Origin of the sequence: Brevibacillus sp. MS2.2 (genome assembly GCF_013284345.1) — a bacterium.
Taxonomy (GTDB): Bacteria; Bacillota; Bacilli; order Brevibacillales; family Brevibacillaceae; genus Brevibacillus; species Brevibacillus brevis_C.
On the sequence record NZ_JABSUZ010000035.1, the window covers coordinates 1 to 57,352 of the forward strand.

The window sequence follows — 57,352 nt, forward strand, 5'->3', positions numbered from 1 at the left end:
CGGAAGGACTCTAGCGGCGATAGGTCCCACCAAAGCTGAGAGCGCTGCCCGAAAACAACTCCGATGGAACGAACGTACTCTTCCCGCTGCTTGAAGGGCACATAGCCGTTAATGACGATTTCGCCGTCGCTCGGGGTCAAGATACCGGTCAGCATCTTGATCGTGGTCGATTTTCCGGCACCATTTTCCCCAATCAGCGCGAACATTTCCCCTTCCTCTACTGTAAAAGAAAGGTCATCCACCGCATTTACCGTCTTGTACTCCCGACTAAACAAATCACGAAAAGCACCACCAAGGCCCGGTCTGGCCTGATGGATGCGGAAATCCTTTTGTAAATGATTTACCTGAATCATGCAAAACCGTCCTTTTTTCTTCGCTTAAATACCATTTGTAGTGTATATGAGCCAATCGATTTGTGCAAAAGGCAAACTGCACCAAACTGTTAATGAAGATAAAGGATCATGCCCGTTTTGTCGTCTGACTTTTTAAAGCGGATATAGCGGATGCATTCGGGGTCGTTGTTTTCCAGAGAGATGAGCTCGTCTGTATAACGTTGCAGCCCTTTATGTACGATCGGCAGCACCGTCTCTTCCCACTTCGGCTGTGATCCACTTAAAGCTCTCGGCATGAAAAGGCCATCCGTTATGAGAACCAATGCCTTCACGCCAATTCGATTCATGCGTCCATACTCAATAAAATCACGACAGGCAGCATCGCCATTCAACACGCCATAGCCTCCTGGTCCATTCGCCTGATAGCGGTTATGGATCAGGATGTCCATACATCGTTCGTACAGCTCTGTTCGCGTACACAATCCTTCATGAATTCCTTCTTCCCACTTCGCCAAGGCGGCCTGTTCCAAATGGCTGACTTGCGTATGCGTCAGGGGTCGCACAGCGTCATCCTCATAGACGGCAAATATCATGCAATCTCCCAACTGCGCGTACTCGATATGGGCATCTCCTACACGGACGACTGCACAGGCCGCTCCCCACAATGCTTCCTTTTTCTCAAGATCAATGTCACTCTGCTGCATACGTTCCTGAAGAGTTTCGTTTATCGTCTCCAAATAATCGTGCAAAGCTGCATCCTCCGGCATTGCTTCCAGCTGGTTTTTAACGAGCTCAGCCGCGATAGCTCCACCTGTCTGTCCTGTTGCATTCTCATACGGAATCAGCGACGTAATCCCGTCGATAACTGCATACACATGCTTAACCTGCTGAATCACGTAGGCGTCCTCATTGCTTTTGCCGCTTCCTTTCATGGAAATGCACTCAAGTTTCATGATGACCCCGCCTTTACGCATGGAGTGATTTGCTTGAAAATTGTATCATTTTTCCTTTCCTTCATCTATAGCTCTCCGTTCATATCCAGTTGTTGAATAGCTGTGGTAAGATAATGAAGGACTTTTTCCAAAAGAGGTAGTTCCAATAGAAAAGAGGGAATATGCATGAAACGTGAACGATCCGCGCAACTGCACGAGGAAGCACTCGACGTCATTCTAGGCGGGGTAAACAGCCCTTCCCGCTCTTTCAAGGCTGTAGGCGGGGGAGCACCCGTAACGATGGAACGTGCCCAGGGCGCGTATTTCTGGGACGTGGACGGCAATCGATATATTGACTATTTAGCAGCATATGGCCCCATCATTACTGGCCATGCCCATCCACATGTAACCAAAGCGATTTGCGAAGCGGCTGCCAACGGAACCCTGTACGGTACTCCTACTCCATGGGAAATTACCTTTGCAAACATGATCCGCGAAGCAATCCCTTCGATGGAGCGCATTCGATTTAATAACTCCGGTACAGAAGCAGTAATGACCTGCATTCGTGTAGCACGTGCCTATACCGGTCGTGTCAAAATCATCAAATTTGCAGGCTGCTACCACGGCCACTCTGATTTGGTGCTCGTTGCTGCGGGCTCCGGTCCATCTACCTTGGGGATTCCAGACAGTGCAGGTATTCCACAAAGCATTGCTAGCGAAGTCATTACGGTACCTTTTAATAATGTCGAAGCATTCGCAAATGCTATGAGCAAATGGGGAAGCGAAACGGCTTGCGTCCTCGTTGAGCCGATTGTCGGTAACTTCGGTATCGTGGCACCTGAGCCTGGCTTCCTGGAAGAGGTTAACCGCATTACGCACGAAGCTGGCGCCCTTGTCGTCTACGATGAAGTGATCACGGCCTTCCGCTTCTGCTATGGCGGAGCACAAAACCTCCTCGGAGTCGAGCCTGATCTGACTGCATTGGGCAAAATTATCGGTGGCGGTCTGCCAATTGGCGCTTATGGCGGACGTCAGGAAATCATGGAGCAAGTCGCTCCACTCGGACCTGCGTATCAAGCAGGAACAATGGCCGGTAATCCTGCTTCCATCCGGGCGGGAATTGCCTGCCTGGAATTATTGAAACAGCCGGGCGTGTACGATGAATTCGAACGATTGGGCGCCATGCTTGCGAACGGAATCACCGAAGCAGCCAACAAACACGGCGTAACCATTCAGCTCAATCGTGTAAAAGGGGCACTGGCTGTTTACTTCACGGACGAGCCTGTTCATGATTATGATGCTGCTCAGAAAGCGAACGGAGAAATTTTTGCCCGCTTCTTCCAACTGATGCTGAATGAAGGTGTATGCCTGGCACCATCCAAATATGAAGCCTGGTTCGTGACCACAGCTCATACAGAAGAAGACATTCAATACACCATCGCAGCTGTAGACCGCGCCTTTTCTCAGCTGTAAACCATTCCCACGTCCTTTTGCATCCATCCAAGGAAATAATAAGCCTGTTCGCGATTATGTTTTCGAGGAGGATATCCCGGTGTCCAAAGGTGAAAAATCATATCCGCAGGCTCCTGAAAAGACGTTGGATTCCAAAATGAGCAGTAAAATGCTCGAAGTGACTGGCTTTCAAAACCCACGCAAAACCGAGCATCACAAAACCCAAAATCACGACAGATAGCATCAAAACAGACACATTCCCAATCAAAATGACGAGGAATGTGTCTGTTTTTTTCGCATGCAGCAACATTGTCAATAATAGTCAGAGATTGTACAATAAAATAGTGAAACTGTCACAGGACTTATTCGTATACATGAATATGGGACAGAATGAAGTAGTAGGGTTACATGTATGGCTTAGCAACATTTCGTTTTCATAGATTACAACGAGGAGTGAGTGTGGAATGTTTTTCCATCCTATGGATTTCCTGATTCTGATTGCATTCGGACTGTCGCTCTGGGCACAGTTCCGTGTGAAAGGAACTTTTAACAAATTCGCCGAAGTTCCTACCTCCTCCGGTCTTACCGGTGCAGAGGCTGCCCGCCGCATGCTCGATGCGAACGGCTTGACGAACGTTCCTGTTCAGCACATCCCAGGTACATTGACTGACCACTACGACCCGACTGACCGTGTCGTACGCCTGTCTGATCCTGTATACTTCGGAAACTCGATTGCATCCCTGTCCGTTGCTTGTCACGAGGTCGGCCATGCGATTCAGCACAAGGTCTCCTACCCGATGCTGGTAGCACGTCATCGTATTTTCCCAGTAGTCAATCTGGTGTCCGGTGTGGCGCCATTGCTGCTGTTGGCTGGTTTCTTCTTTAAAATGGCTGGACTCCTGCTCATCGGGATTATCTTCTTCTCCGGAGCAGTTGCTTTCCAGCTCGTGACACTGCCTGTCGAGTTTAACGCAAGTAGCCGTGCGAAAGAACTGATGCTCAAAATGGGCTTCATCCGCAATGAAGAAGAGCGTGGAGCAAGCAAAGTACTGGGCGCAGCCGCTCTGACTTACGTAGCTGCCGCTCTGATCTCTGTTCTCGAGTTGGCGAAGTACATCATGATTTTCCGTAGCTCTGACGACTAATCTCTTTAACGAAACTGCAAAGGTACAGTGCTCTCACATGGGAGGCTGTACCTTTTTTCATGAGGCTACGTTACAATAAGACGGGGGGTTTGCACATGCGAATTGGAATCATTGGATTAGGCAGTATGGGACAAATGCTGGTGAAATCACTCTGTAAAAGCGGTGTGATCCAGCCCGAGCATATCAGCGTCTTCAATCGAACAAGAGAAAAGGCTGAAAATCTGCAAGCATCACATAGCATTCTCATAGCCGAAAGTGCGCAAGAGGTGTGCGACCAGGCAAAGCTGGTCTTTCTCTGCACAAAGCCACTGGATATCCTGCCTCTACTGCGTGAGTTGTCTATCCCTGAAAGTGTACATATTGTTTCTGTGGCAGCAGGCGTTAGCATCGATGATTTGGAAACCGTCCATGCTGGAGCCGTAAGCAAGGTAATTCCTACCGTCACTTCGCAAGAGTTGCATGGTGTATCGTTGTTTACATGCAGCAGTCGAACAAGTGCAGAGGATCGCAATGACCTTCTCACGCTCTTGTCTTCCATTAGTCAATCACAGGAAGTGTCCGAGGTCGAGATCGAAACAGCAACGATCCTCACCAGCAGCGCACCAGGACTGATCGCAGGGATTCTTGACGCGTTCGCCCAGGCAGCCGTTCGCAAAACACCAGAGCTTGACTTGGATACTGCGAGAAGCATGCTGGTGGAAACGATGCTGGGAACCGCTCTTTTGCTCAAAAACGAACAGCTTAGCTTCGACCAGCTAATCGAGCGTGTTGCTACCAAAGGTGGCATTACCGAGGAAGGCTTGCGTGTTCTTGACAAGACGCTTCCTTCCGGATTTGACGAGTTGTTTGCAATGACAGAATCCAAGCACGCTGCTTTAAAGATACTTGTCCAACAACAAATAAAAGCATAAATCGCAGATAGGAGAACAAGACGATGATCATCGGTTGGATTGGTTTGGGGAATATGGGCATTCCAATGGCTAGCAATCTGCTGGCTGCTGGCTACGACGTACGTGTCTGGAATCGTACACCGGGAAAAGCTGCACCATTAGTGGCTCTGGGAGCGAAGGAGACAGCCACTCTGTCAGATTTGGTAGCACAAAGCGATGTACTGTTCACGATGGTAAGTGACGATGATGCCGTAAAAGCAATCTATACGGGCTCAGGTGGTCTCTTGAGTCTTCCCGTGCAAGGAAAGCTGGCGGTGGACATGAGCACCATTTCACCAGATACTTCCCGTTTTCTTGCCGAGCACGCCAAACAAGCTGGGCTGCGCTTTCTCGATGCGCCTGTATCTGGTAGTGTAGGCCCTGCAAAAGAAGGGAAGCTCGTCATCATGGTAGGCGGCGAAGAGGCGGATTTTGAGGTAGCCAAGCCTATGCTGGACAAGCTGGGCAAAGCCGCTTTTTATTTGGGACCAAACGGAGCGGGTACATCTGCGAAGCTGGCGATCAACCTGCTGCTCGGCATTACAGTACAAGGTGTGTCTGAAACTTTATTATTCGCACGATCCCTCGGCATTGGTACGGAGCAAATGCTGGACATCATTTCCGAGAGCGCCGTAGGAACGCCACTCATTCGCGGAAAGGCCGCTTCCATCCTCGCTGACGACTATCCGGCTGCCTTTGCCCTAAAGCATATGGCCAAGGACCTTCGCCTTGCGAATGAAGCAGGCGTCTCTACCCCATTGGCTGAATCCGTAAATGCGACCTATCGTCATGCATTGGAAGAAGGCTTGGGCGAGCTGGATTTGATGGCGATCCTGCGTCATCTCGAGGGAAAATGAATAATACTCCCCCCCCACTTACCTACCGGTTGAAGTGGGGGTTTCTTATGTGTCGTCGTTACCGGACTCTTCTTGCCTGCCAATTCATTGATATGACGTTCTACTGACTTAGAACTACACCCGATGTTTCTAGCCATCATTTCAGTGGTCGATAGCATTGACTCTTGTCGCTCATGCTCCCAATTAGTTGCAGTAAATATTTCTCTGACCGCCCCTTCACCAATTATTTTTGAAAAAACCGCAAGAAAACGAACATAACAAAAAACAGGTCAATCATGGTGGTATCTGACCATAATCGACCTGTTCGATGCAATACTATTACGTTAAATAGGGTATAAAATTAAAGCTTCATGTGCGTACAAGGAAAATGAAGAAATCTGTGTACGGGTATTACATGGGTTAAGTCTGTAATTGGTTGAATGATGGGCTCATTCCGTACTGGGTGGCCCCACCGAAATAAAACTTTCTATCCTTTATCCTCCTTAATATCATTATCAATTAAGTCATTCAGGATTAGAGTTGCCTTTTTAATCCTCTCTATATCTATATCCATTAAATTTTTTAAAGTTTCATGATACACATATAAAGAGTCAGAGGTATTAAAGATTGATAGTGTTGCCATAGCAAAATGTCCAATTCCAATTCCCTCTGCAAAAGCATAACGTTCACCCATATATTGAGTTAAATTTTGAAGCTTAGCAATAACTAACGAATTATTAATTTTTAGTTTCACCAATTGAATAATAGTGTTGCTGATAATATACATTTGTTTCGAATCCAAACAATCAATTAACTCTTGTACTGATAATTCATTTTGCTTTATTTGGCGAATTTTTTCATCTAATTCATTTTTGCTAATTATCTTAATCACCCCATGGATTATAAATTTTGGATTTTTCTTTTTCTAAATTTTTTAGTAAATGCTCAACTACATCATTTCTTCCTAGCTCTTTTGCCATATCAATTTCTATTTGATAGGCATTTACCTCCCATCGATAAGCTTCATCATAATCAGTTAATTTTACTCTCCAACCTTCCCAACCACTTGCTTTGTCATCAAGAAAATGTTGATATTCATGTTTCAAGGCACTAAAAGATGCATCAGGATCTATTGATATAGTACCTGGATTTCCTCTTGTGCCATTTGGTCCATATCCCATGGTGGTTGAATCAGTTGTGTAGTTAATTTTTCCACCTTGAGATTCTACATCTTTTAGTATATCATTCCATTCTGTTGGGTTTGAAATTCTACCAGAACCACTAACATCTCTCATTGGGTCATCAGGAAATTTAAACTTAGTAGCATCACCCGTCCCCTCATTATCTCCCTTATTATTTCTACTATTCCCAGTATTATGGTTATGCCCGCCACCACCATTCCCGTCCAACGAAAAGAACATCGGCCTACCTGTAGCGGGAACCAGCTTGGAATATCCTTGCATAGCAGCTAAAAGACTATCAACCATCTCTTGCATTTCTTTCAACGCATCTTCAACAGTCTTCGCCTTCGTTTTGAACTTCCCATCCAGCGTTTCCATATCTTTTTTAATCGAGTCAAAAAGTCCGAATAATGGAGTTTCATTTCCGTCGCTTCTATTGCTTCCGTTGCTTCCATCTCTGCCGTTACCATCTGGCGTACGATCCCTATTTGGTCCATCTGGCGTCAGTTTGGCGGTTGTAGTCACTGTCTTCATAGCGGCTCCACCCATTCCACCTGACAGTCCACTCGCGATTACCTCAGCACCTATGACATCTACTCTTCCCCTATTCCTACCTCGTTGGTAGCTTTCCTCCAGTGTTCTTTTTAGCTTTGCTTCTTCACCTCCATACTTGTCTTCTATATGGTGTAGCCAATTCACCCCGACTGGAATAACGTAGTCTTGCATGACGCTCTCTCCGACTTTTACACCAGCCGCTTTTATATCTTGACCGATTTCACCGAACGACTTCTCGCCCTGAAACACATCTCCTACATAGTTTGCCGCACTCGTAGCTTTTTGTTCTGTTTCTTTTGCTAAGTTGTTCCCCTCGGTTAACGACTTAACCTTAGCTCCCCTAATGTTGGTGACCGTCTCACCCTCATCACTCGCTAACAATTGTACGCCCGTGTAGGCAACATCGGCAACATCTACGGCAAAGTTCCATAGCGACGACAGGGTCTCTTCAACGACTTCCCCTTCCCCTTTGGCTTCGGCCGCATCGTGATCTGCGAGTCGTTTATCTACCGCGCCCTGCCAGCCTAGACTCTTAATATCTTTTTCAAACGGACTCAAGATTGGTGCAAACGAATGACTCTTCTCCGCATCCAGAAGAATCTGATCGCTACTCGTGTCGTTCTCTTCTACTAATGCGATCGTATCCGTAGCTGTATCGAGGTACATCCCTCCCGAACCCACCATGTAGACAGCGGCACCATTTACATTCAGCTCTCCTGACGCTTGAATGTTTACATTCGTGGTACTGTTCAGACTCACACCCCATAGGCTACTCATCGAGATTTCCAACGCACCTTCTTTGGCGGTCATCCTCAGTTCGGTGTCTCCCATGGTGAATTCTTTTCCTTGTGGGATGCCAAACGATTTGACTCCCGGGTCCACCATTCGCTTGTCGTTCTTCTCGACAAAGCTTCCCTGTGGCGCATGACGGACGGAGTTGATGACCATCGCATCGTCCTCATCGGCACCTGGGAAATACAATTTTACTTTAGAGCCGATCTCCGGCATGAGGTATAGGATTTGGTTGCCTTCCGCCCCATACGGGAACCACTGTGCCTTGCTCTTATCTTGCGTTTTATCGATAGTGAGATGGATTTTGACTTGGTTTCGTCCGATTTGAATGATTTTCCCGTCGATAGCGGCACCGATGATGGCTTTGTTATAGAACTTCTTTTGTTTCACACTTTTGCGAGTTGCGCAAACATACGTCCACCTGAATAGACCATCTGCCATGCTTGCTATTCGCTTGGTAATAGCAAAGGTCTGCCCCTCTCGCAACACTTCATCCCCAAGCTCTAAAACATCGTCGTGTTCAAACGTGTAGGTCCTATATGGTGCGATGGACTGGTTAACCTCGTATGGCCTGTCTTTCAGCTTGATCTGCTTTCTTCCCTCTGGTAGACCGACCCAGAAGCGCACCTTATTTGCACTCACATCTGGTACGAGGACAGCCCCTACGTGAGAGGCAATTCGTTTTAAAAACACCCAGTCCGTCTCTTCGTACTGCATGATGTATTTGCCCTGTTTGAGATCATTGAAGGCATTATCGATCATATCTCCACCAGGATACTTCGACACGAGCTCATCTACAATACTTGAGTACAATCGGCTCTCGTCTTGAAAAGAACGCATCTTCACGCCCATATCCATGGCATAGGTATGCGATACAGCTTCCACCGTCACATAGTGGACATCACGGACAACCTTGATCTCCACATGATGTAGTCGTCCGATAAATATCGACTTCTTCTGCTTTCCTACCTTCTGACACAGCTCAATAACGTCGTGGCTGCTTGCTCTATGTATAATCTCATCTTCTTTTTCTTCGGGAACAATACCTGTAAAGCGTAATTTTGCATGTTCGCCAGTTTGATGGACAAATTCCAACCGATCAAGTCGGATCGTTCCATAGGGCCAGACAATCTGTATATCCTGGTAGGTCATGACTCCATCCGTTCCCTGCATAAACTCCTCTCCTTCAATCACATCAATCCTGCCCATCCTTTTCAATCGTAATAATCCCTTTGACAGTACAAATCAGCTCCGACTTACTGAGTAAGGCTGGCTCGTTTTTTACCAGTACATCGTGCTTTCCTTCCGTCCACTTGTTAGCTATCATTGGTCTACATACGGTTCCTGTTTCCCTGCAAATACCAAAACACCCAATATTGGCATCGACAACGTTATCGGCAATATTCATGACCGGTTTACCACGCGCGTATACTCCGTGGCATTGCGGCAAATTCAAAAAACTGGTGTCTGTTCCCTCACTGCATTTTACGGTTGCCCCACGTACAACATAGGAATACTCACCGTGTGCTTTCGGAGCCAGAAGTTGAAGCAAAGACAAAAGCATCTCCCTACTCCCCTTTCGTTACATAACGTTGCAATAACTCATACCAGTCGCATCGTTCGAATCAAGGCTCTAGCTAATGGCTGCCATACAATCACTTCGTCAGCTGCGAAATGGAAGCTACCGAGCAGCAATCTCCCCTCTAGTGCAGTAACAAACAAGATTTGATAATACTTCCCGTTCTTTATCGGTATGACGAATTCGCTACTCGCCACCTTCACTTCACTGAGCTCAATCACTTCGTTATGTACGACTTGCAAGCCCGCTTGCTTTTTTTTCAACTGAATCGTCATTGTACTCAAAAATTGCTCTACATCGTCCATCTGTATGAGGTGCGTCATATGTGTCAGACCAAACATGACTGTGCCTTTTTCATTTTTGTAAGTCATCTGATCATGCTGGTGAGTTGTATTTCCTTTTGATTCGATCCCTCTAGGAATCAGCCACATAGACGTTGGGAGATGAATCGCCACCTGCTCGTCGAAAAATAGCTTCTCTTCGCAATAAATCGTTTGCCCTTCGTACTCAATGACACCACGCTGCACTCCTGCCAGCCATTCTTCAGGTGACATTTGTGCCATCTTCTCTTCTACTTCCTTGATTTCACGTCGTTTCTGGATGTCATTCCAGGCATCCAAGATCTTCTCATCCCAGTAAACGGTCATGACTCCCTCCGTTACGCCTGCTCTACTTTTTGTAAAACAAAGCCCGTATAGCTTCTACGCAGTAAGCTTTCTGCTACATCGAGACTCACCACGATATACGGCTCCAAAATTCCTTCAATGGCAAAAAAATGATGCGCCTTGATCTTTTCGTGGTCTAACACAAGTCTCTTTACGGTTCCATTTAGATAAAACTCGCTATCCTGTGAAAGACAATCCAAGGTAGGTATTTGCATGACCCAGTACACGTTTTGTGAGCCAGATCGCTTGTCTATCAAATGGACACATTTCCACTGAATTCTCGGATTGTATTTCTCGATAATCGACTTCATCTGTTGTGACATCATAGGCACAGGCTTTTCCAGCCAGTCTGTGTACTCGTTGAAGCTATGTTCAGCGACATCTAAAATCGAGACAGGCGGGAGCTGTGCGAAGCTGTCTTCCTTTCGTAGACCCTGCGGTTTCACCTTTTGAGCGATTCGACTGTCATCCATGAGTTGGTAGTAATCTCTCAAGTCATCCCGCCCCCTTGATTTGATCTCGTGTGGAACCATCATCAATATGCACATCTTCGCTAAAGTCCTTAAACTCCCCGACCCTGATGCGCAAACATTTCGCCTTATTTATCTCCGAATACTCTGGGAGTTTTATGGCTTCTTGGATCGCTATCCGGATCAGATCCGTCACCATTTGACTAAAACAATCCAAACGCTTCCATACCATATGCTCCACATCCGCTGTGTGTAGAACACCGATGTACTTTTTACGCTGCTCATCTAGAAGACGAATCAACGATGAAATCTCTTGAAAAGCCCAACTGGCGTCGTATCTGGCATAGCATTCGACAGGTTCCCAATACCACTGATCTGTATAAGCCTCAATGAGGTAGGTATAAGTACCTTCCAGAATAGATGTCCTCAGCATGGAGTAATGAATAAATCCAACAGGTGCTAGCTCCTCACGATCCTGCATGACTTTGATCCGACTTGCGATCTGTCGAAACGACTCCACAAACTCATCAACGAGCTGGGCTTGATGTTGATGGAAAAATAGCTGGACTGCCGCCACCCGTTCTGCCAAAGCAGGCAAAAACACCTGGTCGTGCAGATGCTGGAGTGCTTCTTCTTTCATCATGACCGTGTGTTCCTCCCATTAGTTCATTTTTATCTCCGTTCCCTTGATCTCGATCTTTTCATTTAATGAAATGGTGTTTCCTTTTCCAATCAGCTCGATCTTATCGGCCTTGACTCGTAGCGTTTGCCCGATCAGATACGCCTCGTTACTAGCACTAATGCTCACATTTTTATCACTCACGATCTCGATTCCGGTATTATCGCTGATTGTAATAGACATACCGCCTGCTGATATCACGATCTTATCTGGCGCCAGCATGATCTCCTTGTCGTATTTCGTGCGGAAGGTCTTCACAGCCGGATCTTTCATCCGATCGGGACCCGCGCCCGCGCTCGGTCTTGAGCTACTTGGAGCGGAGGACTTTTGGGGAGCCGGAGATTCGGCATCTGGGTTATCTCGGAGCACCGAGCTGATGGCGATACCGTCCTCTTCCTTTTTGCTCGGGAAGTAGATTCGTATCTGGTCGCCTATTTCCGGCATGACATACCAACCTGTATTGTTCTCGGACGTATAGATCGTCGAATAAGGGAACCAGTAAGCAGTACTCTCATCCTGTTGATCATCCATGTCTAGTTTGGCTCTGATATTATCTTTTTGAATCTGAAGAACGCGCCCTTGGATAGAGGCACCTATGATCGCGTTGTTATACATTTTCTTGCGCGAGAGTCCCTTATGTGGAAACAGCTTGTAGGTATGCGTCAGTATTCCTTCCTTCATTTCAGTGACAGCTTCTCCGACGACAAGCTTCTTGGACTTGAAGCTCACTTCATCACCGACTTCGAGGATCTGCGGGCTTTCCACTTCAAATACCGTAAAATCTTGATCATCAATTCCTGGCACTCGGTTTTCCGCAGCGCTTTGATATTCTCCCACCCTCTTTTGTACCGTATAATGCGCGACCTCTAGCTTGCCTTTGTCCTTCCCTTTGGGCAGACCGAAATAAAATTTGGGTAGATCAAAAGCCGTTGCAGGCACCAAGCCCGTATAGAATCGCGATGCCATCCGCTGGAGAAACTGCCAGTCGGTTTCTTCATATTGCATCACAAACGTATTGATCGCCTTGCCGTTCGTGACCGAATCGATAAAATCCGCTTTCCCATATGCGGACAGCACCATTTTGACTAGCGCCGCATAAGTCATCGCTGGATTTTGGAATGAGCGTTTTCTCGGTTTGACATCCAATAAGTAGCTATGTGAAACAGCCTTCACTGTTAGGTAATAAATGCCCCTGACGGATTGGATGTTTACATTCGTCACGATGCCTTGAAACCATGGCTTCGGCTGCCCCTTCTCGTCCGTCAAAGCTATTTTGATATGCGTTTGTTCATTTGTTAGATTCACATAGCTGTCTTTCAGCTCATCTGGAATAATGCCCGTGATCGTTACCTTCGCGTGTTCGTTCATCTTTTTAACCACTTTTAGTGATTGCAAATGCGTGAAGTTGTAAGGTGTCACTTGAATATTTCCATAGGTTAAAACCCGATTACTCACGTAGACTACTCCCTCCGTGGATATATCCAATGTTCTATCTCTTATACCAAAATAGACCATTCTTTATAGATAAATTAATGGTAGTAGTTGTTTCCATTACCATAAATAAGCACAAAGTCCTTTTTTTATTTACAACCTAGTGCTTTTTACCCTGTTTTTGGAAATATCCAATTGCCCTACCTACTTATTGACCATTATCTTGTAACTACTAACACATAGGTAGCCGGGCTATAAGCAGTTCATTACGCAGCGCTTTTATTAGATGAATGAGGAGCTCGTTTGAAAGAAAAGAAAGACCGGAATTCTCTCCGGTCTTTCAGGCTATTGTTTGTCCTTCAGCCACGCATTAAAAATCTTTGCTTCCTCTACTGCCCGTTCTTTGAAGGAATAACGCTTGTCACGCAAGCTCTGCGACCAGCGATCCACATAGTTTTTCATCTGCCCCGACATGCCGTACCAATAGATCGGTGTAGAGAAAATCAGAAAATCATGGGCGAGCTCCGCTTCTGTCACTTCATCGTAATCATCCGCGACTGCATCGAAGCCTCCCTCGTCATGCCTTTGGTCGTGAATCGGGCGAATGTTTTTTTCACGCAGATGGATACTGGTGTGCGGCAAAAATCTGCCTTTCTCAAACCTTAAAATGCTTCACCAACGCTTCAAACTGTCGGATCATTTTATCCAGTTCTGTCACAGACTGCGTCAGCCTGTCCATATCGCCCAGCGTCGTTTCTGCCACAGCGCGTACTTCCTCGGAGCCAGCCGATGTTTCCTCGGAAAGAGCCGTTACTTCCAAAACAGCATCGACCATTTGCCTGGACAGCTTGACCTGCTCATCCATCCGCTGTTTAATATCGTCAATCGAAGCAACGGTCTGTTGTACTCGCTCCACAGAATCACCCAACGTCTCTCCAGTCTGTCCGACGATTCGAACGCCCTCCTCGATCACGCCGTGCCCTTCCTCTGAGCGCTTCATGAACTGATTGATTTGCAACTGGATGTTATCAATGATCCCTTGAATGTCTTGCGTCGAATCTGCTGTCTGCTGAGCCAGCTTGCGAATTTCATCAGCTACCACCGCAAATCCCCTGCCTGCTTCACCCGCTCTCGCCGCTTCGATCGCCGCATTTAGCGACAAAAGATTCGTCTGATTGGAAATCGACGAGATCATGGTAGAGATTTGCCCGATTCGCTCTGATTGGACATGCAGCTCTGTCATAGACTCCATGCTCTGGTTCATCAAATTTTGTACCATATTCATTTTAGTAGACGCCTGTAAGACAGCTTCCTTCCCTTCCTGAAAAGCATCCATCATATCAAGAGAAGCCGTTCGCGTCTGCTCCGTAAATCGCTGAATATCGACTGTCAAGCTGTTCAAGTCATTGATGCCATTCGCGATTTGATCCATATTTCCGCTGGTTTCCTCGGCTCCCTTGGTAATTTCCACAATGGTCGAAGTCACTTCCGTCATGGCCGTGCTGGTCACCGAGCTTGCTTGCATCAAGGACTGGGAAAACTGCTGCAGCTCCTCTCCCGAAGCCGAGAGCTGATTGATGATGGAGCGCAGGTTTTCCGTCATTAGGCTGTATGCCTTGCTGAGCGTACCCAGTTCGTCCGAACGATTCAATGCCAGCGTACAGGTAAGATCGCCTTTTGCCGTTTGATCGAGCGCTGTGACGATTGTCTGGATTGGCTTAATCAGGGAGCGTGCAAGAAAAATGCTCAGCCCTACTGCTGCTATCAGGCTAACGAGTACCGTCACCAGGCTGATGTTACGACTCTCGTAAATGCTAGCCAACACATCGCTGTAATTTTCCTCGATTACTAGCGCCCAGCCCAGCTCTTCCAAGTAAGTGTAAGCTGTAATCGCTTCTTGTTCGTTATAGCTTGTATATGGTTCCATAATCAGGCCTGTCGCTTTTGTCTCGATAGCTTTGGCAGCCGGAGGAAATTGCTTCATCGAAATGTTCAGGAAAAGTTGACCCGCTTTCAGCTCTTTTTCTGCCTTTTCGATTTGTTTGGCATCACCTGATTGCTTGGCCTTTTCCACTTCTGCTTCGAGCGGCTTTACATGCGCATCCAGCTGCTCCTTGTACCAATTGCTCTCCTTGAGCTCAGTAGAGCCGGCGATCAGTTGCCCGTCTTGGTCGATCAAGTACGCACGACCCGACGTTCCCAAAGTAAAGCCGTTAATAAACGCTGCAATGGAATCGAGCGTCACTGCTTGCTGGACTACAGCGGACAGCTTTTTGTTTTGATCGTAGACCGGTGTAGAAAATGGCAGCTTCACCTTTCCATCCCCTGTAGACACAAAAGCGGAACCAATCACTGGCTTTTGTTCCTGAACGGCTTTGCTGAAGTAATCACGGGAGGACAAATCCTCAAGACGAAACCCCCTCGACGGATTGATGATCGCTTTGCCATCTGGTCGCAGGATCGCTGTGGTTGTCGTAGGATTAGCTTCTGCCAGCCCTTTCACCGTCTGCGCCCAGTACTCGACCTCTGGAGGCAAATTGTCCGCTGTCTCGGGAAACGGAATGTTGTTTATATTCGGCAAAGAGGCAACCTGTGCCAGCGATGCATGCCTCTCTTGTGCCCATGTACGAATCTTGTCACCCGCATAATTCAGGGAATCCTCGAGCTGAGAAGATTTATTTTCCATGACCAGACGCTCAAGAAAAAAATAATTTGTCCCTGCTACTCCGCCGACGCTGAGCAGTATAATGATCATAAAAGCTGCTAGAAACCGTGTAAACAAATTCATGGACACACCTCTTTTCCAATGCTTCAAAATAAAAAGACATGTATCGAATTCCCTACTTTTAGCAAATCAAAACAAAAATTTTAAAAAATTCTTACAAAAAAGTACAACCGTCCCTTATTTACACTTCTTCATTGACAATCACTTTTTTCCCTTTCATTTTCATGATGAGCGGCACCGTTACCCACAGCACGGCAATCAGCAAAAAGACAAAGGAAACAGGGCGTTCGACAAAGATCATGAGATCACCGTTGGAAATGGTCAGCGCCCGACGCAAGTTATTTTCGATCATTGGTCCAAGTACAAGACCGAGAACGAGCGGTGCCATTGGATAGTCATGCTTGGACATAAAATAGCCGAATATCCCGCAAGCGATCAGCAGCAACAAATCAAACGTCGAAACCTTCACCGCATATACCCCGAAGACAGAAATCGCGACGATCATCGGAATCAGGTACTTTGGCGGTGTTTCAATAATTTTGGCAAACACCTTAACCAAAGGCATGTTCAGCAGCAACAGCATCAGATTTCCGATAAACATGCTGGCAATCAATCCCCAAGCAATAGACGGATGATCTTCAAATAATAAGGGACCCGGCTGGACGTTATACATGATTAACGCCCCCATCAGGACGGCCGTGGTGCCTGTTCCCGGTATTCCCAACGTCAGAAGCGGAATCATCGCTCCTCCAGAGGCAGCATTATTGGCTGCTTCTGGTCCTGCAACACCCTCGATAGCGCCTTTCCCGAACTTCTCTGGATGCTTGCTGATTTTTTTCTCCAGCAAATACGAGAGAAACGACGACAGCGTTGCTCCTGAGCCAGGTACGATTCCTTTGAAAAAGCCGAGCAGCGAGCCTCGCAATATTGGTCCAGCGCTATCCCTCATGTCTTGTTTCGTCGGCAAAATGCGGGTTATTTTCGCAATCTCTCCACTGTTGCTCTCTCTGTCCAGAATCGTTTTAAAAACCTCTCCCAGCGCAAAAATCCCTACAGCAACCGTGAGAAACTCCAGCCCTTGGTACAGCTCGGGCAGGTCAAAGGTAAAACGAGCTACACCCGAGATCGTGTCCATCCCGACCGTCGCCATCATCAAGCCAATTGTCGTCATGAGCAAGGCCTTCGTAATCGACTTGCCTGCGAATCCGCTCAAGGCGCATAACCCGAGAATCATCAGAGAAAACTCTTCAGCCGGTCCCAGCTTTAAGGCGACCTCAGACAACGGCTTGGCTAACAGAACCAATCCGATCAGAGAAATAATCCCCGCTACAAATGAACCGATCGCAGCAATCGCTAAAGCAGCACCTGCTCGTCCCTGCTTTGCCATCGGATAACCATCCAGCGCTGTGACCACAGAGGATGATTCGCCCGGTGTATTGAGCAAAATCGAAGTAGTCGACCCGCCGTACATCGCGCCATAATACACACCCGCCAGCAAAATAATCGCACTGGTCGCGGCCTCCTCAGGTGGCAAACCACCTGTCAACGATGCTGTGACTGGTATCAGAAGCGCTACACCACTGATCGGACCGATTCCTGGCAGTACGCCCACCATTGTACCGATCAAGACGCCGACAAACGCAAACAGGATGTTTTGCCATTGGAGTGCAACAGCAAATCCACTCATCAAATATTGCAAGGTATCCATCTTCCTATTCCCTCCCTATAAGCCTAACCATGCAGGTAGTCCTGGCAATGTTCCCTCTAGCAGCTTCACATACACGATATAGATTCCACTGGCGAAAGCAGCGGCGATCAGTATCGTTGCCAGTGGCTTTCCTCTATCCATGGTTTGAAAGCCAACCAGTAGAAAGAAAAAGGTAGAAATGATATACCCGAGCGGCTCAAGCAACAGCACGTAGCCAATCGCTGCGATCAGTATGATAGAAAATCGCTTATAATCAAGAACTTCCTTCTCCCTACCATCCTCAGCCTTGTAGCGGAAGGTTTCAAAAAACAGACGAAGGCTCAATAAAATCAGGATAACCCCCAGCCCCATCGGAAAAATGTTTGGCCCGACATTGCTTCCGTAAGCGCTTTGGCTAATATATTGGCTCTGGTAGACAAATCCGGTACCCAGCGCAAGGAAAGCCAGGCTGGCATAGCGATCAAATGTTTTACTCATTGCTGTTCTTCCTCCCTGTTGAAAATCTGCTGCGAAGCGAGCGAAAGAGAGAAGAGGTCCTGCCCCTTCCCTCTGTTTCCCGCTTTATTTATGAATACCGATCGCCTTCAACAGTTCCTCGATCTGTTTATCCTGCTCGTCCAGGAATGCTTTGAAATCCTTCGAGTTCTTGTAATCTCCCTCTACGCCATCCGCCTTCAGCAATTGTTTCCATTCTTCTTTTTCACTCAATGCCTTGAAGGTTTTGTCCCAGTACGCAATCTCGGCTTCTCCCATCTCTTTTGGACCCAATACGCCGCGCCAGATCGTAAATTCCGCATCCAGACCGAGTTCCTTCATAGTTGGCACGTCACTCAAAATTCCGCCCAGACGCTCAGGTGCAGTCACAGCCAACACACGGATTTTTTTCGCTTCCAAATAAGGCAGTACCAGTGATACAGGCTTGGCAGCAGCTTGTGCATGGTTTCCGAGCAGCGCGGTGATCGATTCTCCACCACCCTCATACGCGACATACTTCACCTTTGTCGGATCAAGACCGTACTTGTAGATTGGAAGCATCGCAATCACATGGTCCATGCTGCCCGGTGAGGAACCGCCAGCTATTGTCACCTGGGTAGGATCTGCCTTGATGTCATCCAAAAGAGACTTAAGATCCTGATACTTGGAGTCAGCAGGCACGGAGATCGCGCCGTAATCTCTTGTTAACTGCGCCAGTGGAGTTGTATCCTTGTAGCCGTACGGGCTATTTCCCTCTTTCTTATGGTTGTTCAAAAGCACTGGTGGTGAGTTCACTAGCAGCTTGTACGGATTTTTGGTTTCCTTGGTCGCATATTCCGCCATGTAGACGCTGCCTCCCCCGCCAGGTCTGTTTTCGACCAGAACCGTTTCCGTTACCAATTTCGTGTCAGCCAAACCTTTTGCCAGAAGTCTTGCCGTTTTATCCAAACCACCGCCTGCCCCATTGGGAGCAACGAGCGTGATCGCTTTTTCCGGATAGTTGGATGCAGCCGCAGTCGCTTGATCTTTACCAGTCTCCTTGGCACCCCCACAGGCAGCCAAACTGACCGTCAGTGCTGTAGACAAAACAGCTAACATCCATTTTTTCGATTTTCTTTGCATGACAATTCCTCCTACTGTTTCGTTTAGTAAAACGCTTACATTATTCTGTGAGTGGCAAAGCCCGTAAAGGGTATTTCGCCACTGCACAGACTTTCTTCATTTCCCTAATAGAAGGCTGAATAATCAGTTATTTTTCGCGTAAAACGGATATGGGCACATGTGCATAGCCTTCCATCAGCCTGCGCGCCGTTCTTCCATTCGCTGCCCGGTTCACAATCCAGTTGGTTCCATCCTGTTCCACTGTAGACTCTACATAGATCACCCCTGACGGATGCCCAATGCGAATTCCTTTCTTTTGTGTGGCGACCGCTTCATTCGGGATGGTTCCCGGGATTTTGGCCGCCGCTGCCACTGCAATAGCTCCGCTTACCGCATATGCACGGTGAAGACTCCCCATGGAAATATAGCGTGAAATCAAATCGATTTCATTCTCTTCAATCGTGCGATGATCGGAAGTGCTATACGCTTGGGACGGAGCAATCATCGCAATCTTTGGCAGAGCATGTGACGATGGTGAGACAATCTCTCTGTCATCTGGCTGAATCATTCCAATTAAAATGCCCGCCTCCACTCGAATGGCTTCTAATGTAGACATGAGTCCTTTATTGTTGTTGACCTCTGCTTGCAGCTCAGTTCCCTGCATGTCCACATCCCCTGCTCTCACAAACACCACAACGTTGGCGCAATCGACTATCGACACTTCGAACTGACGTCCATCCTGTAAATGGATCATATCAGTAGCATGTCCGGTTGGCAGAGTTCTTCCTGTAAAAGTACCGCCGGAGTTGAGGAAATTGATCATGATTTTTGCTGAAGAGCCGGGTACACCGTCGATGACAAAGTCTCCTTCGTACTCGATTTGCCCATCCTTCACCGGAATTTCGGCCACGATCATCTTGTTAATATTGGTGTTGTAAATCCGTACGTAGGTAACCGGCTCCTGTAACGGCACATATCCTTCCTCTGCTGCATACAAGCCAACTGCTGTGACAAAGTTACCGCATGTTACGTGGTAATCGATGACTTTTTTCTCCAGGCTGACCTGACCAAATGTGTAGTCAATATGCGCATCAGGCTGAAGGGACGGTCCGACAATGGCGAGCTTGCTGGATAGCGAGGTGCCTCCGCCCAACCCATCGATCTGTGTGCTGTCAGGACTTCCATACAAGCGTAAAATGACTTCATCGCGCAGCTTTGGATCTGAAGGAAGGTCCGATCTTCGTAAAAGCAATCCTTTGCTGGTGCCGCCCCTCATGATCACGGTTGGGATTTTGTGAATTTGGCCAAAATCGTACATCTGCTGCCTCCATGAATGTTTTTTTAATTCTGTGCCATTAAGGTACCACATCAGTGAATATAAAAAGAAATACGAATGTTTTATCATTTTCCATAAAATTTTTGTACGATTCATTCAATTTTTACTACAATAAAGGTACAGAACGAAAGCGTGCAGGGAGAGTGAAAAAGACGTGGATGAAAAGGATTGGCTGCTTTTAAAAACACTCTACGAGCAGCAAAATATGACCAAAACAGCGGAGGTTTTGTATGTATCCCAGCCCTCGCTCAGCTATCGCATTCAGCAGCTAGAAAAAGCGTTCGGGATTACGATCATGCACCGGGGCAGGAGAGGCGTGGAGTTCACCCCGCAAGGCGAATATTTAGTGAAGTATGCGATCGAGATGCTCCAGCAGTTGCAGCGGACAAAAGAATTTCTGTTAAGCATGGACAACAAAATATCAGGAACATTAAAAATCGGAACAGCGAGCAGCCTGGCCCGCTATAAGCTACCGCATATCTTAAAGCAATTCCATACGCAATACCCGGACGTGGAGTTCAAGGTAACATCGAGCCGCAGCTCGGAGCTGACAAATTCCGTGTACAAGCAAGACGTCCATATCGGCTTCATCCGCGGAGACTACAACTGGCCGGAGGAAAAACATCTCATCATGACGGAAAACATCTGGATCGTATCCAAGCGGGAGATCTCGCTGCATGAGCTGCCCCAACTCCCCAGAATCATGTACAAAACTGATATTTCGCTCGAAAACTTGTTTGACAACTGGTGGAAGGAGACGTTTTCCAAGCCCCCATCGATCACGATGGAAGTGGATCACATGGAGACGTGCAAGGAGATGGTCCTGAGCGGATTCGGCTATGCGATCATCCCGCAGATTGTGTTGACGGGCAGTGAAGACTTTTACCGGATTCAATTGCGGACGAAGCACGGCGAGCCGATCTTGCGCAAATCGTGGATGATTTATCGGAAGGAATCGATGCAAATCTCTCTATTAAAAGCGTTTGTTGATTTTATTAAAGAGATGAAGCTGATGTAAGTACTTCGATAAATTCACTTTATGGAAATAGATAAAAAATACGTATACCTTCTTATGATCAAGAAGCATATCATCAAAAAAGGCTGCCTTACCAGTAGAAAAGTCTACAGATAAGACAGCCTGTTCGTGTTTTAATTTACGGAAACCCCACTTGTATGCTCCGTCTGCTTTTTTTGCAAGCGCAACGCCAAAAGGAAAGCAATCAGTAACAATCCAGCAGATACATAATAAACAGCCCGGACTCCCTGCCATTCAGCGATAGCCCCCATCATCAGAGCAGAAGCGCCAAAAACGAGTAAATCAATCGTCCCCTTTGCTGACATAACATAGGGCAGGGCTGATTCTTCCGTCTCTTGCTGCAAAAGTGTCTGCTTGCTTACATGCACCATCTCCAAAAACGGGCCCAGCGCAAAGGAAAACAACAGTGCCACCAGCGCGTTTGTACTGCTGCCAAAACAAAAGGTAAAGAATCCGACGCCAATCGTACCGCAAATGATCCAGCGAAATAAATGGCGACGCATCCGCTCCGCATACATCAATAGCAACGTCCCACCTGCAATGGCTCCAAGCATGTAACCGGCATTGATGTAGCCCCACCATTCTTCTCCTTGCCCAAGCACATCAAGGACAAATGGCAGCATAATCGCAGCGATCCATACACCCCCGGACAAGCCGATCACGATATCCATCGCGACCAACAGTCGCAGTACAGGTACATCGCGAATTGTTTTCCATCCAGTGAGCCAGTTTGTTGTCGCCCGAGCTGCCTGTTCTTCACGCAGCTTTTGGCTTGCCGGTGCAATGCCTGTCATGGCGATCGTTGCCACAACATAGGCACCGACCGTTCCCCACAGAACAATACCCGCTCCCAACCAAGAAACGAGTAATCCCCCTGCGGCCCAGCCAGCAAAATGAACAGTTTGATCCGAGGTGGCAAGCAAACCGTTCGCTCGCATGAGGTCTTCTCGTCCTACCAACTGCGGCACCATGGCATTGCGTGCAGGGTTTGCCCAGCCATCCATAAAGGCGATGGCAGCCCCCAATCCGAACAATAGCCAGATCTCTCCTACACCGCTGCTGACAGCTAATGAGGCCGTAGCCAAAAGTATCGTCTTCAAGCCTTGCGACAGCACGAGCATGCCCGTCAACGACAATCGCTGAAACACTAACGGAGCCAACAAGCTGCTCACAGACTGCGAAGCTACGATGACAACCGGTATAAACGCCGTGTACATGACGGAGCCAGTTGCAGCGTAGATGACCGAAATAAACGCGACAATATAAAATACATCCCCAAGGTTGGCCAATGTCTGACCCGCCCAGAGGCAAATAAAGCGTCGCTGCCACATAAAGCACAACCTCCTGTCGGTTCAGGACCAGCCTATACGTCCTGATGGAATATGAAGTTATTCACACCGACTCGCCATCACAATGGAGGTGCACCTCTTTTCGCGAAAATTACCTTTTATTCTATTCCAGAATCAGGATGCTGTACAGATTTGTTTCGGAAAAAGCTGTAGTACACCCAGCCTGCGTTAATAAACAAGAAAGCACTCGTCATGTAAAAGACTCCGCTAATACTCACATAGCCTGCCAAAAAGCCACCGATCATCGGTCCAAGCATGCTGCCGATACTGACGAAGCTGTTGTTATAGCCATAAACGCGACTGACCATATGTACAGGTGTTGCTCGTCGCAGCAAAGCATTGACGGATGGAAGCAATCCTCCCAGCGACAAGCCTAACAAAAACCGAAGCGCGACCAATTGCCATACCGTATGTACGAGACCTTGTGGAATAAAGATGATTGCGGCAGCCAAAAGCGAGAACAAGAGCACCTTTTGCGAACCAAACCGATCTCCTAGACGCCCCAACTGTGGCGAGGCAAAGACGTTGGCTACCCCCATGCATGCTTGGACAATTCCGGCCCACAGCGCTACCTTTGCCCCTTCCGAACCGAGCAACTGCGATATGTAGATCGGCAACACAGGGATAATGCTAAACAATGCAAACTGGATCATTACCGTTACAAAAAAGAGCGCCGGGAGCTCTTTGGAAGAAAAGATCATCTGAAAATCTTCCCGTAGACTCGACCGTTCCTTTTTTTCAGGTGGAACAAAATTCTCTTTCACCGTAAACGTAATGACCAAGGTCGCCAGTAATAATACGCAACCGGTAATCACAAAAATCATCCGAAAGCCGATCTTCTCCGCGAGGACGCCGCCAAACAGCGGTCCCATAATGGTTCCGGCCGTAATAAAAGACTGAAGCAACCCGGTTGCATAGCCAATTCGTTCTTTTGGTACAGAGGATGCTACTAATGCGGTACTGGCAGGGATGATTCCCCCTACCAGTCCATTGAGCAGACGAAGGGCCAAAAGCTGCCACAGGCTTCCCGCAAAACCGGTCAGTGCCATGGTAATGGACATGAAAAATCCCGAGCGCAAAATCATGATCTTGCGCCCGTGCTTATCGGCCAAATTCCCCCAGATAGGCGAGACGAGGCCCGCCGTCAAAAAGTTGGCTCCAAAAATAATCCCTGCCCAAGCCGTGACTTGATGAGGATCTTCAATTCCGAAATCCTGCTGAATGTAAAGCGGTAAAAAAGGCATGATCATGCTCATCGCCACCATGACGAAAAACAACGATCCGCAGAGGACATATAAATTACGGCGCCATATCTCCATCGGATTTCCTCCAATCCCATCTGCTTATCCCAGTTGCGGGTCGGATGTACTTCCTAAATCTTGCACACTCCACAGGCCATAGTATACGCCCTTTCTCTCCAGCAATTGCTCATGCCTGCCTTCCTCAACAATTTGTCCCTCTTTCATGACAATGATTTTGTCCGCATGGGTAATCGTCGAAAGCCGATGGGCTACGATTAGGGTGGTTCTTCCTTTTGCCAATCTGGACAAAGACTCCTGAATCGTGTGCTCTGATTCCAAATCGAGTGCTGACGTCGCCTCATCCAAAATCAGAATACCCGGGTCACGCAAGAAAACACGCGCAATCGCGATTCGCTGCTTTTGCCCGCCAGAGAGCTTTACGCCGCGCTCTCCCAGCTCAGTATGGTAGCCATTCGGTAATTCGCTAATAAAGTCATGGGCATTTGCAGCCTTCGCAGCTTCTTGCACAGCACTGTCATCTGCGTCAGGATTGCCCATTAAAATATTCACTTTTGCTGATTCACTAAACAAAATATTATCTTGCTGCACCATTCCGATGTGGTGCCGCAAATTTTGCTGTTTTACATCGCGGATATCGATGCCATCAATCGTAATTTTCCCCTCTGTCACGTCCCAAAAACGCGGCAGCAAGCTAATCAGCGAAGATTTTCCTCCGCCTGACATCCCGACAATCGCAACGATTTCACCAGAAGAGATGCTCAGATTCACATTGTTCAAGACAAGCGGGCCTTCCTCCCGATAGCGGAAGGACACGTTCTCAAAGCGAATTTCGCCGCGAATGCGATTGGTTGCAGGGTCGACAGGAAGCTCCCCCGCGTTTGGCTTGTCGACGATATCATACGATTCATCAATAAACTCGAACATCCGGTCCATCGAGGCAATGGCCTGAGTCAGCACCGTGCTGGAATTCACCAAGCGACGCAAGGGCGTGTACAGACGCTCCAAGTAAGCATAAAAAGCAACGAGCGTCCCCACGCTCATACTCCCGCCGATGACTTGGTAGCCAGCATAGGCAATGACCAGGAGAGGTGCGATATCCGTCACCGTATTGACCACGGCGAAGGTTCGGGCGTTCCAACGGGTATGTGCCAGGGCTTTATCCAAAAACTGATTGTTCTCCTTGGCAAATTCCTTGCTCTCCTGCTTTTCCAAAGCAAAGCTGCGGATCAGCGACATGCCATTCACGCGCTCATACAAATAGCCTTGCAGATGCGCCAGTGCAGCAGAACGATCCTTTGTCAGTTGACGCAAGCGCTTGTAGAAAAACTTGACGGAGATGCTGTACAAAGGGAAAACGATAATCGCAACAATCGTCAGCTCCACGTCCATGTAGAGCATGATCCCCATCGTCAGCGTAATCGTAATCAGGTCCAACCAGAGATTCATCAATCCCGTTTCCACGAAGCTTTTGGTGGATTCTACGTCGTTAATGACGCGAGAGATGACCTCACCGGTTTTTGTATTGTTGTAGTATCGCATCGACAGTCGTTGTAAATGAGAAAACAATTGATTGCGGATGTCAAACAGGATACGACTGGATACCCACTGTGCATAGTATTGCCGAATGTACTCAACAGGAGTGCGAACGACGGTAAATAACAAAAAGGCCCCGAGCATCAGCCAAAATAACTGCTTCAGTTTTTCCTCTTGAGGAAGCGGACTTGGCAGCAGGTCATCAATGACGTATTTGATAAGAAGCGGCAGAGCAAGTGGGATCGCAAACTTAATAATACCAATGAATATAGTGCCCAATATTTGTTTCCAATAGGGCAGGACATAAGCCAAATAGCGGCGTATGCTCAACCATCATACCTCCTTTGCAAACAAGGAAATCCCTCCCCCGGTCATTCGGGAAAGGGATTATTCCTCATCATCTCGTACTAAAAGATAACGCTCGTACCAACGTTGGACAAAACCGTTCTGAAAAGGGCCACGTCGTGCGCTTACCCAATCCAGCACCTCTCGCAATGCTGTCTGCACTCTTTCCACAACAAATGGAGGATAGTTCATCTGTTTGCTATGCAAAAGAAACTCCTCTTCGTCGAGAATTGAGTACGTCATATCAGGAAACACTTTTACGTCGAGATCATAGTCTATGTAGCTTAGCAATTGTCCCTTCATGCTGAAGGGCGAACCAATGTTGCAATAATAATAAATACCGTCATCACGAATCATGGCAATGGTATTGAACCACTGGCCTCTACCAAATGTACAAATGGCCGGTTCACGCGTACGCCATTCCCGCCCGTCTGCTTCTGTCACCTTGACCCGATCATTTCCCCCAATCACCACCGCATCACTGGTATGAATCAACGTGGATTTGTCCCATATGCGGTGCAACGAATGGTCATGTTTATAACTTTCTATGCGGATATTGGAGCCCGGAGTTGGTGACATGACTCTCCCCTTTCTTCTCTTCTCTATTTGAATGGGGACAAGCCTCCTTTAAGAAGAGAGCTTTTTGGAAAGTGTAACATATTTTTGTACTTCATAGCCAAGTGAAAGGTAAAACGGAAGGACTTCCGGATTTGATTGATTGACCATGATCAAGACGTTATTGACACCTCGTTGCTTGAAACGCTTTTCAATTGCTTCAACGAGTTCGCGACCAATACCTGAGCCTTGCATCTCTGGAAGTACAGCCAATCGGTAGAAATAGGCACGTGCTCCGTCGATCGTGCCAACCACGACTCCTACCACTCTGCCTTCAATTTCTGCAACCATTACCAGATCGCTGTCCCAAGCCAAATGCTGGGCCAAATCGTTCAATGACTCTTTGTCCGATTGGTCCAACCCCGTCTCCTGCCAAATACGTGTGATAGCCGAATAGTCACCGAGTCGAAACGGACGAATCAGCATGTGTTGCCTCCTTCGTAACCTTCTTCCTCTATTGTACAACACATGGACAACTTTGTCTTGTGTCGCAACACCACAAAGTCTCCAACTCCATACTCCATCTACCATAAATCATTATGTCAAAAGAGAAATACCGCCGTCTACAATCAATGTTTGTCCGCGAACCATCCATGCTTTGTCGGAGAGCAAGAACATCACGGCATTAGCCAAATCTTCTGGCTCCACAATGCGTCCTGCTGGCGTACGCTCTGCTGAGCTGCCGAGTAATTCTTCACGATTCGGGAAATGTTTGAGTGCATCCGTATCCACCGCTCCGCCTGATACAGCGTTTACTACAATATTATGCGGTGCGAGCTCGACTGCCAAGTAACGAGTAATCGCTTCTACAGCTGCCTTCGATACGCCAACCGCTGTATAGTTGTCGAGAACGCGAATGGACCCAAGGCTGGACAAGCTCACGATTTTTCCGCCGTTACCACCCTTGATCATTAGTTTTGCCGCTTCTTGCGCACAGAACAACAGCGCCTTGCTGTTAATTTCCATGGTCCAGTCCCAATGGCTTTCTTCCAGCTCCATCAGTGGACGCAGTACACCCGATGCCGCATTGTTCACAAATACATCCAAGCGACCGAACTCCTGGTCAATTTCTGCGAACAACTCTTTGATTTTTGCTACATCCCCTACATTGGCTTTGATCAGATGGACACGAGCGCCCTTTGCTTCCAGCTCTGCTGCCGCTTCTCTTGCCGCAGTGCGGTTACGCAAATAGTTCAGTACCAGGTCATAGCCTTGTTCTGCCAATTGAAGCGCAATCGCTTTTCCGATTCCTCGCGTTCCGCCAGTAACCAGTGCTACTTTTTTCGTTGTATTCATAAAAAGATTACCTCCCAACCTGACCAACTATTAATAGCAGGTACTAATAAGTAAAAATCACTTATTCATTATACAACTCCACCTGCGCTTTTTCTACCTGCGGAAAAAATCCCGGCATGACTTGATCCTCTCGACTATAGCCATACTAAGCTCGCAGTATCAGGCAAGCCACTACCACATAAGGAGGAATGGCAGGGTGTACATAGGTCGGGAATTGTCCGAATTAACCATGGTGCCACTGGCTGATTGGGAAATGAATGAGCTGCTTTATTACCATCACAGTTTTTCACAGTTGGCAGCTTATCTCAGTGCAGAAGGAGCCTCTCTTCACGTCAAAGTCATCCATGAGCTTGAATCCCGTGGGCCAGTGAATGGAGATAGCGGGGGATGGGATCATTCCTCGTCACCTATTTACGATTAAGTTAAAAAAAACCGGCTGCTCGTGTATATAAACACGGCGCCGGGCTTATTTTTAGATACGGAATTTGCCGATCTGGTTTTGCAATTCCTCCGCGAGGTGTTCAAGAGAAACGGCTGAAGAAGCGATCTCTTCCATAGAAGCTAGCTGCTCCTCGGCAGCTGCGGATACACTTTGTGTTCCATCAGACGCTTGCAGTGTCACTTCGGAAATATGACCAATAATCTCAACCACTTGCTGTGCCCTTGTGGAGAAATCACGCGTCGCTTCAGATACCTGACCGATTTTCTCTGCCACTTCATTGACGGCTGATTGAATTTGTTCGAAGGACTGGCCAGCTTCGTTCACTTTTTCGATACCTTCCGTTACTTCACGCTTGCTCTGATCCATAACAATCACAGCATGATTTGTCTCCGCTTGGATCGCGGTGATTAGCTGACTAATTTGCTGTGCCGAGCTTGCGGATTGCTCTGCCAGCTTGCGTACCTCATCAGCCACCACAGCAAAGCCTCGTCCATACTCCCCTGCTCGTGCCGCCTCAATTGCTGCATTTAGTGCGAGCAGATTGGTTTGGTTTGCGATGGCAGTGATCACATCCACGATGTTTCCGATCTCTTGGGAACGCGTCCCCAGATTATCCACGACGTTTGCCAGTCCGTGAATCGATTCGCTGGATGCGTTCATTTGCAACACAGCAGATTGAATGGCTTTGTTTCCGGTCACTGCCAAGTCCGACGATTCCTGGGCTGCAGTGAATACGTTTTGTGTATGCTCTGCGATCTGACCAATTCTTGCCGACATTTGCTCGACTGCTGCGTTACCCTCTTGCGTATGGGAAACTTGCTGCTCGGTTCCCTCCGCCATTTCTTGCATGGTCTCTGCAATCTGCTCTGTCGCTTTGCTTGTCTGATCCGCACTTGCAGCGAGCTGCTCTGCCGATGAAGCCAGTTGCTGAACAGAATCATTCACAGAATGGAGCAAGGAACGAAGAGATACCGCCATATGATTGAAGGCTTTGCCCAACGTACCCAACTCATCGTCACTTCGTATATCTACTTGTTGTGTCACATCGCCTTGGCTTATTTTTTCCGCTGCTTCTGTCAACATGCGCAAAGGACGGAGTAAGGAGCGCAAAATCAGGTAAATGACTCCGCCAGCTACCACCAACGCAGCAATTATAATCACGAGCATCGTGTAAAAAATCGGATTTGCTGCTTCTGCTGCTTCACTTTCATACATCACGCCAACCAGCTTCCAGCCCGTATTTTCATTCGTAGTAAACACGGCTTGGACAGGGTTTCCTTCGTGCTGAAATTGTAAGCGACCTGACTCTTCTGCATATACAGTATCTACCCAAGACTCTGCAATCTCAACACCAGACTCTCCATTTGGATTGACTAGCATTTTTCGGTTTTTATCCAAAATCGCCATATATCCTTGGGTACCGATTTTCGCTTGCTTGACCGTCGCGTCCAGAGCTGTCAGTTGAATATCAATTCCCAGAACACCGGATTTATCTGGCAAGGACATCGCCATTCCCAACACGATTTTTCCGGTTATGGCATCAATGTATGGGTCCACAATGATGCTCTTGCCTGGTTGCTTCATGGCTGCTATGTACCAATCCCTCTTTCGCGGGTCGTATCCCTCTGGAAGCTTCGAATCATTCGCAGTCAGCATGCCACCATTTTCGTCCCCAATATACACTTCACTCACTTCCGGGTTCATTGCGAGAAAACGCTTGAATTTCTTTTTCGTCTCCATTTTGGTCTCTTCTAAGATGTCATGGCGTACAATATCAGAAGCAATCCATTCCACATTCCTCGATTGCTCCATCAGTGTGTGATTCAAAAGCGCATCTATCAGCCGAACATTTTCAGAGGCAGTCGTAAGCAATTCATCTGACAACTCAGCCTTGGCACTCTGGTAAGAAAGCAACCCGAGCAAGAGCATGGGGATCACTAATATTGTGGAAAATGTAGCGATTAGCTTGGTTTTTACAGTCAGTCTGGGTGTTTTCATTCGCTAGCATCACCTTTCTACTTGTCATGATTGTCCTATATGGATACCCGCTATATGCTCATTGCAAACCTTCATTTACCCACCAAACTGCACATTCGTTTATTATTTATTATTTTTTATTATATTCAGAATATACTTTCTTCTAGAAATAGGTAAAAAATCGCTTTACAACAAGAAAAAAATGCCATATTCTAAGAGTACGTTCCACACACTACTACTACGGAAAGAAAGGAGGCAGCACCATGATGATGATAGCAATGAATCTAAATCCAGCTCTTATTGATCGTCTTGTGGATGTTCCAACTAAATATAGCAGCGCCTCCTGGGTCGACGAATTCCAGTAGTATTCGTACTCTTCAACATTTCCATTTCGTCTATTACCGACCACAGGCGTTGTTGCTTGTGGTCTTTCTATGTCCTTCAAAACGGCATGTCCGTTTTTGTTGCCAGAAGACCGCAGGCTTTCGCCCGTGGTCTTTTTCTTTCTCATCAATTAACATTTTCCACCTTGAAAGGGGGTGATTGGTAATGGTACTGAACTTCTTGCTTTTCACAGTCAAGATTGAACGCAACAAGGAACAAGCGGAGACACTTTTCGCAGAATCTGCACGCTGTCGCTATCTCGAAGAACGCGCCGAAGAACATGCTTTTCAAGCAGCACAATTTGTGAGCCGCATTTAATGGACGAAACACGATTACTTGACTACAGGAGGGATTTTGGTATGAAAAACAAACAACGGCGTCAGATGATGAGGTTTACAGGAGTCAAAGCGATAGATGGCAGCTGACTGCACCAAACTAACGGGATGGGAGGGATACACTCATGTACATTCCAATGATTTTCTTCACAATCATTATTGAGAAACGGAAATTGACACCGAAGCAAATGGAAGCAAAATACATGCAACAACAAGCGCTGAAACGCCTCGAAGAACAAAAGCATCAGATCGTCACACAATTTCCAGAGTTTTTGATTCGATAAAAAGAAACAGTTTTACAAAGATCATGTCTGCGGGGGCATGATCTTTTTATTTTCCACTGCTCTTCCCCTCTCTCGAAGCTCTATAATGGATTCAAAAGAGAAAAGTGGGGAGTGAAATCATGGAGTATCAAATCGTCTTTTTAGACATTGATGGAACACTTGTCAATGAAGAGAAAATCATACCACCGGATACACTCGAAGCCATTCAAGAGCTGCAAAGAAACAAGATCGAGGTCGTTTTAGCAACAGGCAGAGCTCATTATTATTTTGACGAGCTTGCCCAGCAATGCGGCATCGACTCGTATGTCAGTTGCAATGGCGCATATGTCGTCTATCAAGGAAAAACCATTTATGATCACCCAATCCCGACCAAAACACTCGAACAGTTGCAGCAGATTGCGACTCAGCACGACCATCCCATCGTGTTTCAAGGCAGTACGGCGGGCTTTTCTACCCATAAGCAGCATCCGTATTTGGATTGGACCTTTCAGCAATTGAAGCTTGATTCCCCCGATCACAATGCGGACTTTGCCCATTCTGAAAATATTTATCAAGCGTTGTTGTTTACACCAGATACACACGAACGACAGTACAGAGAAGAGATTCCTGCTCTCTCGTTTATACGCTGGCATGAGTATTGTATGGATGTTTTTGCGAAAAGCGGTTCAAAAGCTATCGGTATTGAAGCGCTCCTCTCGCATATCGGGCTTGCGCCAAGCAAGGCAGTTGCTTTTGGAGACGGTCTGAATGACAAAGAAATGCTCTCCTATGTCGGGATGGGGATCGCGATGGGCAATGCGCATGAGGCTTTGCTGCCGCATGCCAATTATGTAACGCGCCGCGTCGATGATGGAGGGATATCTCACGGCTTGCGTCACATCGGTTTGATGAAATAAATTAAAGCTGCCGAGAAATGCTCGACAGCGTTGCCTACTTGTTATTTTTGTCCCAACAGCTCGCGAATTTTTTGATGCGCCATTGGAATGGTGTAAGCATCTAATTCCTCCCAAGCTGCGTATCTTGCATGAGCGGGGAGCTCTTCCCCTTCGATCCAGTCACAGGACCATACTTGCATGTTCCATTGCAAGTGGGAGAAGACGTGCTGAACCGTGCCTAGCGGCTGCATGACTTCTACATCGATTCCGAATCGTTCACGCAAACCGATTGCAAGTGCCTCCTGCTTGGCAGCATCACTTTCCTGTTCGGTTTCAACAGTAGGGAATTCCCACATGCCAGCGAGAAGCCCTTGATCGGGGCGTTTGTTCATCAATACTTTGCCGTCGCGAATGATAATGCCTACTTGCAGATCAACAGGACGTGGAGGTTTGGCTTTGCCTTTGACCGGCAGCTCTTCTGCCACTCCCTCCTGACGCGCCATACAGTAGTCAAACACCGGACAGGTCAAGCATTGCGGAGTGCGCGGCACACAGACCATCGCTCCCAGCTCCATTAAAGCCTGATTGAAATCTCCCGCTCTTCCCTCTGGAATGACTTGGCGTACGAGATGCTCGATTTTGATTCTTGTGGCAGGCTTGGCAATGTCATCGGTTAAATACAGCAGGCGTGAAAAAACACGCATAACATTTCCATCCACAGCCGGCTCCGCCTTTTCATAGGCAATGCTAAGAATGGCACCTGCTGTATACGGACCAACACCTTTTAGTGTAGCGATCTCTTCTGGTGTATCCGGCACAACTCCTCCATAGCGAACCGTTACCTCGCGGGCTGCGGCTTGAAGATTGCGCGCGCGGGAGTAATAACCGAGTCCTTCCCACGCTTTTAAGACATCATCCTCGGGCGCTTTCGCTAAATCACTCACCGTCGGAAATTTCTCCATGAAATTCGCATAATAAGGTTTAACGGTCTCTACACGTGTTTGCTGAAGCATGATCTCCGATACCCAGATGCGATATGGGTCTTTGTTGATCCGCCAAGGCAAATCCCGCTTTTGTGAGTCGTACCAGGCCAGCAAATCCTGGGCAAAGCCAAACACATGAAATTGTTCAGGAAGTGTATATTTCAAGCTTTCTTTTTTTCTTGCCATTTCCGTTTACTCTACTCCTTTTCAACCCAGTTCCACGGGACGAAACGCCCACACATGCAGTTTCGCAGCTCCACCGGAAATACAGTCGCAAAAGTCTTGGTCTGCCAATCGGTTTGCCTTGATTTCTTCGTATACGTGAACAGTCTCGACCTCAAACGTTTCGACGAACAGACCGGGCTGATCCAAGCCCTCCATTAAGCGATACTGATGTGCACCCATCGCTTCCATTCGCTGAGCCATCGAGGTGAGCAATTGCAGAGCGTGACTCCGTTTTTCAGTATCCAGCTTGTATTCAATGAAAACCGTTAGCATGCGACATGTTCCTCCTTTAACGATTCAACGCTTTCATCATACCCTTCCCACCCCGTGCGAACAAGCACACAAATATTTTCAGAACGGGCGGGAATTAACCGTAGGCAAACGCTATAATAAACAATAAAAGTGGAAGGAAGGGAGGAAGACAACGATTCCATGGATACAGCCACACATTTTGCCATGGGCTTTGGATTGGCCGGGCTCGCCTATCTTGATCCTGTCGTAGCTTCTACTCCGTCACTTGCAGTGGCCGTCATGATTGGTACGGTCATTGGCTCGCAGGCACCTGATTTGGATGGCTTAGTCCGCCTTCGTGGTACCGCTGCCTACATTCGCAACCACCGAGGCGTTTCTCACTCGGTTCCCGCTCTATTTCTCTGGACTGGAGCCATTTTCGTTCTCATCCAGGCCATGATGCCACAGCCCCATTGGCTGCATTTGCTCGGCTGGATATTCCTGGCCGTCTGTTTACACGTCTTCGTTGACTTGTTCAATTCCTATGGCACAAAGGGCCTGTACCCGTTTCGCGATAAATGGGTGGCGCTCAACGCCATTTTCATTTTCGATCCGTTCATTTTCGCTGCTCATCTCGTCGGCTTTATGCTATGGGCGGCAGGCGCGCATCCTGGACACGTCTTTTTATGGATATACGTGATCATTGCGGGTTACTACTACTGGCGCTATCAGACGCAAAAACGAACCACCGAGCTGGTTCGTCAGCGAATCGGCAAAGCTGGTACCTTCACCATCATCCCTACTCTTTCCTGGACGTATTGGACCTTCGTAGCCAAGACAGACCAGCATTGGTATGTAGGTGAAGTCATTTCGGGGGACGTCGTCATCCTGGACACCTTCTCCATCAAACCGGAAAATGAGCGGATTGCGGCAGCCAAAAAAAGTTACAAAGTCCAATCCTTCCTCGCCTTTACCCATCATGTGCATGTAGAAACAAAGGAGCGTTCCTTTGGCTATGAGGTCAAATGGATTGATCTGCGCTACCGCTCCCGTTTTCAAGGGAAAAGTCACTACATGTTCGTCGCCGTGGTCTACCTCGATTTTGATCTGACCATTCGCGATTCCTTCGTCGGCTGGATCCACCGCGGAGAAGACCAGCTTACCAAAAAATTGGATTCCAAACGCTCGTAATCGACGAGACTGCCGCCCTTGCCAGTAGAGGGCGGTTATTTTTCGTCATCTGACCCGTTCATTTTTACCGAAATTGCACCTGTTCTCCTAGTCAATTACCCATTACGATCAAAATAACAACGACAGACTGGGGGACTCGACATGATACCAATTCGTTATTCCAAACGTACCATTACTGATCAGAAGCAAATTGACCAGTTTTTGCAAGTGGCAAAGGTCGGCCATCTCGGCTTGTCCAATGAAATCGAGCCGTACATCCTGCCTTTGAATTTTGCTTGGTGGAATGGCTGCATTTATTTTCACGGCGCGGATTCTGGCAGAAAAATCGAAATGATCAATGGCAACAACCGCGTATGCTTCAGTGTTTGTGAGGAGTACGGCACAATCGCCTCACCTGTGCCTGCCCATATCGATACGGCTTACATGAGTGTGTTTATCGCAGGGACCATTGAGCGTGTTTCTGAACCTGAGGAGATGCGCGATGCGATGCAATCCATGATCGACAAGTACGTCCCCGGCTACTATTCTGAACCGTTGCCTTTGCAGCATGTCATCAAGTATCGTTCTTCGATGGGCAGTACAACCGCCATTTTCCGGATTACGCCTACTGCGCTGACCGCCAAAGGCAATCCTCTTTCCGAAGAGAACCAGTTCTATCCAGGCAGAAAAGTCGAGATGGATGTATAGCAACGCAAAAAGACACGCTCCTTTTCATAAGAGGCGTGTCTTTTGCTTGACTGATCTTTACTTATTATACGGAGCACTCATTCCTGTGGAAATCGCGATTCGGTTCAAGCAGTTGATTGTATTGATTGCCATAATCAAGGCAACGTACTGGTTCTCGTCAAAATGCTCGCGAACCTGCTGGTAGAGCTCTTCAGAAACACCGTTTGCCGTAATGACCGTGACCGCTTCTGTCAGAGCAAGGACAGCGCGCTCTGCCTCTGTGTAAACCGCGGATTCTCTCCATACACTGAGCAAATAAATGCGTTGCTCTGTTTCACCGAGCTTGCGCGCATCCTGGGTATGCCTATCCATGCAAAAAGCGCAGCCATTGATTTGGGAAGCACGAATTTTGATCAGCTCAATTAGTTTTTTGTCCAAGCCGCTCCCATTCACGAAACCTTCTAGCTTGAGCATGGTTTGATACGCCTCGGGATTTGCTGCACGATGATTGAGTCTAGCTTGCATCATTCATCTGTCCTCTCCACTCGAATTTGCTTTCAACCTCAAAGACGAGTGAAGCGTCTTTCTTGTGACGAATCATTCATTTTCTTTTTGCAAATGGGCAAGCTTATCTGGATTGACCATCATGTACAAGCGTGCAATGCGATCTTCTTCTTCATTCATTGTGATCTGGATGATCATTTTCAACTGACCTTCGGAGTAGACGGCGATTCCATCTTGGCCATTCATCGAGCGAATCTGCATGGTAGCATGAGAAGCCCACTTCGGCCATACCCCCATCCAGAAGGCAGTAATCCGCTCGTCTGAGAAAATGGGATGAATAGCCGCACGGACTTTCCCGCCACCATCGCTGACAAACACAGCATCTTTTGTCAAAAGGCCTATCAACGACTTCGCATCTGACTTGGAGATGGCCTGCATTAGCTGTTCTACCAAGCCCGAAGTCCGATTCGGCTGAGGGACGATCGCCTGATATCCTGCTTCAGCAAGCTTTTTTCTCGCAAGACTAAACTTCTTCCGGCAATTTACTTCGGTCATTTCGAGCATCGCGGCAATTTCGCTGTATTCGTAGTCGAGTACCGTTCGGAGCACAAAAACGGCCCGTAGCATCGACGGTAGATTCTCCAATAGAACAAGCAAGCCATACGAGACTGCTTCTTCGGCAATCACCGTTTGCAGGGGATCATTGGTTTCTGAAGCGTCCAGCATCGGCTCCGGCAACCATTCCCCTACATACTGCTCCCGCTTCCAACGGGCTGATTTTAATAAGTCCAGACAGCGATTGGTCACCGCTTTGCACAGATAGCTTTTTACATGGTGAATGTCTTGGATGTCGGTACTTGCCAACGCAAGAAAAGTATCCTGAACAATGTCCTCCGCTTCCGTTACCGAGCCAGTCATCCGGTACGCAAGGGAAAACAGTAATGACTTATACTCCAGATAAACATCCTCCATGTGCACGGTCATTATTTCGTATCACCAAACTGCCAAAGGGTGTGACTGAGACTTCCATAACGGATGCTCATATGCAGACGCTTCGCTGTACGTTCATCATCGGCAGCTCCCATGACGTACACAAGCGGAACAAAATGCTCAGTTCCATACGCGGGAACAGCTTTTTCGGCATGTGGAGCAACCTCGCGATAGTTGGCGAGATCCTCGACATTCCAGTCAGTCAATGTTGTTTGCAGCCAGTCTTCGAATTGTTCCGCCCACTCAAAAGTATCACTATCGGACTCTCTCAGGTTCATATAGGAAAAGTTATGGACGGTTCCGCCACTGCCGAGGATCAGAATGTCTTTTTCGCGGAGCGGACTGAGTGCTTTGCCGATCTGATATTGCTCCTTTACAGTCAGGTTCGGATTAACCGATAAGGCAACAACAGGAATATCTGCATCCGGATAAATATGGCGCAAAACAACCCAGTGGCCATGGTCCAAGCCTCTTGTCGTGTTCAAAGCGACAGGAATACCAGCTTCCTGAAGAAGTCGGATTGTCTCATCCGCTACTTCACGATCTCCTTTTGCCGGATACTCGATTTCGTATAACGCTTGCGGAAAACCGCCAAAATCGTGAATGGTCGGGAAGGTGTCCATGGTTCCCACCATTTGATCATAGGCTTCCCAGTGAGCGGAAAAAATGACAATAGCACGTGGCTTGCGCGGGAGCAGGCCAGGCAATTGATTCAGTGATTCTGTATAGGCATTGTTTTCTATGGCAAGTAACGGGGCACCATGTGCAATGAAAAAAGACGGCATCATATGCGTACACTCTCCTCTATACTTTCTAAACTTAGTTACTTTTAGTAAGTATTATATCTCATAATCATCACAGTTACAAGTGTATCCAGAATCGATGCCGTTTCTTTCCTTTGAACAAAAAAGGCTTGCCGCTCCTAAAGAACGACAAGCCTTTTGACAGGTAAAGTTACAATTACTTCGCTGCTGCGAAACGTTTGCTAACTTCATCCCAGTTTACAACGTTCCAGAACGCGCCGATGTAGTCAGGGCGTTTGTTTTGGTAGTTCAGGTAGTAAGCATGCTCCCAAACGTCCAGACCAAGGATAGGTGTTTTACCTTCCATGATTGGGCTGTCTTGGTTAGGAGTAGAGCTGATTGCTACTTTTCCGCCTTCTGCAGTCAGCCAAGCCCATCCGGAACCGAAACGAGTAGTAGCTGCTTTTGCGAATTCAGCTTTGAAGTTGTCAAAGCTTCCGAAAGCCGCGTTGATTGCGTCAGCCAGTTCACCAGTTGGTGCGCCGCCGCCATTCGGGCTCATGATTTCCCAGAACAGTGTGTGGTTAGCGTGGCCTCCACCGTTGTTGCGAACAGCAGTGCGGATGGACTCAGGCAGAGCATCCAGATTGCTGATCAGCTCTTCAATGCTTTTACCTTGCAGGTCAGCGTGTGCTTCCAGAGCTGCATTCAGGTTGTTAACATAAGTAGCATGGTGGCGTCCGTGGTGGATCTCCATGGTTTGCGCGTCGATATGTGGTTCCAAAGCGTTGTGTGCATAAGGCAATGCAGGAAGTTGATGTGCCATTGTAACATTCCTCCTCAAATTATGTAGGTCAAGCTTACGACTTCATTATACTGTAACCCAAACAGTTTTTCAACAAATCGGTATGCAAAGTATATTAATCTATTTATTATTTCAAAGATTTCTATCTTGAAAACAAAACAGAGCGTGCTAGACTTGGATTATTACAAACGAAGAGAATCAGGTGATATCTAGTGGAAATGGACTTATCAACGATCGTACTTCTCGCCGTCTTTGGATTCGTTGCAGCATTCATTGACAGTACTGTTGGTGGAGGCGGACTCATCTCCCTCCCCGCCCTGCTTGGTCTAGGAATGCCCCCGTACCTTGCTCTTGGCACGAACAAATTGGCCGGCACAATTTCATCTGCTACCAGCTCCTACACCTTTATCAAGAGCGGTAAATTTGACAAGAAGCTCATGCTGATCTTATTTCCCGTCTCGCTGATCGGCGCTTATTTCGGAGCGAAAACAGTACTGTTCGTTCCCCAGGAGTTTTTGAAGATCCTTGTCGTTATCATGATGGCACTCATTTTCGTTTACACCCTTTTCAACAAACGTTTTGGTCAAGATTCCAATTACAAAGGGCTGACCAAATTTACGCTCGGCATCGGGATTCCTTTTACCTTTTTAATCGGCTTTTACGATGGATTTTTCGGGCCTGGAACCGGTTCGTTCTTTGTTTTTCTGATGGTGCTGTTGTTTGGCTATGATTTTGTGATTGCAGCCGGCAATGGCCGAATTTTGAATCTGGCCAGTAACATTTCGGCGCTTTTTGTCTTCACAATGGAAGGCAAGGTCGTTTTCATGACTGGTCTCATCATGGGGATCGCGATGCTTTTGGGCGCTAACCTTGGTGCCAAAATGGCCATCAAAACGGGAGTACGTTATGTCCGTCCGTTGTTCTTGGTCGTATCCATTACCTTGATCGTGAAGATGGTGTATGAGTTGATTTTTACAGCTTAGTTTAAAGAACTTCTTGTGTGTTGCTGTAGTGGTGGGGAGGAAACAGGAGAAAACGCTCAGATTCTAGGGCCACCCCCTGGGGGACCCTCTGCACGACTCCATGCAAAAAGCGAAACCGCGTCCAAAGTAGTCCATTCACCGAAGTAATTTCAGAGGTGGACGCTTAAGACCGTGTTTCGCTTTTTGCATTCCGTCTCGGTCGGCGTCCCTAAGATCTTCGCTTATTTCTCCTGTTTCCTCTACGAGCTGTCCCGTTCTTGAACGGGTTTTAAAGACTTTAAAAGAACGAAAGAATGTCATCAGCAACGCTAGAGAAGAATATTTCCAGACGTAGCGACTTGTGGAGTCCTACCGAGCGGAGAAGGGATTCGCGGGCAAAAGAAACGCAACCGTGCCCATACGACGTAGCGGCTACCACTTTTGCGTTTCCCCGCGAATCCCTTCGGAGCGGGCAGTCTTATCCCCCAGCAGGACGGAGCCTGAAGCCTAGTCTGGAAATATTCTGCTCCCCACTACAGCCATAAGCACGTGATGAGTCAGCCTGCAAACATCTACAGGCTGACTTTTTATGTTTGGCTCTTAGTTGGCCCCGACTGCTACAGTTTTGGCTTGATGATCACGCACCGCCTGATTGCTCGCCGCCATAAACGCCTGCGCGACCGCCATCAGTACATCTCGATGCTCGGCAACTCCTTTAAAATAACTTCCATTGGCGCTGACCGTCACGATCGCTTCGCCTGTCGCATGCTCTCCCGACGACAATGAATACAGCTCCATGTCCGTAAACTCCACGTCGAACGGCAGTGCCTGCTTGATGCCCGCTACCAATGCCTCAACCGGTCCTTCTCCGGTGCCAGAGTATGCTTGTTCTTCTCCTGTCGCATTGTTCGTAATCGTGCAGGAAGCCATACGATGTCCGGATGTGCCGGTGAGCACTTGCGCATTGACCAGTGTGAATGGCTCCAGTACCGCGTTCACCGTATGTCCTACCAGCTCAAGCAACTGATGATCCTGGACAACTTTTTGCTTGTCAGCCAGTTCTTTAAATTGGACGTACAGTGTCTCCATCTGCTCATCGGTCAGCTGTATCCCAAATTCGTTTACGCGGTGCTTGATCGCATGGCGACCGGAGTGCTTTCCGAGAATGATCATGTTGCGAGGTACCCCCAAGCTCTCCGGGTCCATGATTTCGTACGTGCTGCGCTCTTTTAAGAGACCGTCCTGATGAATCCCCGCTTCGTGCTGAAAGGCATTGCGACCGACAATTGGTTTGTTGAAAGCAATCGGGAAGCTCATGGCACGGCTCACCTTTTGCGAAGTGGTGTAAATGTGCTCCGGTCTGATGCCAGTCTCGGCATCCAATGCTTCTTTTCGCGTCTCAATTGCCATCACCAGCTCTTCCAAGGAGCAGTTCCCTGCCCGCTCACCGACCCCGTTGACTGTTACCTCGACTTGAGTGACCCCCGCTCGAATCGCTGCCAAACTGTTTGCAACCGCGAGTCCCAGGTCATTGTGACAGTGGGCACTGAACTCCACCTTGTCGCTGCCACGAACGTTTTTCATGACACGAGTGAACATGGCCCCATACTCTTCTGGAAGTGCGTACCCTACTGTATCGGGGATGTTGATAATGGTCGCCCCTTCTTCAATTGCCGCTTCGATCATCTCAAACAAAAACTCATCGCCAGTACGTGTCGCATCCATCGGGGAAAATTCAATCCGGTCTACATACTGTTTTCCGTACGCAATCATCTCGCGGGCAATCTTAATCACCTGCTCTCTTGACTTGCGGAGTTGGAAGTCCAGATGAATGCTGGAGGATGACAGAAACATGTGGAGTCTGCGACGCTCGGCCGCTTGTGTAGCCCGAACAGCAGCGTCGATGTCCTCTTTCACCGCACGAGCAAAGCCACAAATCTCCACGCCGTGCACCTCTTGCGAAATACGTTGCACCGCCATGAAGTCACCAGGGCTGGAGATTGGGAAGCCCGGTTCAATGACATCTACGCCGAGGTCTGCCAAGTGCTTTGCTATCACGATTTTTTGCTCAGGCGAAAGAGACGCTCCTGGCGCTTGCTCTCCGTCACGCAGTGTCGTATCAAAAATATGGATTCGTTTTGTCATGGGTAATGCCTCCTCAATTTTTTTAGTCGTATTTTCCGTAATAAAAAAAGCCCGCCGTCTCCATATACAAGAGACGACAAGCTTTTGGCTGCCGCGGTACCACTCTCGTTGATCCCCTCTTTTTCAAAAGAGAATCCACCTCGCTGTCCCGATGACGTGGGACGATCCGTCAAGGTCTACTGTATGTTTTCAACCTTGCCGCTCCCGGGTGAGATTCGAGCATTTCCTGACTGCGTCGCACCTACCCGCAGCTCTCTGGACAAGAAATTTGCTTTACTAGCTCCCGTTCTTCGCGTTTGTTCTATGTCGTTGTGAAAATCAAAAAGGCCTGCCGTCTCTATCGAAGAGACGACAGACCTTGTCTATCGCGGTACCACTCTCGTTGACCCCAGCTACTCGCCAGAAGTCCACCTCATGTACTGATCCTAGTCGATCAGCACAACCCGATCACGGAGGTTAACCGTCAGAACTTACTGCTCGATGCAGCGCTACATCTCGTTCAGTCCTGCCGCTCCCGGGCGAGCTTCACTGGCTTCTCTGACTGCGTTGCACCATCCCGCAGCTCTCTAAACAGATCAGTCCACTTACTGTTCCCGTTCTTCGCGTTATTGTTATTATTGTTTGAAATTTTATTCGGTTTATATCTGATTGTCAATGGAGGCTATCAATAAAATTAATTTTAATAACCCAATTAATTGATCTCTCTCACCGAGCTGCGGCCGAACTGTCTGTAATATAGGACGGCGAGACCCAGTATCACGAGCACTAAAGCGGAGTAAATATTGCTATAGACGGACGCTCCTGGATAGCTATTGAACAGATTCCAGCTCACAGCAGCTCCTCCATCAATCGTTTTGCCGTACAAGGTAGCGGCAAGTGCACCTGCAATAAAATTCAGCATTGCCATCAGTCCCATACCGACGCCGATCTGTTCCTTTGGTAGCGACTGCGAGATTGCGTTTGACATCGAAATCATCATAAACGATAGTCCGACATTACCAAAAATCAGAAAAACGGCAATGAGGAACGGGGATACTCCCGCAAAGGAAGAGAAGAGGACAAAGCTGCTCAAAAGTAGCGCAGACGCTGTGTAAAATAAATACGAATTCCCTTTCTTATCTGCAAGAATCCCGGCCTTTTTCCCCAAGAACGCGGTCACAATTGCTCCCGGTACCATGACAAAGCCAATGAGCCCCGGTGCCAGATGATTCACATTGGCCAACAACTGTGGACTAAGGAAAGCGAACGAATAACCACTCCCTATCATCAAAAAGGCAATAACCAGCCCGAGCGAATAGCGTTTGCTCCGGAATAAGCCAGGACGAACAAAAGGTTCTGCGGTCGTCCGAATTCTTACCAAGAACAGAAGGAATGCGAGGATGCACCCCAGTGCGAGCAACAAGCTCTGATTCGTAATAGATAGCAAAAGCAACGCAATCGTTATGGCGAGAAGCCCACCGCCGATCCAGTCCATTTTGACAGCCTCCCGCTCCTCCTCCTCCAAATACTTACGGAAAAAAGGCACGGCAAAAAGCGTGAACAACGGCATGCAGAACAGCCATCTCCAATCGAGCAGACTGACCAGCAAAGAGGAAAGAACAGGACCTAATGCGCTACCGATTGCCATCCCGGTCATGGAGATCCCTAGAGCTCGCCCCCTACTCTCTGGGGGAAAATAACGCACCGGAATAATGGAAGACGTCGCCGGAACAACTGCAGCTCCTGCTGCCTGCACAATTCTCCCAAATAACACCATGCCATAATTTTGAGCGAAAAACCCGATAACGGAGCCGATGGCAAATAGAATCAATCCGAATGTAAGCAAATGTTTGAGCTTGTAGGAATCGGCTAGCTTTCCGTACATCACGGTTCCAACCGCATAGATTAACAAAAAGGCAGACGTCACCCAGCTTACTTGGCTAAAAGATAAATGAAATTCTGTCCTGATTTGCGGTAACACGATATTGAACATCGTAGCACTCATCACCGTAATCATGAGGGTAAACACGAGTACGCGAAGAACTTTTTCAGCAGATTGTTGTTGTGGTTCGGTTTGCATATTGGAAAGACACCTCTCGTTATCACCGATTCTTCCCGGGAAGGTGATTGTTGGCCTTGCTTGTTGTTGTAGTTTATAATGATTTTAAAATAAACAAAAATATATCTTTTGACATGTAGTTGATATACCTGAGTATATGGAGTTGAATCAAATGGAATTGTTGCAATTGCACTATTTCCGAACAGTGGCCAAGTGGCAGCATATGACGAAAGCCGCCCAAGAGCTGCGGATTGCTCAGCCTGCTCTCAGCAAAACGATTGCTCGGTTGGAAGAGGATGTCGGGGTTCCGTTATTTGACCGCGAGCGAGGACGTATTCGGCTGAATACATTTGGGAAGGCGTATTTGGAGCGTGTAGATAAAGCACTGAACCTCTTGGAGGAAGGTCAAAAAGTCGTATCGGATCTGGCCGGAATGGAGCATGGTCGTATTCATCTGGCAACGTCGACCTTGGATTTGTTATCAGAACCGTTGGGCAAGTTTCTCGCCCTCCATCCCGATGTTCATTTCCAAATCACGCAAGCCTCCATTGAAGAAATGGCAACCCTCCTGGAGTCAGGCGAAGTGGATATTTGCTTCACGCATTTGCCGATCAGGGTGCCGGATATTTTGACTACGCCCGTATTGAAAGAAGATATTCACGTAGCTGTCCCCCGCACCCATCACCTAGCCAAACAAACCAGTATTCGACTAAGCGAGCTGGCTGAAGAGTCCTTTATCGGCTACAGAGAGGACTTTCCCATCCAAATGCTGTACGATCAGTTCTTTCAAAAAGCAGAGATTACCCCCAAATTCGCCTGTCGGGTAGATGATCCCGGCTCTATCCAAAAGCTGGTCCGCGCAGGTCTTGGCATCGCCCTCTACGGTTGTATCAGTCGGGAGGAAGACCCTCACCTTGTCATGATTCCGATCGAACACCCGATCTGCCAGCGACATTTTCAAATGATTCGGCACGAAAAAAGATATCTCTCCCTGGCAGCACGCAAATTCTGTGATTTTATCATCCGGTATTTTGCTGAATCTCTTGAAAAATAAAGCCCTTTTCCAACAGAAAAAAGCCTGGCATCATTCGCCAGGCTCTTCCCCTACTCTTGCTTTCTTTTTTTCATACGTAAAATGATGCCGTCAATGAGCAGTCCAATCCCCGCTCCGTAAAAAGGGGCCGCAAACCGAGTTCCTTCAGCAAGCGGCAGGTCTTTCAAATACACGATAAACACTCCAACAATAAAACCGATCATCGTGTAGCGCAGCCGGGTCGCCCCCATTAAACGACACTCCCTTTCACGCTACTTCCCGAATTTATTTGGCATTTTCATGTTTTTCATCGTACGGCTCATTTGTTTAAGCTGCTTTTGGTTGAGATTCATCCCCATTGAACGGGCCATGGCTTGAAGCTGCTTTTCGTCCATTTGCATGTTGGACATTTGTTTTTTCAATAAATAAGTCCCTCCATAAAATCCACCAGCGAGACCGATTAACAATGTAACAATTGGAATTACCCAGTTGTACCAAGCCATCAATACATTACCATCCTCTATACGTAATTATGAACTCTTTTATTGTACCATAGTTGGGCTATCTTCTGTAAATTGTGATTAGAAAACTTGGAAAATGAGAACACTGCCCTCAACAACATCTTTGTTTCAAGCATATTCTAATAGCAAGAGGTGAAGCAACTATGGCTCCAATTGTGATTCTGGACGCTGGACACGGTGGCAGTGATCCAGGCGGAGGCAACAACACGCAATTTACCGAGAAAGATATGAATTTGCAAATATCGCTCTACCAATATAATCGCTTTTTGGATTTAAATATTCCTGTCGCGATCACACGGACAACCGATGTGACTCTGACGAGTGAGGATCGGACTGCCCTGGTTCGAAACAGCGGCGCTCGCTACTGTATATCCAACCATATTAACTCAGGTGGCGGCCGAGGCTCCGAGGTCATTTACTCGATTTATGGCCCCCCAACCTTTCCCCAATTGATCCAGGATGCCCTGGCAGCGGAAGGGATGCCGAATCGACGCATTTTTACGCGGACACTGCCAGATAATCCGCGACTCGATTACTACTTCATGCACCGGGAGACTGGCAGCGTGGAGACAGTAATCGTCGAATACGGCTTTGCTGACAATGCTTTGGACGCAAATAAACTGCAACAGGATTGGCGAGATCTCGCGGAAGGGGTAATCCGGGCATTTTGCACGTACGCTAAACTTCCTTACCAGCCCCCTACGACTCCTACTTCTACTCCAAAACCTACTGCAGCACCGACCCTTGCTCCCACCACTTCTCCTGGAAACGGAGGAGGGAATGTGCCTGACTGGAAGCAGGAAGCCGTCAACTGGCTGTATGATCAAGGCTTATTAACCGACGAACAATGGCGTCAACAGCCTGACCAACCTCTGCCACTCTGGGCACAAGCTGTCATCCTGAAGCGTTTATTCGAAAAGCTTAAAACGTAACGTCTCCCTTTAATCGTCTGCCTTAAAACGGGTAAGTGGCGTATCCGCTAAGCCCGAATAGTTTCTTTTTGCTGGCACACTCACCAATTCGTCCTCTGGGTAGCGATAGGCGGTTAGCATTCCGCCGAAGACACATCCCTGGTCGATGTTGATGGTGCCATTTTTTCGTTTTGGCTCTGGATGCGGATCATGTCCCCATACGATTATGGGCGAAGTCACTTTTCGTTCTTTTGCCCATTCTCTACGGATCGGGCGCCCATCCGGTCCCGTCCCTGCCACATCGCCATATCGGCAAAACGTGTATACCGCAGGCGAATCCATTCCTATGTAATCATCGCGAATCCCCGCATGAACGGCGACCGCTACTATTTTTTCATTCCGTTTGATGATCATGTGCGAAGGCGAAGAAAATAGCAATCTGCGACTCTGTTCTCGCAGCAAGGAGGCCTTCTTCGGTCCGTATTCTTGCTGATACAGCCGAATCTCCTCTTCTACCTTTTCATCTCCGTGAGCCAATGTCACTGGTCTGCCATCCAACCAGCGAGCTACTTTCCATCCGTGGTTACTATCTACCATCTCAGCCAGACCTGCCGTGATATGATGGTGAAAAAATTGCAGCATCTTGATTGAGTAAGGCCCACGACTCGTGATATCACCGAGGGAAAGGAGCTTTCGGCCGTGGGGATGGCGATATGTACCGTCTCGGGTTTGTTCATATCCCAAGCGTTTGAGCAATTCTATAAATTCGTCGTAACAGCCGTGAACATCGCCGACGATATCCACACCATTGTCAGCCGAAAGCACCTTGGAGCGTGTTTGAGGTTTGTGCCTCATAGCCCGTCCCTCCTTTCCGTCATCTATCATTCGTTACTTACTATCTTTACCACATCTGCGAAAAAAACTCACGGCTTGTGTATAAGAAAAACGGTTTAAACAAGTAAACGCGCGAAAGAGCCCCTGTTACCCGAGGAGCTTTTTGGCGCGTTTACCTATTCATGATGGTATGTGATTAGCCTAAGCTATGTGTATGCACGTAAATAGCCGCTTGCGTGCGATCCTCCACATTCAGCTTGGCAAGAATGTTGCTCACATGAGTCTTGACCGTTTTGATCCCGATAATCAGCTCATCTGCAATCTCCTGGTTGGACTTGCCCTGACCGATCAGCTTCAAAACCTCCAATTCACGCGGCGTTAGTTGCTCATGGGGATGGGACTCTTGACCGTGACGGAAACGGGCCATAATTTTTCCTGCTACCCTCGATTCCAAAACTGGCTCACCCGCCGCAGCAGAGCGGATTGCCTTTGCAATCTCGGCCGCACGTGAAGTCTTCAGCAAGTAGCTGAATGCCCCCGCTTCAATGACCGGATATACCTTTTCATCATCAATAAAGCTAGTCAAAACAATAACCTTACTGGAAGGACAGCTTTCACGAATACGCCGAGTCGCTTCCACACCACCGATGCCTTCCATGACCAAATCCATCAGAACGACATCCGGGCGCAGCTCTTGCGTCATCCGCACGCCTTCTTCTCCACTGCCTGCCTCTGCTACGACTTCAATATCGTCCTCTGTAGACAAATAAGCAGCCAGACCCATCCGAACCATTTCGTGATCATCTACCAGTAGTACCCGAATCACCGAGCCTTCACCCTTCCCGTTCCGTCTGTGACATTAGAGGAATACGCACCTCAATTTGCGTCCCCTTCCCAATTGCCGAGTAAATCTCCATGGAGCCTCCGACCTCTGCTACGCGCTCTTGCATACTGCGTAAACCGTAGGACGTCATTTTCTCCCCATCCGGATCAAAACCAACACCGTCATCCGTTACTCGCAGGCGAACCTGCTCTTGCAGCGTAAACAGCTTCACTGTAATCTGGGTAGCTCTGGCATGCCGCAATGTATTGGACAAGGATTCCTGCAAAATGCGGAATAAATGATCCTCAATTCCACTCGGCAAACCTTCGACGTCTTCGATCTCCCAAGTTAGCTGCATGGTATTTTTACGCGTCAGCTCATCTAAAAGTTCCAGAACGGCTTCCTTCAATGACTTGTTTTGCAACGTAGCCGGACGAAGATGCAAGAGCAATGCCCTCATCTCCGCTTGTGCAGCTGCTGCCATCTCTTCGACCAATTCAATCTGTTGTGCTGCACGTTGAGGATTCTTTTCTACAAGCCGCTTCATCGCCGCCGTCGTCATAGCGATGGCGAACAACTGCTGGCTGACTGCATCATGCAGTTCTCTCGCCAATCTCTGTCGCTCCTCTGTTACCGCTGCATGCTTCAATTGTTCTGCGAGAGCCGCATTGTGGTTCGACAGCCGCTGCAAGGATGCCACTTGCTCTTCCCATTGCGAAGCCAAGCGATTGATCTGCCATCCTAATTCGCCAACTTCATCGACTCCCAATTCGGGAACCCGATACGACAGCATCCCGCGCCCAAGTTTCATGGCAGCTTCCCACAGTACACTGAGTCTCTTTTTCAACAAATTCCCGATGATATAGGAAATGATCAATGCTACTAAGACACCTGCAGGCAAAGAGACAACAAAAGCAGCAAGCTGAATCAAGCCCTCTGGATCGGCAGGCAGATTAATGCCTATATATTCTTCAAGCCACCACACGAAGTTGCGGTCGCTGATTACTTCGTTGTACCACCGATGAATCCCCGGATGATCTTTCCATAAAAAGTATAGCCAAAAGAAACAAATAAACGCGGCAGTAACTGCACTGACGGCCAGTAACATGCCATAGCGCACGTATTGCCACTGAATACTTGCCAATCGCTGTCGACGCATCCGCCAGTACCTCCTAGATGTACTTGACTTTTATATCGCCGACAAGCAGCGAGATATGCAAGTTTACTTTTTGCAATGCTTCATCATACTGATCTGAACGAATCTTAACACTGCGATTGATACCTCCCTGACGGTGGCTTAGCACCTCCAGGTCACCAATACTCAACCCTGCCGTTACCGATACAGGAAGATCGACAGGCACATAAATCGTCACATCGCCTACCCAGCCCTCTACGACAAGAATCGCCTCATCCCGTATCAACACTGCCCGGGAAAGATCAATCACGACATCCCCGATTCCATGCCAGACATGTAAGTGATTCAGTTCAAAACGCCCCGAGGTCAGGTGATAATCTCCAATCAGAGAACTGCGGGAATCTTTTGGCAACGTGTCGTCAGGTGATGAAGACATTCCATCGTGATGAGGAATTTTGCCACTAACATGCTTCCATTTATTCCAACTGTCTAGCCAAGGGCGTTCCTCTGTTGAAACCTTTACGTCACTCTGAACACTCGCATCACTTGTCATAATCGTCTCCGCAGCAGACGGGGTCTCCCTATCGCCTAAAGGTTGATTCGCACGTTGATCTTGTCTGCTGCTCTTGCCCCGAATCAACTGAAACCCGAAATAAATAAACACGATTGGCACTGCAATCTGGAACAAATCATCGATCCCGACACCAAACCACATATCCATCGCGATGATGGTCCCCAGGGAGATTAGAATCCCTCCGCCAATCCTAGTTTTCTGCCCCCACAAACGAAGGCCGAAATAAATAAGCACCATCGGCCACAAATCAAACAGACCGAACGAAATGATACCCAAACTATCTAACAAAAGGCCGATTCCCGTAAAAATAATCAGGATACCAGCCAACATTTTGTGCAAACGGGACAGTTTCACAAAAGTCTCCTCTCTCACGCCCCATGCTGATCGTTTTCACTTTGACCATTACGACAGGTATAGATGAATGCAGGCGGAATGTTCAACAGGGTAAAGTCGATCTTGACCCGGGGAAAACGATCCTGCAACTCAGCTTGGAGTTGTAGCGAATATTGGAATGTAATAAATAGGCCCCCTGGCTTCAGTACAGATTGAACTTCGTCCAGAATTGCTGCCCGCAGCTCTTGTGGAAAATTGGCGAATGGCAGACCTGAGATAATGACATCTGCACCTGCAAGGTTCTGCTCCTCCAAGTAAGACCTAAGTTTAGTCGCTTCCTCCCTGACAGGAAGATCGGGAAAACGTGATTGAAGCATAGAGCGAAAATGGGAATCTCGTTCCACAAGCACGTACTGTGTGCCGGGACGCAAGCGCTGATAGATCGTTTGGGTAAATGCCCCTGTACCAGGTCCCAGCTCCAGGATCACATCGGTTGAAGCCCAATCGACGCTTTTCAACATTTGCTCACATAAAAAACGAGAGCTAGGGATTATACTACCGACGCGTCCAGGCTCAGCGATAAACCGTCGCAAAAAGACCAAGAAGTCCTGCAAGAATCGTACCTCCTAGGGGAAAAGCAGCCTGATATACACAGGCTGCCGAATTGACACAATCTATTCTACACCCAGTCCCCCAGTTCCTGTCGAATTAGGATTGTACTGGTTTAGCTACCGGTGTTTTCACTTCATTGATGGATGCTTTGATGCTGGCAAGTTCTGCATCGAGATCATCCTTTTCCAGGTCAGACAAAGCGTTCTCCCAAGCGCGGTTCGTTTGGCGCCATTGTCCACTCATTTGCGCTTCTGCTTCCATGCGCATGACTTTCTCTTCCATGCGGGCGAAGCCACGGCCTGCGGACTGATTGCCGATACCGACAACTGCTTGATTCACTTGCTTTTGTGTACGAGCTACTTGTGCACGTGCCATCAGTGTGAACCTTTTCGCACGCATTTTATAGAACTCTTCCTTCAGCTCAGCCAGCTTCTCGCGCATTTGCGTAGCTGCCTCGGATGCTGACAGGTAGAGAGCTTCATATTCCGCTGCACGGCCTTCGTACTGCTTCTTGTCAGCGAGTGCTCGACGAGCCAACTCATCTTCTCCCTCAGTCAAGGCGAGCTTGACTTGACGATCGCGTTTTTCGATCAGAGCATTGGCTTCGTCCAATTGCTGGCGGAATTTCTTTTCCAGTGCAACCTGACGGGCAACCGCTACTTCAACTTGTCCGATTTCTACTTCCATGTCACGCATATATTGATTCAGCATTACTACCGGATCTTCCATTGAATCCAATGCATCATTTACCGAAGCTACTGTCAGGTCACGCAAACGTTTAAAGATACTCATTATTTTTTCCTCCTCATCATATCACATCATATTGTTCATCCAAAAGACTCTTGCGACACAGTGTTATTGCGGTTACCAAAACGGTTATGACCGTTTGGTTACGTTTTTCTCCCAAGCGTCTAGCGTATCTTCCTTTAATACTTTTTGGGCCCATTCACGCTCCCAAGCAGGTGGAGCTTGTTTAGGTTCTTGGCTGGGACGCAGTAAGCGATATCCCAGATAAATCACCCCAATGGCCAGAAGTGCGTGAAATAGTAGGTCAAGCTTGCCAATCAACATCAGGAACCCGAATAGGAAGACCAGGATTCCCCAAAAGCGTGAACCGGTTTGTCCCATAATCTTTTTGGCACCGTATATCATGATCACACCGGGAATGATGAACCCGAGCAAGTCTCCGATATCGATACCCACCAGATCTAGTAGAACCAACCCACCGACTAGCAGCAGAACCAGCCCGAGTAGAACTTTGCCAGACCGTTCGCTCATTACTCGCTTACCTCCATTCGTTTTGCATGTGGTGCTTGTGGAACGTTATGCCCTTATTGTAGCCCTCGGTATAGGCTTCCCATAACGGGCGTGCGGTTGGTTTTTCCCTCCGTCCTTGGACGGAGACAATTTCCTGCCCTAATCGGACGAGCTGTCCCACAAGGCAGAACCAGCCCGCGTCGAACGGCGGCTTGCACTGTCGAACGAAAACGTTACAGCATTTGACGGTATTTTTGTGACGAATATGTGAACGAACAGATAAAAAGAAGGAAAAAAAGGACTCGCGTAGAATCTTCGTAAGAGTGCGTGTAAAAAAACATCGAAAAATAGCCGAATTCCGCTTGGCGGAAACGGGGGAACCACGTTTTTGGGGTGAATGGTTGCTACTCCTAGCAGCCTAGGGCGTCCTTTCGACCGAACCCTTCAGCTAACCTCGTAGGCTCACGAAGGGAGCAGTTTCTTTTGCGCAAGGTGGTTTTATCTTTATTTATGGCTGGATTGCTTGCTATGGGGGCAGGCGCTGCACAGGCTGCTGAGGAGAATTCTCTCAGTGAAGTAGTCAGCGACTTGTACGGTACCCCTTACAAATCTTCCGGCTCGTCCAAAAAGGGCTTTGACTGCTCCGGTTTCACGCGCTACGTATTTGATGCGTTAGGTGTAGACCTGCCTCACAATTCTGCTTCCCAGTACGAATTAGGTACAGAGGTAGCCAGAAAAGATTTGCAGCCAGGCGATCTCGTGTTCTTCAATACGAACGGTCGCAGCATTTCTCACGTGGGTATCTACATTGGAGACGGCACATTCGTGCACTCGGAATCTGGTCGTGGAGTCGTCAACACCAAGTTGAACGATCCATACTACTGGAGCAAGCGGTATGTAGGCGCCAAGCGTCTCAGCGTTCCTGTTCTAGCGAAAGCAGAAACTCCGAAAAAGGAAAAAGCGGTGCAAGCTGCATCGTTGCCGGAAAAACCAGCTCAAAAATAGTCGTTCGGCAAAATAATAAAAGCCAGGGACACTCCGTCTCTGGCTTTTTCTGACGAAATTTAGTACCTGGTCTAAAGATGTACCCCCATATATTCGAACAACTTAATAACTTACGGGGTTTCTTCCCCTGATCAGGTCAAAGCATGTTATGATAGACAAGACCCATTCTTTGAATGGTATTCCTTATTAATAGAAGTAACTGGGGGTTGTTCCGGTGAAAGATCACATTTTAATTGTCGATGACAATCTGGAGATTATTGAACTGCTAGAAGACATTTTGGAGAACGAGGGCTTCACCGTTTCCTCCGCAGAGAGCGGAGAAGATGCACTCTCCCTGCTCAGCCAAGGAGACCGACCCAACCTGATCCTTTTGGATATTATGATGCCCAACATGAGTGGCTACGAGCTCTGTTCTCAAATTCGCCGTGAGTGGGATTTGCCTATACTGTTTCTCAGTGCAAAAGGAAAAGCGGTAGATAAGGTAGTTGGCTTCGAAATCGGTGCAGACGATTACATCACGAAGCCCTTTGATACAGAAGAGCTGCTCGCTCGCATTCGTGCTCACCTGCGCCGCTATGAGCGCATTCGCAAGCATACGGAAGAGCAGCCTGAGAAGGAAACGGCCTCTTCTCCGATTACCGTTTTGAAATTCAAGGACCTAGAAATTCATAAAGAAACGTATTCCGTTTATGTATGTAATCAAAAGATTGAGCTCTCGACAAAAGAATTTCAACTGCTCACATTCCTCGCAGAAAATGCCGGCATCGTCTTTACAAGAGAGCAAATCTATGACCGTGTCTGGGGATATGGTTATGGCTCGCTCAATACAGTGACCGTCCATATCAAAAACCTCCGTGAAAAGTTGGAAACAGAGCGTCAGTTCATTAAAACACAATGGGGGACAGGCTACGTATTTATCGGGGAGAAGCTTTAAATGAGCTTACGCAATAAAATTTTTCTCTCCTTCATTGCCTTGATCACACTCAACATCTTGTTGTTTAAATTTGTTTTTCAAGACATTATTGTCGCTCAACTCAAAAATGATCGGCATAATCAGTACCAGGCTGAGAAGGAAGCCGCTGAGAAGGTCATGCTCAATCAATTGCTTCTCGTCAGTAATTTCAAGGACCCCATCGAGCGTTTGGAGCTTGAAAAGCAGTTGCCAGACGACGTGATGTACCGCATGCTCGTGAAGGATGCCAATGGGAACACCATCTACAGCAAAACATCACGCGCCTATAATTTGAAAATGCCTTCTCCCTCCGCATCAAACCGTGGCGATTCTGCCAAGCAAAGTGACCTCAAAGTGGTCGCTGAGTACCATTTTCAGCAGGAGCCACCGCGTACAGGGGAGATCGTTGTTTATTTCTACACAGATGATTACGACATGATGGCTACGACAGGGGTTTCCATGATGCTTTGGTTTATTTATGGAAGCATTAGTCTGGTAGGATTGGTTCTGCTCGCATTGTTCGTTCGCTGGATACTACGGCCCGTGAACGAATTATCGCGCGTCACCCAAGAAATCCAGGAAGGGAAACGGTTAGTGACATTTACGTATCGCTCGCATGATGAGTTTGGACAACTCTTTCGATATTTTGGGGATATGGTTGATGAGCTTCGCTTAGCGGAAGAAAGACAGGCCGAAATGATTGCTTCGATCGCCCACGACTTCCGCACACCACTCACCACGATTAAAGGATATGCGTCATATATCGGCTCCGGTCGTGTGACGGATATGACCAAAATACAGAAACAGATGAGTAAAATCGAGCTAAAAACGACGGACTTGGAAAAACTGCTGGATGAGTTGCAGGACTTCACCGCCCAAAGCTCCGAAGTCCGACTTAACATTAACCGCATTCATGTCAAAAGCTTCTTGAGAGGAATCATTGAGGACTATTTGCCAAGAATCAAAGAAGCAGGCCTCACCTTTCACTGGAAGCTGCGTATTTCCAATGAACTACACATCGAAGCGGATGAGACCAAGCTGCGTCGTGTCATGGAAAACTTGTTGAACAACGCCATTCACTACAATAAACCGGATGGCTCCATTTACCTTACTTGTGATCAACGAGAAGGGCATGTCCTTTTTACTGTGATCGACAAGGGAGAAGGAATCGCCTCTGAAGACTTGCCGAAGATTTTCACCAAGTTTTATCGGGCGGAAAAATCACGCAATCGCAACAGTGGCGGTACAGGCTTAGGCTTAACAATTTGCAAGAGCATCGTCCGGCTTCACGGCGGAGATTTGATGGTAAACAGTGAATTGGGAATGGGAAGCAGTTTCTCCTTCACCATCCCCTTCTTCCACGGGTAGCTTTCACAAGCTACCCTTACTTTATATAGATTTATTCCTAGTTAATTATTTCTTTATATTTTACTTGTAAAATAATTTTTGTAAGCATGTTGCTTTCAGTGATAAATAACCCCCAGTTCGGTATCTGACACAATCGGCGAAACCGTAGTGATAAGATGCCTCTTTTTTTGCCTTCTATTTCCATTTTTTTCTATCTTTTCTCCAAACGCATCGGCAGTCCGTTCTTGGGACGCAAGGTGACCAACGGCTCGGGCTCTACTGCCTGATTCGGTTCAGCCAGTCGTAGTCGATATCGCTGTGCGATCGTCGCCAATAGCAAAGCTGCCTCCATCAAAGCAAAGTTGTTTCCGATACAAACACGCGGCCCACCGCCAAAGGGAAAATACGCATAAGCAGGGTTTCGTTTTAAGAGGTCACTGTCAAAACGCTCTGGAATGAATTGTTCAGCCTGCTCATAATAGCGTGGGTTACGATGCATGACATATTGGCTCATCATCAGCGTATCGCCAGGCTTGTACGTGTGACCGCCTATCTCAACCTCTTCTACCACTTCCCGGTTAATCGTCCAGGCCGCAGGATAGAGCCTCAGCGTTTCCTGTACAATGAGATTCGTATACTTCAACTGGGGAAGATCCTCGACTGTCGGCAGCTTTTCACATAGCACCGTCGACAGCTCGTCATGCAGCTTTTTCTCCACCTCGGGATGAGTAGCCAGCAAATAGAAAATCCACGACATGGTATTCGCAGTCGTCTCATGACCAGCTACAAAAATGGTCATGACCTCGTCGCGCACCTGCTCATCTGTCATTCCTTCCCCATCATCTTCATCACGCGCAGCCAAAAGCATCCCCAACAAGTCCTTGTGCTCTTCTCCTTCGCTATTACGACGAGCTTCGATCAAGGAATAGATCGTTTTGTCCAGCAGCTCACTCGACTCCAGGAACTCCCGATTGCTTTTGGTAGGTACGGACAACGGAATGTCGATAAAAGAGGAGCCTTTGTTTGCCACGTATTTCAAACCGACATCGATGGCATGTCCAATCTGATCGGCGCCTTCCTTGACGGTTTTGCCAAACATAGTCTCTGTAATGATCGCAAGGGTTACTTTCATCATGTCCGAGTGAATATCGCGCAGCTCCCCTGTTTTCCAATCCGACATCAGATCAACTGCTTGGCGGACCATCACCCCTCCGTAGTTGGCGATACGCTCTCGATGAAAAGCTGGCTGCATAAGACGCCGTTGTCGCAGATGCTTTTTTCCTTCACTGGTGAGAATTCCATCCCCTACAACAGGTCGTGCCGCCTGTAGTCCTTTCCCTTTTCGAAAATGCGCCTGCTTGCTGACCAAAACCTCTTTGATGTGATCCGGATTCGTTAACAGGTAAACATGGCGGGAAGGACCGAAGCGAAAATGGACGACTTCTCCATGTTCTTCTGCTGCGTCGCGGATGAACTGAAGCGGCGAGCGGCGAAATGCCATCAGGTTCCCTGAGATCGGAAGGCCTTTTGGGCCGGTTATCGTGATATTCATGCGTCTCCTCCTTTTTACATGCAAAATCCTACCGATAGTATCCGGCACGATAAGGAGATTATGCGAAAAAAAGCCACCCGAACTTCGGATGGCTTACGAAATCATTTTGTTTATCGTGTAACTGGTTGATCTGTGCGCAACAGACGAGAAGCAATCAGTCGCTCGCGTACCTTAATGCCAATCAGAGAAGCCAGAACTGCTTTGACAACCCCTACAACGAGGAAAGGAGTTACACCAAAAGCGACAGCTTTATCCCATGGAATGTCCATGACGTATTTGAGCTGTACAGTACCAAAAGCGAGTGTGACAAACATGCCAATGATGTTGGCGATGATGGCGTTTTTCAAGGTGAATCTTGTTTTCTCCAAGTAAAGCCCGGTCACATAAGCGGTTGCAATAAACCCAAATATGTACCCGCCGGATTTGCCGACCAATACTTGCAAGCCGCCTTTTGCCTCGCTGAATACAGGTAATCCGACTGCACCGAGCAAAACGTAAATAACCAAAGCCAGTGTCCCGTATCGTTTTCCCAAAATAGTCGCCGTCAGCCCTACTGCTAACGTTTGCGCGGTAATCGGAATTAACGGCAAGGGAATAGTCACCTGCGACAATACCGCAGTCATTGCAGCAAAGATGGCAGAAAGCAACAGCCATCTCAAGCGTTCGTTTCTCATGCGTACTAGCCTCCGTTTTGTTAACTAAAAATATCATAAGGTTAACAAAATAATAATACGCATCTGCCCTTTTGTAAATCCCCGTTCTTTCCGCTTACCTTTTTGCTTGTTGATCCATGTGTAGCTGCAGCTTTTGAAGTGACTGAACCGTATGATCGATTAATTCGTTCAAGTCATCGATGTTGCCTTCATCAATTTTCCGATGAAAGTCCAGCGTCACCTGATTGGTTATTTGCTTCGGCGGCCAATCG

The 57,352-nt window shown here is 47.8% G+C and carries 59 protein-coding genes, 1 pseudogene, 1 riboswitch and 2 other annotated features; of the genes and pseudogenes, 18 read left to right on the forward strand and 42 right to left on the reverse strand.

Annotated elements, in window-relative coordinates; all coding sequences use genetic code 11:
* Together HP568_RS23995 and HP568_RS24000 are read right to left on the reverse strand one after the other, a co-directional pair.
* Positions 1-353, reverse strand: a 353-nt coding sequence (locus tag HP568_RS23995; RefSeq protein ID WP_173630438.1) for an ATP-binding cassette domain-containing protein, incomplete at its 3' end; no start/stop codon positions are given.
* Between the two features lie 89 nt (positions 354-442).
* The gene (locus HP568_RS24000; protein ID WP_173630439.1) at positions 443-1,306 is read right to left on the reverse strand and encodes a protein phosphatase 2C domain-containing protein; all 864 of its coding nucleotides are present in this window, start codon (positions 1,304-1,306) and stop codon (positions 443-445) included.
* 144 nt (positions 1,307-1,450) lie between these two features.
* Between HP568_RS24000 and HP568_RS24005 the strand changes: the two genes are divergently transcribed.
* The 5 genes from HP568_RS24005 to HP568_RS24025 all read left to right on the forward strand — a co-directional run bounded on the left by HP568_RS24005 (position 1,451) and on the right by HP568_RS24025 (position 5,647).
* Entirely contained in the window at positions 1,451-2,737 is a 1,287-nt protein-coding gene (locus HP568_RS24005) for a glutamate-1-semialdehyde 2,1-aminomutase (protein WP_217366750.1), read from the forward strand.
* Positions 2,738-2,816: 79 nt separating this feature from the next.
* The gene (locus HP568_RS24010) at positions 2,817-2,957 is read left to right on the forward strand and encodes a hypothetical protein (RefSeq protein ID WP_007729817.1); all 141 of its coding nucleotides are present in this window, start codon (positions 2,817-2,819) and stop codon (positions 2,955-2,957) included.
* A gap of 223 nt (positions 2,958-3,180) precedes the next feature.
* On the forward strand, positions 3,181-3,861 hold the full coding sequence (locus HP568_RS24015) for a zinc metallopeptidase (RefSeq protein ID WP_048031441.1): 681 nt from the start codon (positions 3,181-3,183) through the stop codon (positions 3,859-3,861).
* Between the two features lie 95 nt (positions 3,862-3,956).
* Positions 3,957-4,772: a pyrroline-5-carboxylate reductase family protein gene (locus tag HP568_RS24020; RefSeq protein WP_173630440.1), complete on the forward strand. Its 816-nt coding sequence runs from the start codon at positions 3,957-3,959 to the stop codon at positions 4,770-4,772.
* 23 nt (positions 4,773-4,795) lie between these two features.
* Positions 4,796-5,647, forward strand: a complete 852-nt coding sequence (locus HP568_RS24025; RefSeq protein ID WP_048031439.1) for an NAD(P)-dependent oxidoreductase — start codon at positions 4,796-4,798, stop codon at positions 5,645-5,647.
* Between the two features lie 466 nt (positions 5,648-6,113).
* Here HP568_RS24025 and HP568_RS24030 read toward each other — a convergent pair whose 3' ends face one another.
* The 13 genes and pseudogenes from HP568_RS24030 to HP568_RS24090 form a co-directional block, all read right to left on the reverse strand.
* Positions 6,114-6,518, reverse strand: coding sequence for a hypothetical protein (locus tag HP568_RS24030; protein WP_048031438.1), 405 nt, complete (start codon positions 6,516-6,518; stop codon positions 6,114-6,116).
* On the reverse strand, positions 6,511-9,327 hold the full coding sequence (locus tag HP568_RS24035) for a phage late control D family protein (RefSeq protein WP_254551476.1): 2,817 nt from the start codon (positions 9,325-9,327) through the stop codon (positions 6,511-6,513). The genes HP568_RS24030 and HP568_RS24035 overlap by 8 nt, the downstream gene beginning before the upstream one ends.
* Positions 9,328-9,349: 22 nt before the next feature.
* Positions 9,350-9,718: a DUF4280 domain-containing protein gene (locus HP568_RS24040; protein WP_048031437.1), complete on the reverse strand. Its 369-nt coding sequence runs from the start codon at positions 9,716-9,718 to the stop codon at positions 9,350-9,352.
* Between the two features lie 38 nt (positions 9,719-9,756).
* A complete protein-coding gene (locus HP568_RS24045; RefSeq protein WP_173630441.1) occupies positions 9,757-10,380 on the reverse strand; it encodes a hypothetical protein in 624 nt (207 codons plus the stop codon).
* Between the two features lie 11 nt (positions 10,381-10,391).
* Positions 10,392-10,892 carry an imm11 family protein gene (locus tag HP568_RS24050; RefSeq protein WP_048031435.1) on the reverse strand — a complete coding sequence of 167 codons (501 nt, stop codon included), beginning with the start codon at positions 10,890-10,892 and terminating at the stop codon, positions 10,392-10,394.
* A gap of 1 nt (position 10,893) precedes the next feature.
* Positions 10,894-11,511, reverse strand: a complete 618-nt coding sequence (locus HP568_RS24055) for a hypothetical protein (protein ID WP_053079552.1) — start codon at positions 11,509-11,511, stop codon at positions 10,894-10,896.
* Between the two features lie 18 nt (positions 11,512-11,529).
* The gene (locus HP568_RS24060) at positions 11,530-13,002 is read right to left on the reverse strand and encodes a contractile injection system protein, VgrG/Pvc8 family (RefSeq protein ID WP_173630442.1); all 1,473 of its coding nucleotides are present in this window, start codon (positions 13,000-13,002) and stop codon (positions 11,530-11,532) included.
* A 372-nt stretch (positions 13,003-13,374) separates the two neighbouring features.
* Positions 13,375-13,605: pseudogene (locus tag HP568_RS24065) on the reverse strand (flavodoxin family protein); the annotation flags it as partial.
* Between the two features lie 28 nt (positions 13,606-13,633).
* On the reverse strand, positions 13,634-15,766 hold the full coding sequence (locus HP568_RS24070) for a methyl-accepting chemotaxis protein (RefSeq protein ID WP_173630443.1): 2,133 nt from the start codon (positions 15,764-15,766) through the stop codon (positions 13,634-13,636).
* A gap of 118 nt (positions 15,767-15,884) precedes the next feature.
* A complete protein-coding gene (locus HP568_RS24075) occupies positions 15,885-17,411 on the reverse strand; it encodes a tripartite tricarboxylate transporter permease (protein WP_056490178.1) in 1,527 nt (508 codons plus the stop codon).
* A gap of 15 nt (positions 17,412-17,426) precedes the next feature.
* Positions 17,427-17,888 (reverse strand): tripartite tricarboxylate transporter TctB family protein, encoded by a 462-nt coding sequence (locus HP568_RS24080; RefSeq protein ID WP_173630444.1) that lies wholly within the window; start codon positions 17,886-17,888, stop codon positions 17,427-17,429.
* 84 nt (positions 17,889-17,972) lie between these two features.
* Complete coding sequence (locus tag HP568_RS24085) at positions 17,973-19,007, reverse strand: Bug family tripartite tricarboxylate transporter substrate binding protein (RefSeq protein ID WP_048031430.1); 1,035 nt, start codon at positions 19,005-19,007, stop codon at positions 17,973-17,975.
* Positions 19,008-19,134: 127 nt separating this feature from the next.
* A complete protein-coding gene (locus tag HP568_RS24090; RefSeq protein ID WP_173630445.1) occupies positions 19,135-20,304 on the reverse strand; it encodes a 2-methylaconitate cis-trans isomerase PrpF family protein in 1,170 nt (389 codons plus the stop codon).
* 172 nt (positions 20,305-20,476) lie between these two features.
* On the opposite strand from HP568_RS24090, the gene HP568_RS24095 reads away from it, so the two are divergent.
* A complete protein-coding gene (locus HP568_RS24095; RefSeq protein ID WP_048031428.1) occupies positions 20,477-21,340 on the forward strand; it encodes a LysR family transcriptional regulator in 864 nt (287 codons plus the stop codon).
* Positions 21,341-21,471: 131 nt separating this feature from the next.
* On the opposite strand, the gene HP568_RS24100 is transcribed toward HP568_RS24095, so the two are convergent.
* The 6 genes from HP568_RS24100 to fabL all read right to left on the reverse strand — a co-directional run bounded on the left by HP568_RS24100 (position 21,472) and on the right by fabL (position 27,758).
* Entirely contained in the window at positions 21,472-22,689 is a 1,218-nt protein-coding gene (locus HP568_RS24100; RefSeq protein ID WP_173630446.1) for an MFS transporter, read from the reverse strand.
* A gap of 116 nt (positions 22,690-22,805) precedes the next feature.
* Positions 22,806-24,026 carry an MFS transporter gene (locus HP568_RS24105; protein ID WP_056490183.1) on the reverse strand — a complete coding sequence of 407 codons (1,221 nt, stop codon included), beginning with the start codon at positions 24,024-24,026 and terminating at the stop codon, positions 22,806-22,808.
* A 24-nt stretch (positions 24,027-24,050) separates the two neighbouring features.
* Positions 24,051-25,832, reverse strand: a complete 1,782-nt coding sequence (locus tag HP568_RS24110) for an ABC transporter ATP-binding protein (protein ID WP_173630447.1) — start codon at positions 25,830-25,832, stop codon at positions 24,051-24,053.
* 57 nt (positions 25,833-25,889) lie between these two features.
* Entirely contained in the window at positions 25,890-26,426 is a 537-nt protein-coding gene (locus tag HP568_RS24115; protein ID WP_007729805.1) for a DUF402 domain-containing protein, read from the reverse strand.
* A gap of 48 nt (positions 26,427-26,474) precedes the next feature.
* Positions 26,475-26,888, reverse strand: a complete 414-nt coding sequence (locus HP568_RS24120) for a GNAT family N-acetyltransferase (protein WP_016742780.1) — start codon at positions 26,886-26,888, stop codon at positions 26,475-26,477.
* A 111-nt stretch (positions 26,889-26,999) separates the two neighbouring features.
* A complete protein-coding gene (fabL, locus tag HP568_RS24125; RefSeq protein ID WP_012684763.1) occupies positions 27,000-27,758 on the reverse strand; it encodes an enoyl-[acyl-carrier-protein] reductase FabL in 759 nt (252 codons plus the stop codon).
* A gap of 196 nt (positions 27,759-27,954) precedes the next feature.
* Here fabL and HP568_RS24130 point away from each other — a divergent pair, with 196 nt between their 5' ends.
* Positions 27,955-28,179 (forward strand): hypothetical protein, encoded by a 225-nt coding sequence (locus HP568_RS24130; RefSeq protein ID WP_007729801.1) that lies wholly within the window; start codon positions 27,955-27,957, stop codon positions 28,177-28,179.
* A gap of 51 nt (positions 28,180-28,230) precedes the next feature.
* Here HP568_RS24130 and HP568_RS24135 read toward each other — a convergent pair whose 3' ends face one another.
* Together HP568_RS24135 and HP568_RS24140 are read right to left on the reverse strand one after the other, a co-directional pair.
* Positions 28,231-30,198: a methyl-accepting chemotaxis protein gene (locus HP568_RS24135; RefSeq protein WP_173630448.1), complete on the reverse strand. Its 1,968-nt coding sequence runs from the start codon at positions 30,196-30,198 to the stop codon at positions 28,231-28,233.
* Between the two features lie 217 nt (positions 30,199-30,415).
* Positions 30,416-30,688, reverse strand: a complete 273-nt coding sequence (locus tag HP568_RS24140) for a hypothetical protein (protein ID WP_173630449.1) — start codon at positions 30,686-30,688, stop codon at positions 30,416-30,418.
* A 38-nt stretch (positions 30,689-30,726) separates the two neighbouring features.
* Here HP568_RS24140 and HP568_RS24145 point away from each other — a divergent pair, with 38 nt between their 5' ends.
* The 3 genes from HP568_RS24145 to HP568_RS24155 all read left to right on the forward strand — a co-directional run bounded on the left by HP568_RS24145 (position 30,727) and on the right by HP568_RS24155 (position 32,076).
* Positions 30,727-30,879, forward strand: coding sequence for a hypothetical protein (locus HP568_RS24145; protein WP_017250143.1), 153 nt, complete (start codon positions 30,727-30,729; stop codon positions 30,877-30,879).
* A gap of 142 nt (positions 30,880-31,021) precedes the next feature.
* Positions 31,022-31,180 (forward strand): YrzI family protein, encoded by a 159-nt coding sequence (locus HP568_RS24150; RefSeq protein ID WP_111914411.1) that lies wholly within the window; start codon positions 31,022-31,024, stop codon positions 31,178-31,180.
* A 119-nt stretch (positions 31,181-31,299) separates the two neighbouring features.
* Positions 31,300-32,076: a Cof-type HAD-IIB family hydrolase gene (locus HP568_RS24155; protein ID WP_173630450.1), complete on the forward strand. Its 777-nt coding sequence runs from the start codon at positions 31,300-31,302 to the stop codon at positions 32,074-32,076.
* A gap of 41 nt (positions 32,077-32,117) precedes the next feature.
* Here the strand turns inward: HP568_RS24155 and mutY are convergent, their stop codons facing one another.
* Positions 32,118-33,224, reverse strand: coding sequence for an A/G-specific adenine glycosylase (mutY, locus tag HP568_RS24160; protein ID WP_048031422.1), 1,107 nt, complete (start codon positions 33,222-33,224; stop codon positions 32,118-32,120).
* A gap of 21 nt (positions 33,225-33,245) precedes the next feature.
* On the reverse strand, positions 33,246-33,536 hold the full coding sequence (locus HP568_RS24165; RefSeq protein WP_173630451.1) for an MFS transporter: 291 nt from the start codon (positions 33,534-33,536) through the stop codon (positions 33,246-33,248).
* Positions 33,537-33,695: 159 nt separating this feature from the next.
* On the opposite strand from HP568_RS24165, the gene HP568_RS24170 reads away from it, so the two are divergent.
* Both HP568_RS24170 and HP568_RS24175 read left to right on the forward strand, forming a co-directional pair.
* Positions 33,696-34,685: a metal-dependent hydrolase gene (locus HP568_RS24170; RefSeq protein WP_048031420.1), complete on the forward strand. Its 990-nt coding sequence runs from the start codon at positions 33,696-33,698 to the stop codon at positions 34,683-34,685.
* A gap of 141 nt (positions 34,686-34,826) precedes the next feature.
* Positions 34,827-35,372 carry a pyridoxamine 5'-phosphate oxidase family protein gene (locus tag HP568_RS24175; protein ID WP_173630452.1) on the forward strand — a complete coding sequence of 182 codons (546 nt, stop codon included), beginning with the start codon at positions 34,827-34,829 and terminating at the stop codon, positions 35,370-35,372.
* 57 nt (positions 35,373-35,429) lie between these two features.
* On the opposite strand, the gene HP568_RS24180 is transcribed toward HP568_RS24175, so the two are convergent.
* The 4 genes from HP568_RS24180 to HP568_RS24195 form a co-directional block, all read right to left on the reverse strand.
* Positions 35,430-35,876: a carboxymuconolactone decarboxylase family protein gene (locus tag HP568_RS24180; protein ID WP_173630458.1), complete on the reverse strand. Its 447-nt coding sequence runs from the start codon at positions 35,874-35,876 to the stop codon at positions 35,430-35,432.
* A 72-nt stretch (positions 35,877-35,948) separates the two neighbouring features.
* The gene (sigJ, locus tag HP568_RS24185) at positions 35,949-36,839 is read right to left on the reverse strand and encodes an RNA polymerase sigma factor SigJ (RefSeq protein WP_173630453.1); all 891 of its coding nucleotides are present in this window, start codon (positions 36,837-36,839) and stop codon (positions 35,949-35,951) included.
* Positions 36,839-37,633 carry a dioxygenase family protein gene (locus HP568_RS24190; RefSeq protein WP_173630454.1) on the reverse strand — a complete coding sequence of 265 codons (795 nt, stop codon included), beginning with the start codon at positions 37,631-37,633 and terminating at the stop codon, positions 36,839-36,841. The genes sigJ and HP568_RS24190 overlap by 1 nt, the downstream gene beginning before the upstream one ends.
* Before the next feature lie 172 nt (positions 37,634-37,805).
* Complete coding sequence (locus HP568_RS24195; RefSeq protein WP_012684750.1) at positions 37,806-38,414, reverse strand: superoxide dismutase; 609 nt, start codon at positions 38,412-38,414, stop codon at positions 37,806-37,808.
* Between the two features lie 191 nt (positions 38,415-38,605).
* On the opposite strand from HP568_RS24195, the gene HP568_RS24200 reads away from it, so the two are divergent.
* Positions 38,606-39,376: a sulfite exporter TauE/SafE family protein gene (locus HP568_RS24200; RefSeq protein WP_047073690.1), complete on the forward strand. Its 771-nt coding sequence runs from the start codon at positions 38,606-38,608 to the stop codon at positions 39,374-39,376.
* A gap of 579 nt (positions 39,377-39,955) precedes the next feature.
* On the opposite strand, the gene HP568_RS24205 is transcribed toward HP568_RS24200, so the two are convergent.
* Together HP568_RS24205 and HP568_RS24210 are read right to left on the reverse strand one after the other, a co-directional pair.
* A complete protein-coding gene (locus HP568_RS24205; RefSeq protein WP_173630455.1) occupies positions 39,956-41,500 on the reverse strand; it encodes a 2-isopropylmalate synthase in 1,545 nt (514 codons plus the stop codon).
* A 66-nt stretch (positions 41,501-41,566) separates the two neighbouring features.
* Positions 41,567-41,800: a binding site (T-box leader), on the reverse strand.
* A 41-nt stretch (positions 41,801-41,841) separates the two neighbouring features.
* Positions 41,842-42,110: a binding site (T-box leader), on the reverse strand.
* An 81-nt stretch (positions 42,111-42,191) separates the two neighbouring features.
* Positions 42,192-43,559, reverse strand: coding sequence for an MFS transporter (locus HP568_RS24210; protein WP_048031414.1), 1,368 nt, complete (start codon positions 43,557-43,559; stop codon positions 42,192-42,194).
* Positions 43,560-43,710: 151 nt separating this feature from the next.
* On the opposite strand from HP568_RS24210, the gene HP568_RS24215 reads away from it, so the two are divergent.
* Entirely contained in the window at positions 43,711-44,592 is an 882-nt protein-coding gene (locus HP568_RS24215) for a LysR family transcriptional regulator (RefSeq protein ID WP_048031413.1), read from the forward strand.
* A gap of 50 nt (positions 44,593-44,642) precedes the next feature.
* Here the strand turns inward: HP568_RS24215 and HP568_RS24220 are convergent, their stop codons facing one another.
* The gene (locus HP568_RS24220; RefSeq protein ID WP_012684743.1) at positions 44,643-44,822 is read right to left on the reverse strand and encodes a hypothetical protein; all 180 of its coding nucleotides are present in this window, start codon (positions 44,820-44,822) and stop codon (positions 44,643-44,645) included.
* Between the two features lie 21 nt (positions 44,823-44,843).
* Positions 44,844-45,074, reverse strand: coding sequence for a YneF family protein (locus tag HP568_RS24225; protein ID WP_047073685.1), 231 nt, complete (start codon positions 45,072-45,074; stop codon positions 44,844-44,846).
* 161 nt (positions 45,075-45,235) lie between these two features.
* Here HP568_RS24225 and HP568_RS24230 point away from each other — a divergent pair, with 161 nt between their 5' ends.
* On the forward strand, positions 45,236-46,024 hold the full coding sequence (locus HP568_RS24230; protein ID WP_048031412.1) for an N-acetylmuramoyl-L-alanine amidase family protein: 789 nt from the start codon (positions 45,236-45,238) through the stop codon (positions 46,022-46,024).
* Between the two features lie 9 nt (positions 46,025-46,033).
* Here the strand turns inward: HP568_RS24230 and prpE are convergent, their stop codons facing one another.
* The 7 genes from prpE to HP568_RS24265 form a co-directional block, all read right to left on the reverse strand.
* The gene (prpE, locus tag HP568_RS24235) at positions 46,034-46,858 is read right to left on the reverse strand and encodes a bis(5'-nucleosyl)-tetraphosphatase PrpE (protein WP_048031411.1); all 825 of its coding nucleotides are present in this window, start codon (positions 46,856-46,858) and stop codon (positions 46,034-46,036) included.
* Between the two features lie 175 nt (positions 46,859-47,033).
* Complete coding sequence (locus HP568_RS24240; RefSeq protein ID WP_007721557.1) at positions 47,034-47,663, reverse strand: response regulator; 630 nt, start codon at positions 47,661-47,663, stop codon at positions 47,034-47,036.
* A 7-nt stretch (positions 47,664-47,670) separates the two neighbouring features.
* A complete protein-coding gene (locus HP568_RS24245; protein ID WP_048031410.1) occupies positions 47,671-48,819 on the reverse strand; it encodes a HAMP domain-containing sensor histidine kinase in 1,149 nt (382 codons plus the stop codon).
* Between the two features lie 13 nt (positions 48,820-48,832).
* Positions 48,833-49,723 carry a cell wall-active antibiotics response protein LiaF gene (gene liaF, locus HP568_RS24250; RefSeq protein ID WP_048031409.1) on the reverse strand — a complete coding sequence of 297 codons (891 nt, stop codon included), beginning with the start codon at positions 49,721-49,723 and terminating at the stop codon, positions 48,833-48,835.
* Positions 49,724-49,737: 14 nt separating this feature from the next.
* A complete protein-coding gene (locus HP568_RS24255; protein ID WP_048031408.1) occupies positions 49,738-50,316 on the reverse strand; it encodes a class I SAM-dependent methyltransferase in 579 nt (192 codons plus the stop codon).
* A gap of 94 nt (positions 50,317-50,410) precedes the next feature.
* Positions 50,411-51,106 carry a PspA/IM30 family protein gene (locus HP568_RS24260; protein ID WP_048031407.1) on the reverse strand — a complete coding sequence of 232 codons (696 nt, stop codon included), beginning with the start codon at positions 51,104-51,106 and terminating at the stop codon, positions 50,411-50,413.
* Between the two features lie 84 nt (positions 51,107-51,190).
* Positions 51,191-51,592, reverse strand: coding sequence for a LiaF transmembrane domain-containing protein (locus HP568_RS24265; protein WP_048031406.1), 402 nt, complete (start codon positions 51,590-51,592; stop codon positions 51,191-51,193).
* 318 nt (positions 51,593-51,910) lie between these two features.
* Positions 51,911-52,050: riboswitch (cyclic di-AMP (ydaO/yuaA leader) on the forward strand.
* A 4-nt stretch (positions 52,051-52,054) separates the two neighbouring features.
* On the opposite strand from HP568_RS24265, the gene HP568_RS24270 reads away from it, so the two are divergent.
* From HP568_RS24270 to HP568_RS24280, 3 genes are all read left to right on the forward strand, one after another.
* The gene (locus HP568_RS24270) at positions 52,055-52,576 is read left to right on the forward strand and encodes a C40 family peptidase (protein WP_173630456.1); all 522 of its coding nucleotides are present in this window, start codon (positions 52,055-52,057) and stop codon (positions 52,574-52,576) included.
* Positions 52,577-52,790: 214 nt separating this feature from the next.
* Entirely contained in the window at positions 52,791-53,510 is a 720-nt protein-coding gene (locus tag HP568_RS24275; protein ID WP_048031404.1) for a response regulator transcription factor, read from the forward strand.
* Positions 53,511-54,896 carry a sensor histidine kinase gene (locus HP568_RS24280; RefSeq protein WP_048031403.1) on the forward strand — a complete coding sequence of 462 codons (1,386 nt, stop codon included), beginning with the start codon at positions 53,511-53,513 and terminating at the stop codon, positions 54,894-54,896.
* A 190-nt stretch (positions 54,897-55,086) separates the two neighbouring features.
* On the opposite strand, the gene HP568_RS24285 is transcribed toward HP568_RS24280, so the two are convergent.
* Both HP568_RS24285 and HP568_RS24290 read right to left on the reverse strand, forming a co-directional pair.
* Entirely contained in the window at positions 55,087-56,427 is a 1,341-nt protein-coding gene (locus tag HP568_RS24285; protein ID WP_048031402.1) for a cytochrome P450, read from the reverse strand.
* A gap of 110 nt (positions 56,428-56,537) precedes the next feature.
* Complete coding sequence (locus HP568_RS24290) at positions 56,538-57,101, reverse strand: biotin transporter BioY (protein WP_048031401.1); 564 nt, start codon at positions 57,099-57,101, stop codon at positions 56,538-56,540.
* Positions 57,102-57,352 lie beyond the last annotated feature (251 nt).

Coding starts and splice junctions, on each gene's coding strand:
- HP568_RS24000 (WP_173630439.1), bottom strand. CDS start 1,306: ATGCGTAAAGGCGGGGTCATCATGAAACTTGAGTGCATTTCCATGAAA.
- HP568_RS24005 (WP_217366750.1), top strand. CDS start 1,451: ATGAAACGTGAACGATCCGCGCAACTGCACGAGGAAGCACTCGACGTC.
- HP568_RS24015 (WP_048031441.1), top strand. CDS start 3,181: ATGTTTTTCCATCCTATGGATTTCCTGATTCTGATTGCATTCGGACTG.
- HP568_RS24020 (WP_173630440.1), top strand. CDS start 3,957: ATGCGAATTGGAATCATTGGATTAGGCAGTATGGGACAAATGCTGGTG.
- HP568_RS24025 (WP_048031439.1), top strand. CDS start 4,796: ATGATCATCGGTTGGATTGGTTTGGGGAATATGGGCATTCCAATGGCT.
- HP568_RS24035 (WP_254551476.1), bottom strand. CDS start 9,327: ATGCAGGGAACGGATGGAGTCATGACCTACCAGGATATACAGATTGTC.
- HP568_RS24040 (WP_048031437.1), bottom strand. CDS start 9,718: ATGCTTTTGTCTTTGCTTCAACTTCTGGCTCCGAAAGCACACGGTGAG.
- HP568_RS24045 (WP_173630441.1), bottom strand. CDS start 10,380: ATGACCGTTTACTGGGATGAGAAGATCTTGGATGCCTGGAATGACATC.
- HP568_RS24055 (WP_053079552.1), bottom strand. CDS start 11,511: ATGATGAAAGAAGAAGCACTCCAGCATCTGCACGACCAGGTGTTTTTG.
- HP568_RS24070 (WP_173630443.1), bottom strand. CDS start 15,766: ATGAATTTGTTTACACGGTTTCTAGCAGCTTTTATGATCATTATACTG.
- HP568_RS24075 (WP_056490178.1), bottom strand. CDS start 17,411: ATGGATACCTTGCAATATTTGATGAGTGGATTTGCTGTTGCACTCCAA.
- HP568_RS24080 (WP_173630444.1), bottom strand. CDS start 17,888: ATGAGTAAAACATTTGATCGCTATGCCAGCCTGGCTTTCCTTGCGCTG.
- HP568_RS24085 (WP_048031430.1), bottom strand. CDS start 19,007: ATGCAAAGAAAATCGAAAAAATGGATGTTAGCTGTTTTGTCTACAGCA.
- HP568_RS24090 (WP_173630445.1), bottom strand. CDS start 20,304: ATGTACGATTTTGGCCAAATTCACAAAATCCCAACCGTGATCATGAGG.
- HP568_RS24100 (WP_173630446.1), bottom strand. CDS start 22,689: ATGTGGCAGCGACGCTTTATTTGCCTCTGGGCGGGTCAGACATTGGCC.
- HP568_RS24105 (WP_056490183.1), bottom strand. CDS start 24,026: ATGGAGATATGGCGCCGTAATTTATATGTCCTCTGCGGATCGTTGTTT.
- HP568_RS24115 (WP_007729805.1), bottom strand. CDS start 26,426: ATGTCACCAACTCCGGGCTCCAATATCCGCATAGAAAGTTATAAACAT.
- HP568_RS24120 (WP_016742780.1), bottom strand. CDS start 26,888: ATGCTGATTCGTCCGTTTCGACTCGGTGACTATTCGGCTATCACACGT.
- fabL (WP_012684763.1), bottom strand. CDS start 27,758: ATGAATACAACGAAAAAAGTAGCACTGGTTACTGGCGGAACGCGAGGA.
- HP568_RS24135 (WP_173630448.1), bottom strand. CDS start 30,198: ATGAAAACACCCAGACTGACTGTAAAAACCAAGCTAATCGCTACATTT.
- HP568_RS24140 (WP_173630449.1), bottom strand. CDS start 30,688: ATGAGAAAGAAAAAGACCACGGGCGAAAGCCTGCGGTCTTCTGGCAAC.
- HP568_RS24145 (WP_017250143.1), top strand. CDS start 30,727: ATGGTACTGAACTTCTTGCTTTTCACAGTCAAGATTGAACGCAACAAG.
- HP568_RS24150 (WP_111914411.1), top strand. CDS start 31,022: ATGTACATTCCAATGATTTTCTTCACAATCATTATTGAGAAACGGAAA.
- HP568_RS24155 (WP_173630450.1), top strand. CDS start 31,300: ATGGAGTATCAAATCGTCTTTTTAGACATTGATGGAACACTTGTCAAT.
- mutY (WP_048031422.1), bottom strand. CDS start 33,224: ATGGCAAGAAAAAAAGAAAGCTTGAAATATACACTTCCTGAACAATTT.
- HP568_RS24165 (WP_173630451.1), bottom strand. CDS start 33,536: ATGCTAACGGTTTTCATTGAATACAAGCTGGATACTGAAAAACGGAGT.
- HP568_RS24170 (WP_048031420.1), top strand. CDS start 33,696: ATGGATACAGCCACACATTTTGCCATGGGCTTTGGATTGGCCGGGCTC.
- HP568_RS24175 (WP_173630452.1), top strand. CDS start 34,827: ATGATACCAATTCGTTATTCCAAACGTACCATTACTGATCAGAAGCAA.
- HP568_RS24180 (WP_173630458.1), bottom strand. CDS start 35,876: ATGCAAGCTAGACTCAATCATCGTGCAGCAAATCCCGAGGCGTATCAA.
- sigJ (WP_173630453.1), bottom strand. CDS start 36,839: ATGACCGTGCACATGGAGGATGTTTATCTGGAGTATAAGTCATTACTG.
- HP568_RS24190 (WP_173630454.1), bottom strand. CDS start 37,633: ATGATGCCGTCTTTTTTCATTGCACATGGTGCCCCGTTACTTGCCATA.
- HP568_RS24195 (WP_012684750.1), bottom strand. CDS start 38,414: ATGGCACATCAACTTCCTGCATTGCCTTATGCACACAACGCTTTGGAA.
- HP568_RS24205 (WP_173630455.1), bottom strand. CDS start 41,500: ATGACAAAACGAATCCATATTTTTGATACGACACTGCGTGACGGAGAG.
- HP568_RS24210 (WP_048031414.1), bottom strand. CDS start 43,559: ATGCAAACCGAACCACAACAACAATCTGCTGAAAAAGTTCTTCGCGTA.
- HP568_RS24215 (WP_048031413.1), top strand. CDS start 43,711: ATGGAATTGTTGCAATTGCACTATTTCCGAACAGTGGCCAAGTGGCAG.
- HP568_RS24220 (WP_012684743.1), bottom strand. CDS start 44,822: ATGGGGGCGACCCGGCTGCGCTACACGATGATCGGTTTTATTGTTGGA.
- HP568_RS24225 (WP_047073685.1), bottom strand. CDS start 45,074: ATGGCTTGGTACAACTGGGTAATTCCAATTGTTACATTGTTAATCGGT.
- HP568_RS24230 (WP_048031412.1), top strand. CDS start 45,236: ATGGCTCCAATTGTGATTCTGGACGCTGGACACGGTGGCAGTGATCCA.
- prpE (WP_048031411.1), bottom strand. CDS start 46,858: ATGAGGCACAAACCTCAAACACGCTCCAAGGTGCTTTCGGCTGACAAT.
- HP568_RS24245 (WP_048031410.1), bottom strand. CDS start 48,819: ATGCGTCGACAGCGATTGGCAAGTATTCAGTGGCAATACGTGCGCTAT.
- HP568_RS24260 (WP_048031407.1), bottom strand. CDS start 51,106: ATGAGTATCTTTAAACGTTTGCGTGACCTGACAGTAGCTTCGGTAAAT.
- HP568_RS24265 (WP_048031406.1), bottom strand. CDS start 51,592: ATGAGCGAACGGTCTGGCAAAGTTCTACTCGGGCTGGTTCTGCTGCTA.
- HP568_RS24280 (WP_048031403.1), top strand. CDS start 53,511: ATGAGCTTACGCAATAAAATTTTTCTCTCCTTCATTGCCTTGATCACA.
- HP568_RS24285 (WP_048031402.1), bottom strand. CDS start 56,427: ATGAATATCACGATAACCGGCCCAAAAGGCCTTCCGATCTCAGGGAAC.
- HP568_RS24290 (WP_048031401.1), bottom strand. CDS start 57,101: ATGAGAAACGAACGCTTGAGATGGCTGTTGCTTTCTGCCATCTTTGCT.